The organism is Mycobacterium gordonae (assembly GCF_001417955.2).
In the GTDB taxonomy this organism is placed as follows: Bacteria; Actinomycetota; Actinomycetes; order Mycobacteriales; family Mycobacteriaceae; genus Mycobacterium; species Mycobacterium gordonae_B.
Genome location: NZ_LKTM01000024.1, coordinates 1 through 55,959 on the forward strand (window position 1 = coordinate 1; position 55,959 = coordinate 55,959).

Below are 55,959 nucleotides of genomic sequence, written 5' to 3' on the forward strand. Positions count from 1 at the left end.
CCGGCATCCCCGACGGAGACACCGACACCCGCAGCCAACCCCAACGCAACCACGACGCCATCATCACCGCCATCCGCGAACTCTTCGCCACCGGAAACCTAGGCACCCACAACGGCCTACCCGTCAGCATCATCGTCACCACCACCCTCAAAGACCTCGAAGCCGGGGCCGGGCGAGCCCGCACCGCCGGCGGCACCCGCATCCCCCTGCCCACCCTGATCGGCTGGGCCGCCACCTCGCACCACTACCTCGCGGTCTTCGACGGCGCCAAACCCCTGGCCCTGTTCCACGCCAAGCGGTTTGCCAACCTCGCCCAGCGACTGATGCTGCTGGCCAAAGACGGCGGCTGCACCCGCCCGGGCTGCGACGTCCCCGGCTACCACGCCCAGGTGCACCATGCCAGCGGCTGGACAAACACCCACGTCACCGACATCCACGACCTCACCCTGGCCTGCGGCATCGATAACCGCCTCGCCGAAAAAGGCTGGACCACCCGCAAAACGCCAACAGCGACACCGAATGGCTCCCGCCCGCCCACTTGGACCACGGCCAACCGCGAATCAACACGTTCCACCACCCGGAAAAGCTGTTCGCCCCCGACCCCAACGAAGAAGACGACGAATCCGCTTGACCGTCCGCAGCAAGTCAGAACCCTGGGTTTACAGCTCAGGAACGTTCGCGTGCCGTGACTCCGCTACGCTCATCGCAACAACTCGCCGCCAATGCGAAGGAGATTCGCCGATGACAAGCATTTCCACCCGCGTGTCTGCAGGCCTGCTCGCTGGTCTGACGACACTCTCCTTGGCCGCGTGCAGCAGCAAGTCGACCATCAAACCTGAAGGGGCCGCACAATCGGTCGTCGACGTCGTCGCCAAGCGCAGCGGTTTCCGGCCGACGGACGTGAGCTGCCCGTCGGGAGTGGAAGCCAAAGTGGGCCAACAGTTCGACTGTCACTTCACCGGGCCCGAGGGCAAGCCCTACACCGCGCACATGCGAGTCATCAAGGTTGACGGCGAGCAGGTGCTGTACGACGTCGACTCCCGACCTAGTTAGGCAGCCGGTCGGCAGTGGCGGCCAACACCTCGCGGCACCCCGCCCACATCCGCGCGATGATGTCGGCGGCCGGCGGAAGATCGTCGATACGTCCGGCCACCTGACCGGTATTTGCCACGCTGGCGTCCATGTCTCCGTCGAAGTAGAGCCGCTGCACCCGTTCTAGCGCCGCACCGCCCTCCTCGAAAGACCCTGCAGCATCAAGCTTTTCAGCGGCAGCTGTCCGGATCACCCGCATCATCCGCCTACCGTCGAGGGGCAGTAGCACCGTACCCGTCTCGTCGGCGCTGACCACCGCCTGCTTGAGGTTGCCGTGCACCGGCGAGTCCGCGGAGGCCAGCAAGCGGGTGCCCATCTGAACCCCGTCAGCGCCGAGCACCAACGCGGCGGCCATCGATCGGGCGTCGCAGATGCCGCCCGCCGCCACGATCGGCACGTTGACATGTGCTGCCACCAACGGCAATAGCACCATCGTCGAGGCGCCGAAGCGATTCTTGAACCCGCCTCCCTCAACCCCTTCGACCACCACGCCGTCCACGCCGGCGTCCACGGCCTTCCTCGCGGCCGCCAACGTGCCGACCACATGAAAAACGGTGATGCCGGCGTCATGCAGTCGCGCGGTGAACAGCCCCGGGTCGCCGGCCGACGTGGTGACGAAGCGAATATGGTTGGCAACCAATAGATCTATGACCGCCGGGTCGCGATTGAAGAGCAGCGCGATGTTGGCTCCGACGGGCCGGTCGGTCAGTTCGTGCACCCGCTGCACATCGGCACGGCCCTGATCCGAGGTGGTCTCGATGATGCCGAGCGCCCCGGCGTTGGACACCGCCGCCGCCAGTTGCGCACCGGCAATGTAGGTCATCGGCGCCTGAATGATCGGGATGTCGATACCCGCCAGCGCACACAACCGGTTGGTCTGATCAATCGGCATGGGGCCCTCCACGTTTGGTGTCCCGCGGGTCGATCAGGTCGCGGAAACCCTCAGCGCGGATCACCGACGCGCCAAGGCACCGGACCCGCTCGGTCAGCGCTCTGTCTGATGTCACGACCCGGATGTCACTGGGCCGAGGATCGGCTCGGACCAACCGGACGATCTCGTCATCCGCTGAATTGGCCGCAGCCCTGGGCGCGTACGTCACCTCGATCGTCGACGAGCCGATCGGTGTCGACGGCGGGCGCTCGAACACCACCGTGACGGCTGCCTGCTGAGCCTGAGCCCACCGGTCCAGCCTGTCCGCCAGTACCACCATGGCCCGCTGGCGATCTTTCCACCAGCCGTCCGGACGACTCCCGATCACATTCATCCCGTCGACGATCCACCGCACACCTCACGGTACGACTCTCGATACGGCGAAGCTCAGAACCACCGACGCCGACGGGTGGTCCTGGTGTAGTTCTGAGCGCTCTCTTCCAGAGCCCCCAGCGCGTTGATGATTTCCAGTTGCGACAGGATCATCAGGCCGTTCAGTTGCTTGAGCCGTTCGGGATTGGCGGCAACCGACTCCTCGTCGTCGACGTAGATGAGCAGAAAATCCCGCAGCGCCTGACTGCCCTTCATCCGCTCGGGGACCTTCATCTGCCGCAGGACAGTGGCCATCTCGGGCTCGTCGGTCACAACAGCGCTCCTTCACGTCGAGTGTCACGCGTTAGCGTAGATCCCTCGACGGAGAAAAAGTCAGAGCAGCCGCTGCCCGGCCTGGTCGTCTTCGCCGTCGCGCTGACGCTCATCGTGGTCGTCCGCGGGTGCGGTAGACGACGCCAGACTCGCTTTCGAGGCGCCGCCGGATGCGCCGGCGCCACTCATCCCGCTGCCCAGCGGGGCTGCGCCGCTCATCGCTGAGGAGCCGGCGTTGGCGACCGCGGACGTCGTCGCCGGCGACGCCGCCTCAGCCGCTAATCCGGCTACCACGGGATTGCTCGCCGCCGCGCCGAGTTCGCTCTGCAACGCCGCGGCACCCAGGCCACCACCGCCGATGCTGGCCGCGCTTGCCGACCCGAACCGCGACATGGTGGCGGTGCTGAACGCCAGCGCACCCGCCGCCGAATCGTCGGATTCGCCGTACATTCGCGCGATGTCGGTCAACGTGCTCCCGGCCCGCATCAGTTCTTCCTGAGCCGCGGCGTTTGAGGCGAGCATCGTGGCGGCCTCCTGCGCGAACGCCATGACCGCCTGCATCGAGACCTCTTCGCCTCCCGCAGGTATCAGTCCCGACAACACCGACATGGCCGCCGTCGAACCGGCGCTGACGCCCTGGCTGCCCATGTCGACCAGTTGCGAACCGATGTCGCCCGCGGCCGGATCGTGGGACATGGAATCCATTGCCATCTGCGTGCTGCTCCTGTGTTTGTGCGCGGCTACCGGGCGAACCCGCCCGTCCAGCCGCGCTGGACAACACCTCAATTCTAAGGTCCCCAGGGGGCCCTCGAAGCACTTTCTGAAGCGGCCGCACCAACGATGAGCACAATGCGCAAAAGCACGAAATCGTCGCTTACTCCGACTATCGCCCACAACGGCGACACGGCGGCCATCGCGCCCTAGGTTCGCTCTCAACAACGCCGTTCATCACGCGAAATGCGGTCGCTCATCCGGCACCGCACACCCCAGGAGAACAACAGATGCAACCCATGACATTCGATCCGGTGGTCGGCGACATCGGCGCACAGGTGGTGCAGCTCGGAATCAGCAGCCTGCAGGCCGGAGAGCACGCGCAACTGTCGATCACCGGCCTGGCACCCGCTGGCGCCGACGACGTATCAATGCAGGCCGTGGCCGCTTTCCACCAGGAAGCAGCGTCGATGCTGGAGTTGCACAGAGCCGCTCAGGAAGAACTGGTGCGCACCGGCACGGCTTTCACACAGATCGCGCAGACCTACACCGACGCCGACCGGTCGGCGGCTGATTCCCTGGTTATCAATGCGCTTCCGATGTCGAATCCGTGGGCCGGCGAATAAACCCCACATTTCCCAAAAACAAGGAGCCACAAATGCGCAGCCATTGCAATTCCGGCGAAACCGTCGACAACGTTATTGATCTCGCTGACCAAGCCATGTTCCTGGGGGAGCAGGCCACCGGAGCCACCGGCCTCCTGCAGTGCGCGTGGGTCTACCACCGCACGATCGACCTCGATGGACTGCGGACGTTCCATCAGCATCTGCAGCACGGCCGCCTGCGGCGCAGCATCGAACGCTCGCCTTTGCCGTTCGGGCGCCATCGGTGGGTGACTCCCCGGCACTTCTCGGACATCGAGATCGTGGCGGCCGCCCGGCCACGTGCGGAGTTCGATGCCTGGCTCGTCGAGCAGGCTCACACTCCTCTGGACGCCGAACACGGTCCGCCGTGGCATCTGGCGGTGCTTCCGTTCGCCGAGGGCGGCGCCGGTGTGAGCCTGGTGCTCTCCCATTGCCTGGCCGACGGCTTGGGGTTGTGCGAAGCGCTGGCCGACGCCGCTTCCGGCCGCGACGACGCCATCCGCTGGCCCGCGGCCCGGTCACGCCGGCGTTCGCAGGTTCTGCGCGCCGACGTTCGGCAAACGGCCCGCGACCTTCCTGCCTCCGGCCGAGCCGTCGGCGCTGTCGCACGGTTAGCGTGGCGGGAACGCGGCACCGCCGGGCCGGCGTCAACGGGGCGGCCCGTCAAGGACGAACCGATCGCGATGCCGATGACGACGGTGTTCCTCGATGGCGACGAGTGGGATGCCCGCGCCAAGGCCATCGGCGGCACCACCAACACGCTGTTCGCCGCGGTGGCGGCCCGGCTTGCGCAGCGGGTGGGACGGGTGGCCGCGGACGGTTCACTGGTGCTGGCCATGCCCGTCAACGAGCGAATCCCTGGCGACACCCGGGCAAACGCAGTGACCAATGCCGACATCGTCGTCCCGCGGGTGCCTCCCGCGAACGACCTGCGCGAGATGCGGTCGACGATCAAGGAAGCGCTGATCCGCCACAACGAGGTTCCCAACGAGCGATGGGCCCTGATGCCGTTGGTACCCTTCCTGCCGAAACGACTGGTCAAGAAGTTGGTCGGGGTCGCCGCCGGTACCCCGAGCACCGTCGTCACATCCAACGTCGGTGCCATGGACCCCGCGGTCACCTACGCCGACGGCACCCCGGCCGACTGCTTCGCCATTATGTCGTTGTTCCCTGGTGTGACGACATCGATGATGAACAGCACCGGCGGACGACTTGCGTTGGCTTCCGGACGAGTGCACGGTCGGCTGTTCATCTCGGTGCTTGCCTACCAGCCCGACCGGCTCAATTCGAATGACGTTCTGCGACAGGATGTTCTGGGAACACTGCAGGAGTTCGCCCTGACCGCCAGCTGCGACTGGCCACACCCCGGGCCAGTCGATGAGGCCGCCTAGCATGACAGTGCTGGGCCGGATACTGGTGCGCGCGCCGTGGCTGGTGATCGGCGCCTGGCTCGCTGGACTCGCCGTGTTGCTCGTGGCGTTCCCACCCCTGACCCAGGTGGTGGAAAGCCGCACGGTACAGCCACTTCCACCCAAGGCGATGGCCGCGGCGGAGCAGATGGCCAGAGATTTCGGCGAATCCGCACAGAACACCCTGGTGGTAGTGCTCACCGACGAGCGCGGCCTACAACCCGCCGACGACGGTGCGTACCGCAAGCTGGCGGCCGTGTTGCGCGACGACACCGCCGACGTCACCGCCGTGCAGGACATGTACAGCGCTCCTGCCCTTCGCCAGGTCATGGTCAGCCCGGATCACAAGGCCTTCTTCCTGGCGGTGACGTTGCGTGCGCCGACCGGCTCTCCGCAATCCTCACAGGCATACCAACGGATTACGCGAATCGCCAAGCAAGCCGGCGCAGGTACATCGCTGAGCGCCGATGTGACCGGACAGCCAGCCGTGCTCGGCGATCTGTCGATCGTCACCGAGCACGACATGCATCTGATCGAGATCGCCACCGCGCTACTGGTGCTGACCATTCTGTTGGTGATCTACCGGCGTCCCGTCACCGTGCTGCTGCCGCTGGTCACCATTGGGATCTCGGTGGTCTGCGCACAGCGGGTCGTGTCCGGCCTGAGCGAAATCGGCCTGGGAGTCTCGGCGCTCACGATCGTCATGATGACCGCGGTGATCGCCGGTGCCGGAACCGATTACGCCGTCTTTCTGATCAGCCGGTATCACGAGCACCTGCGGTCCGGTATGGACTCCGATGTCGCCGTTACCACTGCGTTGACTTCGATCGGAAAGGTCATCGCCGCCTCGGCAGCCACCGTCGCAGTCACATTCTTCTCCATGGTCTTCACCCGACTGCCGGCTTTCACATGTGTCGGCCCGGCTCTTGCGGTTTCGATTGTGGTGTCGTTCGGCGCCGCCGTCACGCTGCTGCCCGCCATCCTGGTGCTGGCAGGCCGGCGAGGATGGGTGGCGTCGCGGCGCCCCCTGACCGACCGGTTGTGGCGCCGCTCGGCTGCGCAGATCGTTCGGCGGCCCAAAGTCCATCTTGTGGTGAGCCTTTCGGTTCTCGTCGCGTTGGCCGCCTGCGTGACGCTGCTGCGCCCGACCTTCGACGACCGTTCCCAGCTGCCTGCATCGGCGGAGAGCAACCGCGGCTTCGCGGCCATGGAACGTCACTTCGGCGCGAGCACACTACTGCCGCAGTACATTTACGTGCATTCGCCCCGGGACCTGCGTAACCCGCAAGCACTGGCCGACCTCGAGCAGATGGCGCAACGGGTGTCTGCACTACCGGACATCGCCGCGGTCCGGGGCATCACCCGGCCCACCGGAGCCCCCCTCACCCAGGCGGAGCTGAGCTTCCAGGCAGGCGAGGTCGGCACCAGACTGCAGACCGTGTCGACCCAGATCTCGAACCACAACACCGATCTCACTGCCTTGAGCACCGGCGCTGACGAGCTTGCAAACAATCTGGCCCGGGTCCGTGATCAGGTTCAGGCTGCCGAAGGGCCGGCGACCGCACTCTCCAGCACGCTGAGCCAGGCTCAGCAACAACTCGACGTCGCCGCCGGACTCTTGAGGACGCTGCGCGGACTGATCAATTCCGGGCCTGGTACCGAGTCGCTGACCGGAGTGCTGGACGCGACCGGTCCGATGCTGGACGCGCTGAACAACAGCGCTCAGTGCGACGCCGACAGCCGCTGCCGCAGCGGACGCCGCCAGCTTGAGCAGCTCGTCACCGCCCACAACAGCGGAACGGCGAAACAGACCGTTCCGGTGCTGCAGCAGTTGCAGGCTGCCCTGGACCGGCTGAGCGCCCTGCTGACCCAGGCAACCGGCCCGGTCGGCATCCAGCGCGACATCACCCGGCTACAGGACGGCGCCGGCGCGCTGGCCGCCGGCAGCCAGCGCTTGGCCGTGGGCGTGCGCACACTGGTCGATCAGACCAGGCAGATGGGCATGGGGATGAACCAGGCCGCCGATCTGCTGCTGTCGATGAAGCACGATGCCGTACGACCCTCGATGGCCGGCATGTACATCCCGCCTGCAGTGCTGGCCTCGCCGGATTTCAAGAACGCCGCCAGAATGTTCATCTCGCCCGACGGGCATTCGGTGCGCTACCTCGTCGAGTCGAAGTTCGCGCCGTTCAGCGCCGCGGCCATGGATCAGGACACCGCGATCCTCAACGCGGCCCGTAGCGAGCAGCACGGCACTTCCCTCGCCGACGCCGCGATCTCGGTGGCCGGCACCACCGCGATGTACGCCACGACACGCAGCTACTACCACGGCGACATCCGGCTGGTCGTCATCGTGACGCTGCTGGTGGTGTTCCTGATCCTGGTCGCGGTATTGCGTGCAGTCGTCGCGCCGCTGTACCTCATTGCCTCCGTGGTGATTTCGTACTTGTCAGCGGTCGGTCTGGGTGTGGTGTTCTTCCAGTTCGTCTGCCACCAACCCCTGTATTGGAATGTGTCAGCGATCGCCTTCATCATGCTGGTCGCGGTGGGCGCCGACTACAACCTGCTGCTGATCACCCGGATCAAGGAAGAGTCGAGCGTCGGTGTCCGCTCCGGCATCATCCGGGCCGTCCGCTCCACCGGGGGAGTGATCACCTCGGCCGGGGTCATCTTCGCCGCTTCGATGTTCGGGCTGCTGTTCGGCAGCATTTCGATCATGGTGCAGACCGGATTCATCATCGGCATGGGACTGCTGATCGACACGTTCGTGGTGCGTACCGTCACGGTGCCCGCTCTGGCTGCGATCATCGGGAAAGCGAACTGGTGGCCGCGATCAACGCCGTGACCGCGCTGCCGGATCACCCGCGGTGAACTCCTGTTCCGGCCGGCCCGTCGTCCCGTACCGCAAACCAACGCTGACCTCCCCGGTGGTGGCCAGCGACGCCAGGTACCGCTGCGCCGTCGCCCGCGATATTCCAATGGCACCGGCCACCTCGGCCGCCGACATCGGCGCCTCCGACGCGTGTAACGCCTGCAACACCAGTTTCTTGGTCGGCGAGGCGACCGTGGTGGGGGACTGAACCGCAACGACTTTCGGGCGCAGCGCATCCAGCGCCGAGTCCACGTCGGCGGCGCTGAGGTTCGGGCCGGAGAGTATCTTCCGGTAGCGCGCGTAGCCCGAAAGCCGGGCGGCCAATTCGGTAGTCGCGAACGGCTTGACCAGATAGCTGACAGCACCCGCGGCCATGGCGGCCCGGACGGTGTCGGCTTCGGTTGCCGCCGTCAAAACCATGCTGTCACAACGCAATTCACGGACGAAGTCGATGCCGGATCCGTCGGGCAGGTAGACATCGACCAGTGCCAGGTCCACGGCCGCGGCCCGGCGCGCGGCGGCAAGGGTGTTGGCGGTGGCGACCACTGTGAAACCCGGCATTGCATCGACGATGCCGGCGTGCATGTTGGCGACGCGGAAATCGTCGTCGACTACCAGCACAGTCAGGTCTGTTCCACCCATTGCTCCTCCTCAGTCATCACACCCGGCAGGCGGGCGATGAACTCCGCACCCACCAGCCCCCGTTGCGCGGCGGGGTTACCCGGGCTCGACAACCGGAGCTCACCGCCCAGCGCTCGGCTGATCTGGCGCGATAAGGCAAGTCCGATGCCGCGCCCACCGGGTATGCCGGAATCGGGCTTGGTGGTGGTGCCCTCGGTGAACAACTGCTCGACGAACTCGGGTGCGACGCCGTCACCGCTGTCGGCCACAGTCACATGCAAGGTCGAACCCTCCTGCAGGAGTTCGATTTCCACCTCCTTGGTGGGACTCCCACCGGTCCGGGCGGCGTCGATCGCGTTGTCGAGCAGATTGCCCACGACGGTGGTGACATCTACGGGCAGCTCGAGTCTGCCGGACACCCAGGTGTTTTCGCCGATCTTCAGCGTCACGCCGGCTTCCCGGGCGGCCGCGGCCTTGGCCCCCAGAAACGCCTGCAGATGGTTGTCGTGAATGGAATCGATGCCCGGCAGGGCCGAACCGAGTGGACCGGACCCGAGCAGCTCCTCCAGGTACTGCAGTCCCTCCTCGACGTGCCCGGTGTGCAGTAACCCGTTCAACAGGTGCAACCGGTTGGCGAATTCATGACGCTGGGCACGCAAGGCAGTGCTCATCACCTGCACGGCGTCGAGTTGCCTGGTCAATGACTCGACATCGGTGCGGTCGCGCACCACCAGCACGGTGCCCAGCGGGCGGCCTTCGCGCTGCACTTTGCGGGCCGAGACGACGACGATGCGCTGGCCGACGGTGGCCAGTGCCGGCGCCGAATCGGCAGCGTGGAACACATCGAGAACCCTTGGTGTCAAACCGATTTCGTCGACGCGCCCGCCGAGCTCGGTGCCGATCTCCAGTAACCGGCAGGCTTCGTCGTTGACGAAGGTGATGCGTCCGACCTCATCTGCCGCCAGCACACCTTCACCGATGCCGTGTAACACCGCAGCCTGAGTGCGGACCAGTTCGGCCATCTCGGCCGGCCGCAAGCCCAAGGTCATCCCTCGCCACCGCCGGGCCAGCGCTACCGACCCCACCACGCCGATCAGCAGCGCCGCGCCGCCCAGTGGCGCCAGCACCCGCAGATTCTGGGAGAACTGTTCGTCGAACTCCTTCGTCGAGATGCCGACGCTGACCATGCCCAGCACCCGGTTCGTCCCCGGTTCCACCACCGGCACCTTCGCAACGATCGACCGCCCCAGCGTGCCCGACTGGTGGACCACCTCCTCCTGACCGCTGAGGGCTTTCGAGGGATCCGTGCTGACCCGCAGGCCCAATTCGTCGCGGCGGGGATGAGCGAGCCGGATTCCCTGTGTGTTGGTGATGACGACGAACAGCACATGAGTGCGCTGTTCGACGCGGGAGGCCACCGACTGAAGTGGCCCGGTGGCGAGTTCGTTGGTCAGTGCGGGCGGCGCGGTCACGGTCGGGGTCAGCGGGATGTCCTCATAGCGCCCGATGTTGTTCAGTACGGTCGGCGAAGACGCTACGACGCGGGCGATATCCATTGCGTGCACGCCGTATTGCAGATCCAGCCGATGACGGTTGAACTCGGCGAACAACCCGAAAGCCACGATCAGTGTGAGTGTGACCACGACCAGTTGCAGCAACAGCACCCGGCTGGCAAGCCGCAGGTCAATGCGACCCCGGGTGGGCATGCAGGGACCCTACCACGGGGGTATGAGCAGAATGCGCAAAACCGTCAGCAGCAGCTGCCGGACATTGCGACGGCAGGGCATGGTTACCATCGGCGCATGCGCGACTCGAAGATCCTGATTACCGGGGTGACCGGACAGGTTGCCACCCCGGTTGCCACCGCACTGGCGGCCGACAACGAAGTCTGGGGCGTCGCCCGATTCACCGACGCCGCGGCGCGTACCGCTCTCGAGCAAGCGGGCGTGCGCTGCGAGACGGTCAATCTGGCCGGCGGGGATTTCCGCGGCTTGCCGTCCGACTTCGACTATGTCCTCAACCTCGCGGTCGCCAAGAGCGGCAAGTGGGACAAAGACCTGGCGGCCAACGCCGACGCGGTAGGTCTTCTGATGGCGCACTGTCGTGGCGCACAGGCCTTTCTGCACTGCTCCTCAGCGGCCGTCTACGATCCGCCCGACGATGAAATCCGTTCTGAGAGCAGCGCACTGGGGGACAACCACAAGCCGTTGTTCCCCACCTACTCGATCTCGAAGATCGCCGGGGAAGCCGTCGCCCGTTCGGTGTCGCGCGTGCTGGGAGTACCCACCACGATCGCCCGGCTCAATGTTCCCTACGGCGACAACGGGGGATGGATGTTCTACCACATGGAGATGATGCTCGCTGGGATCCCGATCCCGGTGCCGCCCGGTGATCCGGCTCGCTACAACCCGATCCACCAGGACGACATCATCGCCACCATCCCCAAACTGCTTGCGGTGGCCTCGGTTCCGGCGACGACGGTCAACTGGGCCGGAGACCAGGTGGTCAGCATTCAGGAATGGTGCGCCTACCTCGGCACGCTGATCGGTCGCGAGCCGGTGTTCGACGAGAGCCCGCAGTCGCTGCGCGGCAACCCCGTCGAGGTGAGCCGGCTGCATCAACTCATCGGTACCGGCAGCACTGTCGACTGGCGAGACGGGTTGCGCCGGATGGCCGCCAAGTTCCACCCCGAACTCGTCAGTGCCTGATCTCTGATCGTCACATCACCGCGCCGCCGTTGACGCCGAGCACCTGGCCGGTGATGAAACCCGCCTCGTCCGAGCACCGAAACCCGGCCGCAGCCGCGATAACGTCGGGAGAACCCATGTGGCCCAACGGTATAAGCGTCGCCAGCTTTTCGGGCGAGCCGAGCCGGCCCGCCGCCTGCGACTGTCGTGACATCGGCGTGTCAATACTCGACGGCGGCACATTGTTGACGGTGATCCCGTGCGGCGCATATTCGTTGGCGAGCGACTTGGTGAGCGTGATGACCCCGCCCTTGGCCGCCGCATCGTGAGCCATGCGCGGTGATCCCCGTTGCGCGCTCGACGACGAGATCATCACGATCGGTCCCCACCGGGCGGCATCCATGTCCGGCAACGCGACCTGACAACAGTGGAAGGTTCCGGTCAGGTTGATGTCGCCATCAACCGCCTCCCCGATAGACCGATGCGACCCACGGCTGCGTACACAGCTGCTGTTGGGCAACCGCCGGGTCTATCCCGGCGGCCTGCAGCGCGGCCGTCCGTTGCGCCTTGGCCCCGGGCGGATCGTCGTCCTCGCTCACCGCGCACAGCACATCGCCGTTGCGCACCCAGGCTCGAGACTCATCGCCCGGAGCTCCGGCCGCCTGGGTGTCCAGCACCGCAACGGTCACCAACTTGTCGTCAGCCCAGCGGTACAGGGTCACGGTTCCCGACGCGGCACTGGAATGCGCGTAGTTTCCGAAGAAACCCTCGGTCGTCCGGTAGAAGTGCCGGAAGCCGAACATCTCGCCGGCGTGTACAAACCGGGTGCGTGAGGCGTTCAATCGCCACACCGCCATCGGTTCACCGCCGGTCCCGCCGCGGCCGGTGACCACCAGCAACACCGGTGTTCCACTGCCGTCGACGTCCTGCAGCAGCGGCGCAACCCCGGTTTGACCCACTTCGGTGGTGGGCTCCTGGAACTGCTGGAGGAGGTTGTCCCGGTTTCGCAGCGTGAACGACCAGGCCGGATCGCTGGACACGTCGAGGGTCAGGTCGTCGATCGCAAGCACACAGCGCACGTGCTGATCCGCGAGTTTCGGTTGCCCGGCAAGATGCAACGTGTCGCACGCTACCTGTTGTGCCACAACGGAATTAGTGGTGGTAGACGCACTCGGTGCCGACTGCTGCGAACTGGCGCAACCGCCGAGACCGATCGTCAGTGCTGCGACCAAAGCCGGCCAGACAACTCGTGCCGGCACCCCGAAACGGCTGATCCCCATCCCGGGAGCCTAACGCCCCTCAAACGACGAATGGTCCCGATGACTCGGGACCATTCGATTGCCTCAGCTCGTCAGAGTCGTTCGGCCTCGGCGCCTTTGTGGTAGCGGGTCAGGAAACCAACCGCCCCAACCGCCGCTGCAGCGCCGATCACAAGCGTGAAGACGATGGTCACCACCATGGTGGGTGCGAACGCGCCGAACGCCGCGGAGATGAAGAGCATCCAGACCAACCGGAAGAGGGAACCGGCGGCCGTCAGCGCCAGGCTGACGCCGATCCACAGGCTCCACTGCCGGTCAACACGGTTGATCTGTTCCTGGATGCCGGCGGGGACGATGTTCATGTGCAGTGTTCCTTTCGTGGCGCGCCGCCTCGGTGGCGTCGTCGTTGCACGAAGTACACAGCCGCCGCACTGCTACCGATCCCAAAAACCTCAGACGCGCTGCAGTTCGATGACCGGAATCACCCGGTCGGTCTTGGACTGGTAACCACCGAACCCCGGCGCCTGCTCGACGATCCGCGGGTACACGGCGTCGCGCTCGTCGTCCGGCAGTTCGCGGGCCCGTACGTCGTAGGCGTCGGTTCCGATTTCGATGTGTGCGACCGGGTTGGCGCGCAGGTTGTGCAGCCAGGCGGGGTCGACGTCGGCGCCGGCGTAGGAGCCGACGATCAGCAGTTTCCCGTCGAAGTCGAATGTCATCACCGGGTTGATGCGCTCCTTGCCCGACTTGGCGCCCGTGGTGTGCAGCAGCAACAAGGTGGCCCCTTCGAACGGACCACCGACCTTTCCGCCGTTGGCGCGAAACTCCTCGATAATCTCGGAATTTCCAGAAACATCAGGACGATCAGCCATACTCGGGCACTCCTGTCTGCGGGTGGTTCATCTCAGCTTGAAACATCCGATATTGCTCGGCGCGCCCGGGGCGTTTCCGGACCACCAGCCAACCCGCCGCCAGCAGCAGGAACCACGCCGGGAACCAGGCCAGCGCCACCGCGGTTTCCCGATCGGTCGACAGCGTCCAGATGACGAATCCGAAGAACGCCAGGATCGCCCAGCACATCACGACGCCGCCCGGCATCCGGTAGTGCGAATCGGCGTGGCGCCCTGGATGCCGGCGGCGGTAAACCAGGTAACTGATGACGATCATCGTCCACACGAACATGAACAACAGCGACGCGACCGTGGTGATGACCGTGAAGACACCGATCACCGAGACACCCGAATAGAGCAGTGGAACCGAGATCAACAGCAGGGGAGCGGTCAGCAGGACGGCAGACCCCGGCACACCGGAGCGGTTGAGCCGGCGAAACAACGACGGAGCACTGCCCTCGTCGGCCAGCCCGAACAGCATCCGGCCGGTGGAGAAAACCCCCGAATTCGCCGACGAGGCCGCCGAGGTGATCACCACGAAGTTCACCAGTGACGCCGCGGCACCGAGGCCGGCCAGAGCGAACATCGTCACGAACGGAGACTCGCCGCCGGCGAAGTGCCGCCAGGGCACGACGGCCAGGATCGCCAGCAGTGCGCCGATGTAGAAGATCGCCACCCGCATCGGGACGGCGTTGATGGCACGCGGCAGAGTGCGGTGCGGATCAGCGGTCTCCGCCGCGGCGGTGCCGACGAGTTCCACACCCACGAAGGCGAAGAACGCGATCTGAAAGCCACCGACCATTCCCCTCAAACCGGTCGCGAAGAAGCCGCCGTCCTGCCACAGGTTCCCCAGCGCCGCGCGGTCGCCGTGCGGGGAGACGAAGCCGGTTGCCACCAGGGCGATGCCGACCACGATCAGTCCCAGGATCGCCGCGACCTTGATCAACGAGAACCAGAACTCGATCTCCCCGAAGTTGCGCACGCTGAACACGTTGAAGGCCAACACCAGCAGCACCGTCACCAGCGCCGGGATCCAGTCGGGAAGGTCCGGCCACCAGTACTTGGAATAGCCGACGATTGCCACGATCTCGGCGATCCCGGTGACCACCCAGGCGAACCAGTAGGACCATCCGACAAAGAAACCAGCTGCGGGCCCCAGCAAGTCGGCCGCGAAATCGACGAACGACTTGTAGTTCAGATTCGACAGCAGCAATTCACCCATCGCGCGCAACACGAAAAAGACGAAGAATCCGATGACCGCGTAGACCACCAGGACCGCCGGCCCTGCCTGGGTGATCGTGCGTCCCGACCCCATGAAAAGGCCGGTGCCGATCGCGCCGCCGATCGCGATCAGCTGGATCTGGCGGTTCGAGAGGTCGCGATGCAGGTGCCGGACGGCGGCTGCGTCGTGCTCGTCAGCCGACATCGGGGCGCACCATGGTCACGACCTTAGGTGCAACGTCCCTGCGCTGCCGGTGTTTTCGCGGGATGAGGCCGAGTCAGGGCGGATCAGCCAACAGCCGGCCATCGGGATGTGCGCAATGCTGTTGAAACAGTTGATCATTCATGCTAGGCGAGATACACACCGCCGGACGTGAGCACGTCACCCGCGGCCAGATCGGTCTTCGCGAGCTTGCGGAACAGGATCCCGATGTTATCGCCGGTCGCAGCCGTATCAAGCTTCTTGCGGAACGCCTCGATCGCATCGACCCGCACTGACGGCCCGTCGTTGATCCGGACCTCATCGCCGACACTCAGTTGCCCGTACTCGACCCGGCCGGTCGCCACGGTCCCACGTCCCTTGATCGAGAACACATCCTGAACGGTCATGCGGAACATGAGGGCACCGTAATCCATCGGTGCGCGAATTCCTACCAGTTGCCCGGCGGATTATCCAACTCACCTTGGCAACAACTGAATTCACGGTCCCGTACGCTGAGCGCGTGAGTTGGTTCGAGCGAGTCAGAAGAGCCGGCGCGGGCCAGCGGGTCACGCGTGCCGACAGGCAACAGGCGGCCGATACGCTGGCCGAGCTCACCGCGATCAACGCCGAGCGGGAGCGGCTGCTGCGCGACGGGTTAGCGGGCGTCGCCACCATCGTGGGCATCCGCGAGAACGTCGCGACCACCTCGTTGGGCCGTTGGCACGAACTGGAACTTGACGTTCAACTGTCCGGCCAGGACCCATACCGTGCCACCCGTCGGGTCGCCCTGGAACTTTCGTCTGCGCCGCACATCGCGATCGACGCGCAAGTGCCGATACGTGTCGATCCCCGAGACTATTCCAAGGTTCTCGTCGTCGCGCCGCTCTAGCCCCTACGCGCTGTTCACGGCGAGCCGGGAGAGCAGTACGTCCGCGAGTTGCTCACCGCGGTCCTCCTGCAGGAAGTGCGCCGCGCCCTCGATGCGCACCTGCTCACCCGCGGTGGGGATCAGGTCGCAGAACAGCTGGCCCGCCCTGGGATAGGGGAAAACCGGGTCGGAATCCGAAAAGGCAACCACCGCAGGCTTATTCCAACGCGACAGCTCGTCACTGACCGCCTGCATCCGGTCCGCGCCCGGCGCATCCTCGGTGATCGGAACAAGCAGGGGGAACTGCGCCGCGCCGGCTTTGGACTCCGCGGTCGGGAAGGGCGCGTCATAAGCCGCGACGACATCTTCGGAGAGTTGCGTCGTGGTCGCGCCCTGGATGACGAAGCCGACCGGCAGATCCGGGTTCTTCTCGGCGAAGTTGCGCCACGCCATGAAGCCCTTGGAGACATGGCCGGTGAACAGTCCGGTGTTCATGATCATCAGGGCGCCTACCCGGTCGGCGTTCTCGGTTGCCCATCGCAGACCGATCGGGCCGCCCCAGTCCTGGACGACGGCCGTTGCGCCGTGTAGGTCAAGGGCACCCAGGAGCCGGGCGATCAATTCGCTGTGCCGGTCGAAGGTGTACCACCGTCGGTCGGTCGGCTTGTCGGAGCGGCCGAAGCCGACCAGGTCGGGCACGATCACCCGATGCCCGGCCGCGACGAGCGGCGGCAGCATCTTGCGATAGAGGTAGGCCCAACTGGGTTCACCGTGGAAACACACCACCGGCGTGCCCTCGCGAGGACCTTCGTCCAGATAATGCATCCGCAACCCGTCGACCTCCAGGTAGTTCGGCGCAAAGCCATACCCCGGCAAGTCCGTGAAACGAGAGTCGGGAGTACGGAAGACTTCTGGGGTGCTCGGGCTCATTGCCGGGATCTCCGTTCATTCTGCGGGCCGGATCTCAACGTAAGTATTTTTGACCGACCAGTCAACTATCAATTATGATCGAATCATGCCGCGTACCTCGGACGCCCGCGACCGCATTGTGTCGACGGCGGCCCGCCTGTTCCTGGAGCGCAGTTACCACGACGTCGGAGTCGAGGAATTGTGCGCTGTGGCCGACGTCCGCAAAGGCAGCTTCTATCACTACTTCTCATCCAAAGCGGATCTGGCGAATGCGGTCGTCGACCTGCACCTGGCGGTATTCCAGGCTCGGTTGGCGAGCACTTCGGGGACAACGGCGGCCGAGCGGCTCGCGGCAATCCCGGAGGCCATCGCCGGTATCCAGTCGGGACTGCACAGCCAGTTCGGCCGGTTCGTCGGGTGTCCTTTCGGCAACCTCGCCGCGGAACTGTCAACCACCGACGAGGCGGTGCGCAGCCACCTGGCCGCCCGCTTGGCCGCCCTCGAGGAACATCTCGCGACCATCTGCCGAGATGCCGCCGCCGACGGCACGCTGCGCGCCGACGTCGACCCGAACCGACTGGCCCATGCCCTGTTCGCGCACTACCAGGGGTTGATCCTGCTCGCGAAACTGCACGGCTCGACCATTGCCGACCTGGCGCCGGCGCTGCACGAATTCATCGCGGGTCACCTGAGCCACCCCGCCGGTGACCGGTCCTAGGTGACCTTCACCATCAACTTGCCGACGTTCTTACCGTCGAACAGCATGTTGATGGCCGTCGGCAGCTGCTCAAAACCTTCGACCACGGTTTCCAGCGGCTTGAGTTTGCCCTCGCCGATCAGGCCGGCGATCTCGCCGATAGCCTCCGGTGCGCGGCCGAAGTGGTCGAGCACGATGAACCCCCGCACCGTGGCGCGCTGAATCAGCAGGTTACCGAACGCGCGTGGCCCGGGCGGCGGGTCGGCCTCGTTGTAACCGGAGATCAGACCGCAGAGCGCAACGCGCGCATTGATGTTCAGGCGGGCGAAGATCGCGTCCATGATGTCGCCACCGACGTTCTCGAAGTCGACGTCAATGCCGTTGGGAGTGGCCGCGACCAATTGGGCGTGCCAGTCCGGGGCCTTGTGGTCGACGGCCGCGTCGAAGCCGAGTTGCTCGGTCAGCAGCGCACACTTCTCGGGGCCGCCGGCGATCCCGACAACGCGGGCGCCGTCCGCCTTGGCCAGCTGGCCGGCCACCGAACCGACCGCTCCGGCCGCGGCCGACACCACAACCGTCTCGCCCGGCTTGGGCTTCCCGATGTCGCGGATGCCGATCCATGCGGTCAGTCCCGTCATGCCCAGCGCACCCATGTAGGCGCTGGGCGAGACGCCCTCGGCGACCTGGACCGGCATCAGTGGGTTCTGATCGGATGCCACCACGTATTCCTGCCAGCCGAGCAAGCCCTGCACCGTCTGGCCGACCGGGTAATTGGGATTGTTCGACGCGACCACTTCGCCGATACCACCCGCGCGCATGACCTCGCCGATTCCGACCGGGGGGAGGTAAGTCGGCGCCTCGGTGATCCACATGCGGTTGGTCGGGTCCAGTGAGATCCAGTCGACGCGGACCAACGCCTCCCCGTCGGCGATCTCGGGGATCGGCTCCTCGCTGAGTTCGAATGTGCTGGGCCCGATGCGTCCGGTCGGACGTTCATGCAGGAGAAAGCGGCGGTTTCGGTCAGCCATGAGCGAACCGTACCCCTGTCGGTGGCCGGTGCTATAACGCAGGTATGGCCGGCACCAACCACGTCATCACTCATGTTTCCGATACCGCGCGGTGGACGGCGTTGCACCGGGCGACCGAGTCAGCACGCCCGGACGCGCTCTTCAAGGACCCGCTCGCCGAGCGGCTGGCGGGCGAGCAGGGACACGCGATCGTCGCCCGGGTGCCACGGTCGACGCGCAACGGCTGGTGGCTGGTCGCGCGCACGAAGATCATCGACGACGCCATTCTGCAGGCGATCGGCGACGGGTGTGACCGGGTGCTGAACCTGGCCGCCGGCCTGGACACCCGCCCTTACCGATTGCCGCTGCCGGCCGATCTCACCTGGGTGGAGGCGGACCTGCCACAGCTGCTGGAGGAGAAGACGCGTCTGCTCGCCGAGCAGGAACCGCGATGCCGGTTGACCCGGACCGCTGTCGACCTCGCCGACCCGAGTGCTCGCGACACCTTCTTCAACGAAGCGCTGGACGGAGCCACCAAGGCGCTGGTGCTCACCGAAGGACTGCTGATGTATCTCGAAGAGGGTGACGTCGCCGCACTTTCGGGCGCACTCAACCGACCCGAGGTGGCCTGGTGGATGCTGGATTTCGCGGGACCCGGCCTCAAGCAGATGATGAACCGCAAGATGGACGGACTGCTGCAGAATGCGCCGTTCAAATTCGCGCCGGAGAACGGGCTCGCGTATTTCGAAAGCCTTGGCTGGCAGGTCGTCGAGGCTGAATCGCTCTTCGCCGCCGCCCGCCGTTTCCATCGCTTGCCGATGTTGATGCGCGCCGCCGCCTGGCTACCTCAGCCCGATCCGCGGCGGCCCGGCCGCAAACCGTGGAGCGCGGTCGCGCTGCTGGCTCGGTGAGCCGGTGTCGGCCATATGTGACGCAGGTCATGGCCCGGTTGCGAATTCACGGCAAATTCTCACCTTGGGACACGGTTAGGTCACAGTTTTGCTGGGCATCCTCAGGAACAGAGCGTCAAACCACATGGTTGTAGCTTTTGCGCAGTAATCGGAGAGGAGTTGACAATCGTGGCGAATGAATCAGAGGCGAACGTAATTTATCTCCAATCCCACCCGAAGTGGACGGCAGCACACCGGCGAGAACGTCAGCTCCAAGAGGCGATGCGCCGGCACCCCGCCTATATCGCCAGGCAGCGTGCCGCGGCCATGGGCGGTTCGGTCTCTACCGACCACCGCGGCTTCGGCCGGTACTCCACCGCCGACGCTCCCGCTTAACGTTTTCGCACGACAAACGGTTTATTCAGCTCCTGACCCGATCGCGAATCACCCGCACGCACCCCCACGGCGTGCGGTTGTTTTGCTGCCATATTTTCTGAGCGCGGTCGCCTTATCCTGAAACGGACAATGAGGGGACCGACATGTCTCAAACACCTGCCACCACGCGGGCCGTCTTCCCGGAGATCAGTTCACGGGCGTGGGAGCATCCGGCCGACCGGACCGCCCTGTCTGCGCTACGCCGGCTCAAGGGGTTCGACCAGATTCTGAAGCTCTTGTCCGGCATGCTGCGCGAGCGCCAACACCGCTTGTTGTATCTGGCCAGCGGTGCGCGGGTGGGCCCGCGCCAGTTCGCCGACCTCGATGCGCTGCTCGAGGAGTGCGTCGACGTACTCGATGCGCCGGAAAAGCCGGAACTCTTCGTGACGCAGTCACCGATTGCCAATGCCTACACGATCGGCATGGACCAGCCGTTCATCGTCATCACCTCCGGTCTGTATGACCTGATGACCCATGACGAGATGCGCTTCGTGGTAGGGCACGAACTCGGCCACGCGCTGTCCGGCCACGCCGTATACCGCACGATGATGATGCACCTCATGCGGTTGGCGGACTCATTCGGATTCATGCCGATCGGTGGTTGGGCTTTGCGCGCGATCGTGGCGGCGCTGCTGGAATGGCAGCGCAAGTCAGAGTTGTCGGGTGACCGCGCCGGGCTGTTGTGCTGTCAGGATCTGGACACCGCGATAAGGGTGGAGATGAAGCTCGCGGGCGGAAGCCGATTGGACAAGCTGGACTCGCAGGCGTTCCTCGCTCAAGCTCGCGAGTACGAACGGTCCGGGGACATGCGCGACGGGGTGCTCAAGCTGCTCAATCTGGAGCTCCAGACTCATCCGTTCTCGGTGCTGCGGGCCGCGGCGCTGACGCAGTGGGTGGATACCGGCGGCTACGCCAGGGTGATGTCGGGGGACTACCCGCGACGAGCCGACGACGATGGCGCATCCTTCGTGGACGACCTCAGCGAAGCCGCGCGCCACTACAAGGACGGTTTCGATCAATCCGACGACCCGCTGATCAAGAGCATGCGCGACGGGCTCGGCGGGATAGTCGACGGGGTGGGACGCGCAGCGACGAACGCGGCCGACTCCCTGGGACGCAAGATCAGCGAGTGGCGGCAGAGACCCGAATAGCTTTCGGCTAGTGCGGCGGGCTGGTGTCGACGTCCGCCGGGTCAGCGACCCAGGCCGCGAAGACGGGAACGCCGGCCCACGGATCGCGCCGGCTCCGACCGGGCCGCTTGCCGACGCTGGCGACCACCGCGTACGGATGCCCGAAGCGCAGCACCGCGGTGCGCGAAAGACCCGTCGGCATCATCGCGCTGCGTAGCGCGACCGCGGTGACCGCGGCCGCCTCGAAACCCCACCGGTTATAGCGCGCGACCGCCGACTGGCGGGCCTGCATGTCCGGCGCCGCCGGCAGCGCTTCGGACAGCGCTCGTCCCAACGCGCCGAAGCCAAGTTCCGGATGGGCCGTGAGGTCGTGGTCTGAGGACGCCTGCCAGGCGGGCAGCACCACCCGCACCTGATCCCCACCCGGTCGCCGGTCCTCGGTGATCGTCCAGAACGGACCGTCGCCCAGCGGAAGGTCGGACAGTTTGCGCCGTCGCGGCGTCGAGCCGGTGGCCTGCGAGATATCGTGTGCGGCCGCAAGAACCGACGCGGCGGGGACGCTTTCGCGCGCGATCACCGACGTCACCTGCAGGCAGTCACCGCCGACGGCGGTGTGCACCGCAACAGTGCCCAGCCCTGCGACGTCGGTGAAGTACCCGTCGGCACCGCTGAGCGCCTCGGCGACCTGGTCGCTCCAGGGGGACCGCAACTCGGCGGCTCCGGTGACGTCGTAGGGCCGCAGCCAGGCGATGCAGGTGGCCAGCACGCTGGCCAGCACCGCCGTCATCTCCGAAACGTCCACCGGAAAGCGGTCGATCATGCCGTCGGTGTGGTGGGCCGCCCACGCGTCGGCTTGCGCCTGGGTCGGAACCGGACCAGTTTCCACCGCGGCGGGCAGTTCGCCCGGCCAGGCGGGCAAGCCCCACACGGCCAGTGCGCTGCGAATGACTTCCGGTGGATCGCTGAGCAACTCGTCCAGTGCCCGTCGCGCACGCTTGACGTCGACGCCCAGCACGTTCTCGAGGTCGTGGCGGACCGATCCGCTGGCCAGCGGTGCCGCCAGAGCGAGTAACAGCCAGGCGCCCAGCGGCGAGGACACCGAGTGCCGACCGGCGTGCAACCGGCAGAAACGCTGGGCGTAACGCGTGATCAGCGGCCCTGGGGCGGCATTCATGCCCGAACTGTAGTAGCTACCAGACCCGCACGTAGTCGACGAGCATCTGCGCGGGATAGTGCCCCGGTCCGGGGTCACCGCCACCGGAACCGGCGACCGCCAGGTTCAGAATCGGGAAGACCTGGTAGCCGGGGTTGTTGAACGGCCAGTCCGGCAGCGAGTTGGCCGCCACGGTGAAATACGGTTGCGCGCCGTCGGTGTAGTCCTGCCAGAAGCGCATTCCGGCGTCGTCCCACTGGACCCGCCAGGTGTGCCAAGCGCTGTCCAGGGCGAGGTTGTGGGTCTTCCACTCCGAGCCGTTGGCTTTCGCGTGGACGGTGGTTGCCGACGGCCAACTGCCGTTGCCGTACCACTCGACGATGTCGATTTCGCCCTGGGCGTCGCTGGACAGCCAGAACGCGGGCCAGGCGCCGGGGGTCAGGCAGTCGAACTTGATGCGGGCTTCCCAGGTGTGTCCGATGCCGCCCTGCCACGGGCTGAAGACCTTGCCGCCGTAGTAGGTGGGGCCGTCCTTGGCGGCGCGGATGACGAGGTTGGAGTTTCCGTCGATGAAGACGTTCTGCCGGTCGTCACGGTATTGGCCGACGTGTTCGGGCAGTTCCCAGTAGGTCGGGTCCTTGATCGTCTCGCGAGCCTTGGACACCGTCCATTTCGCCGGATCAGGCGCGGAGCCCGCCGGTCCGTCGAATTCGTCGTGGAATATGTACGGGCCTGTTGCACCGCTGGGAGCTGCCTGGGCCTTCGGAGCGGGGGCCGCCCCGAGTGCGGCCGCACCAGTCATCAGGCCCGCCATCAAGAGCATGCGGCGACGATCAATCTCGAGCATTAGCAAGGCACCCTAGCAGCCACGACGAGGCGCGCGGAAATTCACGACCGGCTATCCGGCTGCGGGCGGCCTGGTCATGAACGTCAGCCGATGCCCGTATGCGGGCGTTTTGCGGCCGTTGCCGGCGTTGAAGAACTGCCCGAACGGCGGAGCCACCGGGGTGTTTCCGGCGACAGCGCCTTCGGCCGCGGCCGGGATCGCGGTGGCGTTGCTGATCGCCGTCGCTCCCTGACCCGTCGCGGTGCCGACCGCGGAGGTCCAACTCGCCGGCACCGACAATCCGCTGAGCGGGACGGCCCTGCCCAAACCTGCGGTCACGCTGCCGACCTTCGTCCCGAGGTTGGCAGCGGCCGCGCCCGCGGCCTGGGCCGCACCCGTGGCCGCCTTGGCGGCAGGTGCCAGGTTGTTCATGAAGTTGGTGATGGCAATCGAACCGCTACTGGCCTGGCCGAACGCCTGCCCCGACTGGAATACCGCGGTGATGGCCGAAACGTAGGGCGACAGGTACTTGCTGTACAGCGGAACGATGTCGTCAAGCGGCGTGTTGGCGATCAACCACTGGTCGATGGCGGTGTTGCTGATCGGCGTCGACAGGGTCTTGAGCACGTCGGCGACCCTGGGGTTGACCTGCCCGGCCATGTTCATGACGTTGCTGAACACGTTGTTGTACTGACCCTTGAACGCCGCTATGGCCTGGTCGGCGAGCTGGTAGGGATCGGCCACTTCGGCCGGCTCGGGCAACTCCCCGAACTGGGTCGCCGCCGCCGCACTGCCCGCGTAGTTGTACATCGCCGCGGCATCCTGAGCCCAGAACTCCGCGTACAACGCCTCGGTCGCGGCAATCGCCGCGGTGTTCTGCCCGAGAAAATTGGTGGCGACCAGCACCGCCAGCAGGGCACGGTTGGCCGCGATCACGGGGGGCGGGATGGATGCCGCGAACGCGGCCTCGTAGGCGGCAGCGGCGGCGAAGGCCTGGCTTGCCGCCTGTTCGGCTTCCGCGGCACTGCCGTCCAGGAAGCTGACGAAGGGCGTAGCGGCCGTGAGCATCGCCGCCGAAGCCGGACCCAGCCAAGGACCGGTGGTCAGCTCCGAAATCACCAACCGATGACCCGACGCTGCGGCTTGCAGGTCGGCGGCCAGTCCACTCCACGCCGCCGCAGCGGCCAGCATCGGACCCGCCCCCGGACCGGTATATATGCGGCCCGAATTGACTTCGGGCGGCAAAACGCCGTAGTCGACCATTTTTGCTGCGGCCGTTAGCCGGCGGCTGGGGGCTTGGCCATGACGGAGGGCTTGAACCCGTACGTCGGCTGATTGCGGCCATAGCCTCCGTTGACGAACTGCCCGAACGGCGGGGCCATCGGGAAGCTGTTGCCCTCGGCGGCGGCCGGAATCGCGGTGGCAATGCCCGGATTGGTGGTGGCGTGCCACGGCACCCAGTTCGCCGGCGCGGACAGGCCGCCGATCGGGATCGCCTTGCCCAGACCCGCGGCCACGCCCCCGAGGTTGCTGGCTGCGCCGGCCGCGGCCTGGCCTGCGCTGGCCGCGGCAGCACCGGCGGCCGATGCTGCGCCCTCGGCTGCCTTTGCCGCCGAAGCTGCGGGCTTGGCGAAGTTGGCCATGGCGGTCAAACCGTTGCTGACCTGGCCGAAGGACTGCGTCGACTGGATCATCGCCGCCAGGGAGTTGACGTAGGGGGAGAGGTACTTGCTGTAGAGGGCCACCACGTCGTCCAGGGGCGTGTTCGCCACCAGGAATTGGTCGATTGCCGTGCCGTTGATCGGCGAAGACAGCGTCTTCAGCACATCGGAGACCCTGGGGTTGACCTGCGACGCCACATTCATCACGTTGGTGTAGCCCGTGTTGTACTGCGCCTTGAAGACCGCGATGGCCTGGTCGGCCAGTCCGTAGGGGTCGACTACCTCAGCCGGCGCTGGTAGGTCGGCCAGCTTGGTGGCCGCGGCTGCACTGCCCGCGTAGGAGTACATAGCCCCGGAATCCTGAGCCCAGAACTCCGCGTACTGCGCCTCGAGGGTGGAGATCGCCGAACTGTTCTGGCCGAGCAGGTTGGATGCGATCAGTTCCTGTAACAAGGCACGGTTGGCCGCGATCAACGGCGGAGGAACGCTGGCCGCGAACGCGGTTTCATAGGCGTTCACCGCGGCGGTCGCCTGGCTCGCCGCCTGGGCGGCCTGCTCAGCACTGTTGTCCAGCCACGCGAGGAACGGGCTGACGCTGGCAGTCAACGACGCCGCAGCCGGCCCCAGCCACGGACCGCTGGTCAGCGCGGTGATCACCGACCGGTGACCCGACGCGGCCTCCTGCAGGTCGGCGGCCAGTCCACTCCATGCCGAGGCGGCGGCAAGCAACGAGCCCGCACCCGGGCCGGCGTAGATCAGCCCGGAATTGATCTCAGGCGGCAACAGGCCGTAGTCAACCATTGGTTTGTTCCCCTAAGTCTCTAGTGAAAGCTCAGACGGAAGCCGCGTTGGCTGCTTCGGTCGCCGCGTACGAGCCCGCGCTCGTGCCGAGGGTCGCCGCCAGCGCCGCCTGGATCTGGGCGGCCCGCGCCTGCAACTCCTGGAACCGTGCTGCGTGGGTGGCGAACTGCGCTGCCGTCAAGATAGAAACCTCGTCCGCTGCGGCAGGGACAACGCCGGTCGTGGGAACGGCGGCGGCCGCGTTACCCACGTTCAGGGCAGCACCCAGAGACTGCAGATTGCTGGCGGCGGCTGCCAGGTGCTCCGGATAAGTACGTACGAAAGACATAGTTTCCTCCGAACAAGCTGTGGGGTCGGTTCTCACACGTCAATGTGTTGCCGTTATCTGGGTACGGTATTAACCGTGCCATCACCGGTTCAAAGCGGCTAACACCGCTGAATGGACCCTGATCTTGATGTTTAGCCAACATTCACCTTGATTTTTAGTCACACGATCTTCATAGAATCTGCGCAGCATCCGTGCAGTAAGGGGTCGCATAATCGCCGCGCTGACGCCGCGCCGACCGGACGGCTCCGCGCCGGCGGTGGGCAGGCCCCTGCCGGGGCGCTCACCCAAATGCTGTAGCCGTCGCCAAAAGACCTTATTGACAGGGTTTTTCGCATACCGACGCCAGCGCTGGCCAACCGACTCGTTCGCGGCACCCACCCGCCTGAACGTCTCCCGACAGCCGATAACGGAGCACTGAAAATTTCCGGCCACGCGCACGACCTGCCGCCAACGACCGCTGGACGGGTCCGGCTATCACAACTATCAAGTCCCACTAAATACTATTGCGCTGGCTAATCATATGAATGTCGCCACCCGGAGATTAAATTCACCGTGAACATATCTCTGCGATGTGGAATAACGGAACCTCAAGGTCTTGGTTCCACCTTAATTCTCAGCATGATTTTTATCCGGATCCCGGCGTCGCCGCAGCCCCGGGCAGCTGCCGGCACGTTCGGATTTGGTGGCCGAGGCGTAGCTCTCGCGTGACCGAACCGCGACGGCGGCGAAGCAGGCTCTTCTCTTATGACGGTGCTTATTGGGCTCGCTCTGATAGTGGCCCTGTGCACCGGGTTTCAGCTGGGGCGGCGCAGCGGCTCCCGGCAGCCGTCGTGGCGGAAGCGGACTTCGCGAGTCGCCCTGGGCAGGCTTACAGCCAGCCTGGTCGTGCTGGTGGTAGCGCGCCGGATGCAGCGGATGCTGACTGCGCAACGCGCGCTGCCCGCGTTCGCAGCTGTTCGCGGTCGTCCCGCAAGGCGGCCGCTGCGGCGCAGGTAGCGCTGCTTTTACAGTTTGCCCGCGACGAAGTCCGCCGCCTGGTTCGCCATTCCGGCCTGTATGTAGGCACTGGCCAGGTGCTGCGGCCAGTTGTCTTTCCAGGTGTTGGGATCGGCCGGGTTGCAAATCGGGTCGGCCCCATGACACAGCTCGATGGTCCGGTCGTTGTAGAGCGGGCTGAAGTTGGTGATGGGTCCGACCCACTGGCTTCCGTTACCGAACAGGGCGACCGCGGCAATGTGCTGATCGGTGCCGTCGGGAAGCGGGCTGTCGAATCCGAACGCGGACAGCGGCACCGCCAGTACGACATCGGTGACCGCCGCACCGAGCGAATAGCCGCCCAGCACCAGGCGGGTGTTGGGGCAGTTGTTCACCATGTATTGGATGTGCCGGCTCATGTCGTTGGCGCCGATGTCGACTTCGGTGTCGGCCGGGTATTTGACGGCGTAGGTGCCCATGCTCCGACCGCCCATCTTCGAGCTGAGCGAGTTGATGAACGCATTGCCGAGCGCGCCGGGGCCCGCCGATTCGAATCGGCCGCGCGCAAAGACGACCTCCACCTGCGGACAGTTGGCCGCACCCGCCGGTCCGACCGCCCCCGGAGTACCTGGCGGCAATACCGCACCGGCGCCGAGCAGCGCGGCACCGGTCGCGATCGCCGCGAGACCGCGTCCTACCGAATTCCGGGTAACTAGTTGGCGCACAGCACATCATGGTAGCGAGTGATCCGCGGCCGTGGGTCGCTTACGAAGACAACAAGGCCGATCGGTCCCGAGTTCGAGTCCCCGCGATTCAAACGAGGCCCGAGTGCCCGTCTTTGGGTATCGGTATCTACATGGGAACCTCAGCTGCAGAAACGATCACCGCTGTCGAGCTAGGGCGCCGACTCGACTCCACGGAACCACCACGTGTCGTCGATGTGCGAACTCCTGCCGAGTTCGAGACCTCACATATCGCCGGTTCGTACAACGTGCCGCTCGATGTGCTTGCCGAACACCGGTCCGCGATAGCCCCGCATCTGACCGAAGACGTTGTGCTGGTGTGCAAATCGGGGCAGCGAGCCGCCAAGGCCGCACGGCTGCTGCGTGATGCTGGTCAGCCGGCCGCACAGGTGCTTGAAAGCGGCCTGGCCGCATGGGAAGGCAACGGGTACGCGGTCGACCGCGGCGAACAGCGATGGGAGCTCGAACGCCAGGTGCGACTCGTCGCGGGGTCGATTGTGTTGTCCTCGATCCTGGGGAGTATCGCCCTACCGAGGCTGAAGTGGCTGGCCGCCGCCATCGGTGGAGGACTGACATTTGCGGCCGTCACCGACACCTGCGCGATGGCCACGGGCCTCGCGAAGCTCCCGTACAACCGTGGCGCTGAGTCCGACGTCGAGACCATCGTCTCGGCTTTACGCACCGACCGGTAGCGCCATCACTGCCGTCATCACTGCGAGGTCAAGCCGAGTTCTTCAGCGGCGCTGTAACTGTCGTCGACCAACACCGCCGTGCGCCCGTACTTGTCCAGGATCGAGGCCGCTACCGAAGCCCGGTATCCGCTGGCGCAGTGCACCCAGATCTCGCGGTCGGGCAGCTCATGCAGACGACGTGTCAGTTCATGAATCGGAACATTGAGCGCTTTGAGTACGCGACCGTCCCGGAATTCGTCCTCTCGCCGCACGTCGAGTACTGCCACCTGTTCACGGTCGATTTCCGCTGCCAGCGCCGCGAAGTCGGCGACCCGATAGGAGCTCAGCCCGGACTCCGTGGCGAGCTTGTCGATGTCGCCGCTCGCCGCGCCGCGTACGTCGTCGACACCGATACGCACCAATTCCCTTCTTGCGGTGGCGATCTGGTCGGCATCATCTCCGATGAGGGTCAGCGGCTCGCCCCATGCGTAGAGCCAGCCGAGATAGGTGATGAAGGAATCCGACAACTCGAAACCGTAGGACCCTCGCAGATGGCCCGCCGCGAAAGCGGTGCGGGACCGTAAGTCGATCACCCACTCTCCGGCATCGATGCGGCGCTTGAGTTCATCCGGGTCCACCGGCGCCGGGGTCGACAGATCCATGGGCGCGGGGCCGTCGCGGTTGACCACGCCCATGTGCTCGTAGTAGGCGGGATAGGCGGACAGCGAGGCGAGCAACTCGTCGACGAACGTTTGCTCATCCTGCGTCAGGGCCGGATTGGACGCGCGCTGCTCACCCAACGTCGACGCGTCGCGGCCCTGACCGCCGGCCGCACAGAAGCTGCCGAAACCATGAGTGGGATAGACCTGCGCCTCGTCGGGAAGTTCGTCGGCCAGGCGGCGCACCGAGCGGAACTGATCGATGGTCAGCTCATGGGTATGTTCCGCGCCGAGCAGATCCGTGCGTCCGGTGGTGTCGAAAAGCATTGACCCACCGGTAAACACACCCACCACGTGCCCGGATTCATCGCTGAGCGCGTAGCTCACGTGCTCCAGCGTGTGCCCCGGGGTGTGCATGACTTGGAGACGGAAGCCGCCGGCTTCGATGACATCTCCGTCTTCCACCCGGCGAGCCGGATACCCGACGTCGTCACCCTGGGGGATCACATACTGGGCACCCGTCGAACGGGACAGTTCCAACCCGCCCGTCACATAGTCGTTGTGCAGGTGCGTCTCGAGGACATGGGTGATGCGAGTGGCACGCTCACCGAGCAGCTGCGTCACCCGGTCGATGTCCCGCTGGGGATCGATGACCACCACTGCATGGTCGTCGGCCACCACATAACTGCGGTCGCCCAGACTCGACGTCTCGATAATTTGCACACGGACACCCATGCCCACCAGTTACCCCGTTCGACTGCCCCGCGGGACGTCCCGATCATCGGCAGCCCCGCCAGCTGGGGCCAAAATTGAATTCTCGACGATCGCAAACGCGCGGTTGCTACCATCGCGCCGTGCCCGAATCTGCTACATCCCGCGGACCTCGTCACCTGTCACGGCGCGCAGCGTTCGGCTACGCCCTCGCGCCGGTGTTGCTCGGAGCGCTCGCGGCCACTGCCGAGGCGCCTCGAGCGTCAGCCGCCGGTGGTCAACTGATCGACTTCGCACTGCAGCGAATTCCGCCGGAAGAGATCAAAGCGGCCGGCTACGACGGCGTGGTGAACTACGTGTCCGAGTCACGTCCGGGTATGAACTTCGAAGCGAAGCCGATCACCCGTCAGTACGCCGACGCGCTGCGCGCTGCGGGTCTGCATATCGTCAGCAACTTTCAGTACGGCAAGCCCGGCGGATCCGCGCCGTCGGACTTCACCCGCGGTTACGACGGCGGGGTGGCCGATGCGCAAACAGCGCTGTCGCTACACAACGCGGCCGGTGGAAGCGCCTCGGCCCCGATCTTCTTCAGCGTGGACGACAACATCGACCAGGGCACCTGGAACACCCTTGCGCTGCCGTGGTTCCGGGGAATCAACTCGGTGCTCGGCGTGGGCCGCACGGGGATTTACGGGCATTCCCGCGCATGTTCCTGGGCGGTCAGCGACAACGTGATCGGGCAGTCGACCACGCCCGGTCACCGGTGGGCCTGGCAGACCAGGTCCTGGTCCAACGGGGATCGCGAACCAGCAGCGGTGCTGTACCAGGGCGTGGTCAACGGTCCGCTGCTCGCGGGTGTGCAGATTGACATCGATGATGTCCTCGCAGCCGATTACGGGCAATGGGATCTCGCCCGCTAACCGCACTGATCGGCTCGGTCGGCATCATCGCGCTGTCGGCCTGCGGTCCGGTGACTCCGCCGACCAAGGCGTCGCCGCAGTCGCAGGGGAGTACCAGCGCCGCATCCAGCACCATCCCCGCGGCGCAGTCGAACACCACATCGCCGACGACCGGCCGTGCGGGCGTTTACGGCGATCCCACGGCGGCCGCCAAATACTGGCAACAGCAGTCTCTGGAAGACAATTGCGGGCTGGTTTCGGTGGCCGACGTGGTGGGAGAGATCACCGGGCACGCGCCGACCGAACAGCAGGTGATCGCCTTGGCGGTGAACACCCCGTCCGGGACCAACCCCGGTCCCATCTACGCGCCGGTGAACGACCCGAGCCACGCGAACGGGACGGGTGGCATCGAGATGGCGGACGAAGTCGTGCTGCTCGAGCACTACGGCGTCAAGTCGGCGATGACCGACGCCACAACGCATCCCGATCAGACCGGGCTGCCCGCGCTGGAGCGGTACCTCAACGAAAACCGCAAAATTATTGCGTGGGTGAATTCCGCCGTCATCTGGAACACCAGCGACCAGCGCACCGCCGCCGATCACTTCCTTGTAGTCACCGGTATCGATACCAACGCCGAAGTCGTTCACCTCAATGACCCCGGGGCCGACCATGCGGACGAACGCGTCTCGATCGCGACCTTCACCGCAGCGTGGCAGACCGGGGGAGACTCGATCGTGGTGACTGCGGCTGCTTAAAGGGCCACCGAAGCGACGAACACCCCGCGAGCGCCTGGCTCGCGGGGTGTCGTCAGACCGAAGCGGACTACTTCAAGTCGAACCGGTCGTTGTTCATCACCTTGACCCAGGCCGCGACGAAGTCCTCGACGAACTTGCCGTGGTTGTCATCCTGGGCGTACACCTCGGCGAGCGCGCGTAGCACCGAATTCGAGCCGAACACAAGGTCATTCGCGGTCGCGGTCCACTTGAGCTCACCGGTTGCCCGGTCGTGGCCCTCGTAGACGTTCTCGGAGTTCTTCGACGGCTTCCACTCGGTGCCCATGTCGAGCAGGTTGACGAAGAAGTCGTTCGTCAACACACCGGTCTTGTCGGTGAACACACCGTGCTTGCTGCCGCCGTGGTTGGCACCGATGGCGCGCAGACCGCCTATGAGCACCGTCAACTCGGGCCCGGACACGCCCAGCATGTAGGCCCGGTCGAGCAGCAACTGCTCGAGCGGAGCCTTCTCGCCCGGACGGAAGTAGTTGCGGAAACCGTCTGCCCGAGGCTCGAGTACCGCGAACGACTCCACGTCGGTGTGCTCCTGAGTGGCGTCAGTACGGCCCGGTGCGAAGTGCACCGAGATCTCATACCCGGCGTCCTTGGCCGCCTTCTCCACGGCCGCGGAGCCGGCCAGCACGATCAGGTCGGCCAGCGAGACCTTCTTGCCGCCGGAAGCGGACGCGTTGAAGTCCTGCTGGATCTGGGTGAGAACCGGCAGCACCTTGTCCAGTTCGGACGGCTCGTTGACCTCCCAGTTCTTCTGCGGTTCCAGTCGCAGCCGGGCCCCGTTGGCGCCGCCACGCTTGTCGGTGTTGCGGTAGCTCGCCGCTGACGACCATGCCGTCTTCACCAGTTGTTGAACCGACAACCCCGACCCGAGCACCTTGGCCTTCAGGGACGCGATGTCGCTCTCGTCGACCAATTCGTGGTCGACTGCCGGCACCGGGTCCTGCCACAGTTGCGGCTCGGGAATCCACGGGCCGCGGTAACGGCTGATGGGTCCCATGTCGCGGTGCAGCAACTTGTACCAGGCCTTGGCGAACGCCTCGGACAATTCCTCGGGGTGCTCCAGCCAGCGCTGCGTGATCTGCCGATAGATCGGGTCCTCGCGCAGCGACACGTCGGTGACCAGCATCGTGGGGTTGCGGCCCGGTCCACCGAACGGGTCGGGAATCGTGCCCGCGCCGGCCCCGTCCTTCGCGGTGAACTGCCACGCTCCGCCCGGGCTCTTGGTCAGCTCCCACTCGTAGCCGTACAGCGTCTCCAGGAAGGTGTTGTCCCACTTCGTCGGAGTCGGCGTCCACACCACTTCCAGGCCACTGGTGATGGCGTCTTTGCCGCTGCCGGTGCCGAATGTGCTCTTCCAGCCCAACCCCTGTTGTTCGATCGGGGCTCCCTCCGGCTCGGGGCCCACCGGGTCGGCGCTGGCACCGTGGGTCTTGCCGAAACTGTGGCCGCCCACGATGAGTGCGGCGGTCTCCTCGTCGTTCATCGCCATCCGGCCGAACGTCTCCCGGATGTCGCGCGCCGCCGCGACCGGGTCCGGCTTGCCTTCTGGCCCTTCGGGATTGACGTAGATCAGCCCCATCGTCGTGGCGCCATAGGGCTGCGCGAGGTCACGCTCACCCGAGTAGCGCTTGTTGGTGCCCAGCCATTCGTCTTCCTCGCCGAAAAGGACTTCCTCCGGCTCCCATACGTCCTCGCGGCCGAAGGCGAAGCCGAACGTCTGGAACCCCATGTCCTCCAAGGCGACGTTGCCGGCCAGCACCAGCAGGTCGGCCCAGGAAATCTTGTTCCCGTGCTTCTTCTTGACCGGCCACAGCAACCGGCGCGCCTTGTCCAGGCTGGCGTTGTCCGGCCAGCTGTTGAGGGGCGCGAACCGCTGCAAGCCCTGGCCGGCGCCGCCGCGGCCGTCGAAGATGCGGTAGGTGCCGGCCGCGTGCCAGCTCATGCGGATGAAGAAGCCCCCGTAGTGGCCGTAGTCGGCCGGCCACCAGTCCTGCGACGTCGTCATCACCGAGACCAGGTCGGCCTTGAGCGCGTCGACATCGAGCTTGGCGAACTCGGCCGCGTAGTCGAAATCGTCGCCCAGCGGGTTGGCCTGCGGCGAGTGCGGGTGCAGCCTCGAAACATCGACCTGGTTGGGCCACCAGTCCTGGTTGGTTCGCGGCGCGTCTGACTTCGGGGTGGGCGACGGGATGGCCGGGTTCTCGCTCTCACTCTTGCTCGCCGAGTCGTTGGCGTGAGGAGGTCGGCTATCGGATGTATCGGATGACACAGCATTCCTTCCGGGTTATCTGAAACGGGCTGTGATCACGGTTGTGATCAGGAATCAGTACTCGAGCAGTCGGGGCAGAAGCCCCAATAGATGACTTCGGCCTCATCGAGGACGAACCCATCCAAGACGTTGTCGTCGTCTGACGGCGTCAGACACGGCGTATCGCCGACGGCACAATCGACGTCTGCGATGATCCCGCAGGATCTGCACACGACGTGATGATGGTTGTCGCCGACGCGGGATTCGTACCGGGCGACCAGACCGGAAGGCTGAATGCGCCGCACCAGGCCGGCGGCGGTCAGCGCATTGAGCACGTCGTACACGGCTTGTCGGGACACGTCCGGCAAGCCAAGCCGCACCGCGGAGAAGATCGTGTCGGTGTCGGCGTGCGGATGAGCATGAACAGCTTCCATCACTGCGATCCGTGGCCGCGTTACCCGCAAATCGGCCGTTCGCAACTGCTCGGCGTGATCCGAGGACACATGCTCATACTCCGCACTTATCTGGAGTCAGTCAAGACTTTGCGGCATCCAATGCGACGCATCGCAGGTATTTTTGAGACCCGCGGCCGACATGCGGGCGGCCGCTCGATTTCGCTGAGGTCCATGGATACCGAGCATGTCCGTTGGACGCCGTCGGGCGTCCGGTTGCGTCTGCACCAACGTCGCGACGGCGATGTGAGTTGGCTCTTCCTGCCGGGCGGCCCGGGCATCGGCTCGGAATCCCTGCGGGAACTCGTCGACGCCGTGGCCGTGCCCGGATGCTCATGGCTCGTCGACCTGCCCGGCGACGGATCCAACACCAACGCTCCCGGCGCGCCGGCCGATCCCTACCACCTGTGGCCAGAGGTGTCACTCGAAGCGGCTCAGGCTGTCGACCGTCCGGTCTATGTCGGACATTCCACCGGCGGCGAATATCTGCTGGCGACGGCCGCGCTGGACGGGATGCTCGAAGGTATCGTCCTGATCAGCACCGCTCCTGACGCGTCGTGGATGCCGGTCTACGAAGAGATGACCATCAACAACCCGTTGCCTGGCGTCGCAGAGGCCACCGCCCGTTACGACGCGGATCCCACCAACGAGAACCTGCGCGAACTCGCCGTGCAATCCGCGCCGTGGAATTTTCCGGCCAGCAGCCTCGCCATGGGTGCTGAATTACTGGGCAGAATGCCCTACAACATGAGGGCCGCGCAGTGGTCGGACCGTCATTTCGACCGTGACTACGAATTGGCTTGGTGGCCAACCACATTGCCGACTTTGATCGTGAGCGGCTCGGCAGACAGGATCGTCACGCAGACGCTCTGGCAGCCCGACCGCTTTCACACTCACAACGTGATCTGGAGTGTCATACCCGAGGCGGGCCACTTTCCATGGATAGAGCGACCCGACGCGGTACGGGACGCCTTTGCCCAACTCGCGCAACGCATCGGCATCAACCGGTCACCGAGCGCTCCAGACTGACCAGCGAGGCGCCCAGATAATCCTCGGGGAAAGGCGGCATACCGCCGATCTGTTCCCGGAACTCCGGTGACGTGGCTGCCCAGTCATAGGTGAACGTGACGTCAGTGCGGTCCCCGTTCGGAGCCAGTTCGTAGCGCCAGAACCAGCCGCCCGCAGCATGATTGCCTGCGTCGTCGAGCCGGCCCGGCATCCAGGCGATGGTGTGGTCCTTCTCGAACTCGGTAACCAGGTTGTGGGTGACGTAGTCACCGCCGGCGGCCTCGAGATGCATGTTCATCCTGAAGATCTGGCCGGTACCGGTGATCGGTCGGGCGTCGACGGCGTCGCGAACCCAGTCGGTGGGCTCGGTGTCGCAATGACGGCTCGGGTCGGCCAACATCGCGAAAATCGTCGTCGGCGGGGCCGCAATGGTTCGGCTGACCGTGAAGCATTCGCTACTCATCGTCGTCCTCCGCTCCGTAGGCGCGCGCGATATCGGGCGAGCCGGACCACCCCGAGTAGGTGGGCCGGACGGCCACCCTGGCGGCGAATCGAGCCATTCCTCCTGCCTCCCCCAGGGCAGGATGTCGATCAGCGCGAAAGTGTGGCTGAGCTGCTCGGTTCCGCGGCCATTGGTGTGCCAGGTGCGGTAGACGCTGTCACCGTCGCGCAGGAACACGTTGACAGCGAAGCCGCCGCCCGGCGGAGCGTCCATGTCAGCCCCGAACGAGCTGTCCGAAGACGAGTACCACTGCATCTGGTTGCCGACCTTGCGCCGGTACGCGAGCGCCTCGTCGATCGGTCCGTTGGTGACGACTACGAAGCGGGCGTCGTAGTTGTCGAGGAACTCGAGCCGGGTGAACTGCGAGGTGAACCCGGTGCAGCCGGCGCACTGCCACTCAGCTCCGGGCGACCACATGTGGTGGTAGACGATGAGCTGAGAGCGGCTGCCGAACACTTCGGCCAGGCGGACCGGGCCGTCGGCGCCGACCAGCGTGTAGTCGGGCAACCGCACCATCGGCAGGCGGCGCCGCTGGGCGGCGATCGCATCCAATTCCCGGGTCGCGGCCTTCTCGCGCTTGCGCAGCTCGTCGAGCTCCGCGCGCCAGGTCTGCTGATCGACGATCGGCGGCTTTGCTTCAAGCATTGGGTCCACCTTCTTCAGTGATGTGTCCGGTCTCTGGGTATGACCCGCGACGGTCCCGAAACTCACCGCCGGAGTCCGGTGTGACGGGAGCAGTGTTTTCCCGTGCCGCCGACGGGGAACTAGTCACCCGCCGGCGTATCTCATGCCGGACTCCCGTCTGAGCTCAGGCGCCACGAAAGGCAACACCCGCTTGTCCCAGGAACTCAAGCCGCACTTTGACGATGTGCAGGCACATTACGACCTGTCCGACGATTTCTTCCGGCTGTTTCTGGACCCGACCCAGACATACAGCTGCGCCTACTTCGAGCGCGACGACATGACGCTGGAACAGGCGCAGATCGCCAAGATAGACCTGTCGCTGGGCAAGCTGGGCCTGCAACCCGGAATGACGCTGCTGGACGTCGGCTGCGGCTGGGGCGCGACCATGCGCAGGGCCATCGAGAAATACGACGTCAACGTCGTCGGCCTGACTCTGTCCAAGAACCAGGCCGCGCACGTGCAGCAGACGTTCGACGAAATGGACACGGCACGCAGCCGTCGTGTGCTGCTGCAAGGCTGGGAACAGTTCACCGAGCCGGTGGACCGCATTGTGTCGATCGGCGCGTTCGAGCACTTCGGCCGCGATCGCTACCAGGATTTCTTTTCGCTGGCTTACAAACTGCTGCCGGCCGACGGTGTGATGCTGCTGCACACCATCACCGGATTGACTCGCCAGCAACTGAGCGAGACTGGTCTGCCCATCTCCATGAATCACATCCGGTTCGTGAAATTCATTCTCACGGAGATCTTCCCGGGCGGCCAGTTGCCGGATACGGATATGGTGGCGGGGTTCTCGGAGGCGGCCGGTTTCACGCTGACCAGGCGTCAGTCGTTGCAGCAGCACTACGCGATGACCCTCGATCGGTGGGCCGCAGCGCTCGGCGCAAGGCGCGACGAAGCCGTGGCAATTCAGTCCCAAGAGGTCTATGACCGGTATATGAAATACCTGACCGGCTGCGCCGATCATTTCCGCACCGGGTATATAGACGTCAATCAGTTCACCCTGGAAAAATAGGCCTCTGCCCGGTTCGCTTGCCCGGTTTCGCGGTGTGCAATTAGACCCGTGTTTGGGAATGTGCGCTGCGGTGTATAGATAGCTACGTCGTACAGATAGCCACGTCTCCGACCTCAGAAAGGGCTAGTTTAATGAAACCCCTCGCACCTGCCGCAATTGTCATCGCGGCGTTGATGTTCAGCGGCTGTTCGGCTTCAAAGGTCATCAATACCGGTGGCGACACCAAGTGCAAAGACTTCACCACGCAGGACGAGAAGAAGCAGAGCGAAGAAGTCAGCAAGATGCTGAAGGACAAGAACGGCGCTGAGCCCAGCTCGCTGGAGATCAACGCAACCCGCCTCTCGGCGCAGACGTACTGCCAGACGCTGGGCAAGCCGGACAGCAAGATCTCCGAGGCCCCGCACGGCTGACCTGGTGGTCCTGCTGGCCGGCCGGACGGCTGTCCAGCAGGACCCGGTCCCGCGGCGATCCAGCAAGGACCCCGACCGGGTTGTCGGCGATACTTCAGCGCCCGATAAGTTCAGCGGATGAGCGATGACGACACGGGTTCCACCGCGCGTCTGTTCGCGCTTGCCGAGCAGGTGCGGGGCTTCATGCCGAGCGACGAAGGGCAGGCGCTGTACGACGCCGCGCTGCGTTATCTGGACGGCGGCGTCGGCGTGGAGATCGGCACGTATTGCGGCAAGTCAGCGCTGCTGCTCGGCGCAGCTGCGCAGCGGAGCGGCAGCGTGCTGTACACGATCGATCATCATCATGGGTCCGAAGAGCATCAGGCCGGCTGGGAGTTCCACGACTCGTCGCTGGTCGATGAGGTGACCGGGCTTTTCGATACACTGCCGACGTTCCGCCGCACGCTGGACGCCGCCGGCCTCGACGACCACGTCGTGGCCATCGTCGGCAGGTCACCGGTCGTTGCCCGGGGATGGCGCTCGCCGGTGCAGTTCCTCTTCATCGACGGCGGCCACACCGAGGCCGCCGCTGCCCGCGACTTCGAAGGCTGGGCGAAGTGGGTGGTCCCGGGCGGGGGCCTGGTCATTCACGATGTGTTTCCCGACCCCAACGACGGGGGTCGCGCTCCATACCAGATCTATTGTCGCGCAATAGCTTCCGGTCAGTTCCGGGAAGTCGGGGCGACTGGTTCGCTGCGGGTGCTGGAACGCACCGGCGGCCAGACCGGAGAGCCGGTCGAGACTTAGCGGCCAGGACCGGCCGTAACGCACTCGCAGTCGAAGTCGGTCTGCAGACCCACCGGAAGCGCGTGCCCCCGGAATATGCCGCTGCCCGGCGTCGTGCCCGACAACGCGTCGGCGGCCAGGATCATCGCCGCGCCCGTCCACGTGGTGCGCTCCTCCGGCCAGCGCTTACCATCGGCGAAAACCAAACCGGTCCAATAGGACCCGTCCCTTTCACGCAGGTGCTGCATCGCTCCGAACTGCCGGTGCGCCGCTGACCGGTGACCGATGGCGTCCAAAGCCAGCACCAGTTCGCACGTTTCGGCTCCGGTGACCCAGGGCCGGTCGACCACACAGCGAATGCCCAGATCGCCCACCACGAATTCGTCCCAACGTTGCCGGATTCGTGCCGCGGCGGCCGGACCGCGCAAAGCACTCCCGAGGATCGGGTAGTACCAATCCATCGAGTAGCGGTCTTTTTCGGTGAACGCCTCGGGATGGGCGACGATCGCGTGACCCAACCGGCCCAACGCCAGTTCCCATTCCGGCTGGGGTTCCCCGATCGTCGCGGCGAGCGCCAGCGCGCACCGGATGCTGTGGAATATGCTGGCGCAACCGGTCAGCAGCGCCTCCGGTAGCGGCCCGGCTTGGCTTCGGGCCCAACAAATTTCACCGTAACCGACTTGCAGGTCGATGACGAAGTCGATCGCCTTCTGCACCACCGGCCACATCACGGCGGCGAACCTCTGGTCGCCGGTGATGAGCACGTGGTGCCAGACACCGGTCGCGATGTAAGCGCAGAAGTTGCTGTCGCTGTTGGCGTCTTCGACGACGCCGGCGCGAATCTGGATCGGCCAGGAGCCGTCCGGGCGCTGCATGCGACGGCACCAGTCGAAGGCGGCGCGCGCCGGTTCCAACAGACCCGCCGCCGTCAGAGCCATGGCGTTTTCCACGTGATCCCACGGATCGGTGTGGCCCCCGGAAAACCAGGGGATCGCCCCCGATGGTTCTTGGGCGGCCGCTATGGACATCGCAGTCTGCCGGCACTGCTCCGGGGTCAGCACGCCGGCGACACCCGGCACGTTGTCATCCCGATGCAACTGAATACCTCTGCGCTGGACTGGCCTGAGCCGACTCGGGCTTGGTGAAGTACATGGCTACGCTCTTGCCCACCAGTGGATTCAGGGCGTGCTCGGCAAGCTGAGTGATCTTCGGCCGTTGCATCAGATCCCACACCAGCAACTTATGGTAGGCGCTGACCGCGGGGTGGTCGTTGTTCGACGGTCCCACAGCGCATTTGAGCCACCAGAACGGCGAGTGCAGGGCGTGGGCGTGGTGAGTATGCGTCAATTCCATTCCGCGACCGGTGATCTTGTCACGCAGTGCACTGGCCCGGTAAATCCTCACGTGGCCGCCCTCATTGCTGTGGTACTCCTCGGACAGCAACCAGCAGACGCGCTCCGGCAGCCACCGCGGCACGCTGACCGCCAGGGTGCCACCGACTTTGAGCACCCGGATCAGTTCGGCGATGGCGGCATCGTCCTCGGGTATGTGCTCGAGGATCTCCGACGCGATCACGCAGTCGAAAGTCTGGTCAGCGTAGGGCAGATTGAGCGCGTCGCCACGAACCACTTTCGCGGAGGCCGACTGCGGCGCCTCGCCGGTCTCGGCCATCGCACGCAGCAAGGTATCCACCGACCGGAGTTCGGCGGCGTCCTGGTCGAACGCGACGACATCCGCACCTCGCCGATAGGCTTCGAAGGCGTGCCGGCCGGCGCCACAACCCACGTCGATAACCTTGGCGGCGGGTCCGATCCCGAGCCGCTCGAAATCGACCGTCAGCATCGCGGCCCGCCCTCGGCGGCTCGTCGCTCGATCGCCCGTTGGTAGATCCGCACGGTTTGAGCGGCCACCGCGTCCCAGCTGAACACGTTGACCGCCCGATTGCGCCCGGCCTCGCCCAGGCTGCGGCGCCGCTCCGGCGAATCCAGGAGCTTGCCGATCGCATGTGTGAGGGCATCGACGTCGGCGGGCGCCACCAGCTCGGCGCAAGCACCGTCTGTCCCGAGTACTTCGGGCAGCGCACCGACACGGCTGGCGACGATCGGGGTCCCGCTCGCCATTGCTTCCACCGCGGGTAACGAAAAACCTTCGTAGAGAGAAGGAATGCACGCGACTTCGGCCGAGGCGAACAGGGCGGCGAGCTCGGCGTCGGGCAGGCCGCTGGCGATGTGGACGATGTCCGAGATCCCCAACTCGGCGATGAGCTTGTGGGTCGGACCGTTGGTTTCCACCTTGGCGACCAACCGCAACTCGAGGTCGCGGCTGGTGCGCAGTTTGGCGACGGCGTGCAACAAGGTGCTGACGCCCTTGAGGGGAGTGTCCGCGCTGGCGATCGCCATCACCCGGCCGGGTCGCCGCGGTGACGAACCCGGTCTGAACAGTTCGGTATTCACCCCCAACGGCACTACATGCAGTTGATCGGGGGAGACGCCGAAGTCCGCGACGATGTCGGTGGCCGACGACGACGACACGGTCAGCAGGTCAGGGATCCGCCGGGCCACCTGCTTCTGCATGCTGGAGAACCCATACCACCTGTGTACCAAAGGCTTTCGCCACCATCGAGCGGCAGCGAGATCGAGTGACCGGTCACGCGTGATCGGGTGGTGCACGGTGGCCACGACCGGCATGCCGGAACCGGCGATGGTGAGCAGTCCCGATCCCAGGCTCTGATTATCGTGCACGACGTCGAAGTCGGCCTTCCGGTCCGCCAGTAGCCGCGCCACCCGCAGCGTGAAGGTTCTGGGTTCGGGGAACCCGGCCGTCCACATGGTGGCCAACTCGAGCAGGTCGATCGAGTCACGAATCTCGCTCGGCCGGGGCACCCGGAATGGGTCCGGCTCGCGGTACAGGTCGAGGCTCGGAACCTTCGTCAGGCGAACCCGGGGATCGAGTAACTCGGGATACGGCTGCCCGGAGAACACCTCCACCTCGTGACCGAGGTCGACCAGCCCACGGCTGAGATGCCGCACATAGACACCCTGTCCGCCGCAGTGGTCCTTACTCCGATAGGACAGCAGAGCAATTCGCATTCTCAACCCTTCGGCGCCAGCGATCGACCAGGAAAAGGGGGGAAGGGCGCCAATCTCATTGCTGTCAACGCACCCGTGAACGACGGGACAGCAAACTGGACATGTGTCCAGATTATAGTTCGGTCAGCTAATTGACGCAAACGCACCCCCACCAGATCACTGCTGCCCGCTGTCACGGTTCGCATCGAATCCCAGACCGATCGGGGAGCTGAGTACGGCGCGGCACCCGCGCATGACAACGCTCCCGATTCGAGCTCGATACCGGCTGCTCTGCTGAACCGGCCAAAGCTACGACAATCCCGTCTCAAGCTACGACAACCGCGGCAGCAGCGCGAACCCACCCGCTCCGATCGCTGCACCGGTGAATGCCGCGCGGGATTTCGGTTTCGCTGACAGTGCGGTTAAAACGCGCCAAATCGGTTTAGTCTCATCGAGATGACTCGGCAACGTCTCCCCAAAGAACTTCGCCATCGCGATCCGGAGTTCATTCGCGCCGTGCTGCCTCCGCTGTGGTTGGCCTCGACCGTCTGGTTCCGGGCCGAGGTACTCGGCTTCGAGAACGTGCCGGATGAGCCGGTGCTGTTCGTGGGCAACCACAGCGGCGGGGGCGCAACCCCTGACACGTTCGTCTTCCTGCTGGCCTACAACACCTACTTCACCGTCGAGGGCCGTCCTCTCTACGCGCTGGCGCACGACACGGTCACCGCCGCGCCGGTCATCGGCGGGCTGACCCGCAAGCTGGGCGTGGTCCCGGCGGCCAATTCCTTTGCCGAGCGCATTTTCGACAGCGGAGGCTCGGCGCTGGTCTATCCGGGCGGCGACGTGGAAGCCCTGCGCCCGTGGCGGGATCGCAACAAGATCATCTTCTCCGGCCGTAAAGGCTTTCTGCGGCTGGCACACAAGTGCAATGTGAAGATCGTGCCGGTGGTGGCGACCGGTGGCCATGACACCTTGATCGTGCTGAACGACGGTCGGCGCACCGCGCAATTGCTGCGATTGGACAAATTGGCACGGGTGAAGAGCATGCCCATGACGCTGAGCATCCCGTGGGGGCTGTCGCCGCTCCCACTGCCGCACTTTCCCCTTCCGGCGAAGATCCGCATGCAGGTGCTCGAGCCGATCGATGTGCGAGCCAGGTTCGGCGAGGACCCGGACTGGGATCGCGCACTGGCCTACGTGACCAGCGTCATGCAGGTCGGCTTGTCGAAGCTGGCCAGCAAGACCATCGTCCCGATGGTCCGGTGAGATGACCCAAACCGTTACCGTCGCCCGCCATATCGACTGTCCGCTCGAAACCAGCGGCGGCTTCATCACCGACCCGCACACTCTCTTTCCCCAGGTATCCACATTCAGTCGGTGCCGCTTCGTCAAGTCGCGCGACGACGGCGAATTGTGGGATGTCTACATGGACAGCGGCACCATCCAGCTCGGCGGCCGGGTTCTGATCACACCTCCGACTGGCAGCCTGCTGAAGTGGCGGGCAGTCCAGGGAACGCGGCACTCGTTCGCGGCGCTCATCGAACCGGACGGCGAGGGCAGCCGCCTCACCCTGACCCTGACGTTCTCCACCACCGGTCTGGGTGTCGCACGGCTCAGCGAATGGCTGGGACGTGGTCTGGTCTCTCGTAACCTCGAGGCGGCGGCCGAGGAAATACGGCACTATCTGGAATTCGAGAGATAGCACTGCGGGGTGCCGGCCGGGCGGGCCGGCATTTCAGTCGCGGGCTGAATATGTGCTTTATTGGTAAAGGCTGTGCAAACAGCAGGCAACGAGCTGTTGTCTGGCGTAATGCTACGAGGTGATGTCCGCCACAGGCTCCGACGGAGGATCCGGGCCGAGCGTGCATTGAGCGTCACCGGAGTGCGGCTGCCAGCCGACCACACCGATCGGAGGAAGCGTGATGGACTTCGCGTTGCTGCCACCAGAGATCAACTCGGCGCTGATGTATGCCGGCCCTGGCTCCGGACCGATGCTGGGGGCTGCCGCCGCGTGGGACGAGTTGTCCGCCGAGATGTACGCAACCGCCAGTTCCTATCAGTCAGTGATCACGAGCCTGACCGCCGGACCATGGATCGGTCCGGCGTCAGCTGCCATGGCTGCCGCGGCCACCCCCTACGTAGCGTGGCTGAAAGTCACCGCGCTGCAGGCTGAGCACACCGCCGACCAGGCCAAAGCGGCGGCTCTGGCGTATGAGACCGCGTTCGCCGAGACGGTTCCGCCGCCGGTGGTCGCCGCCAACCGCAGCCTGCTGATGATGCTGATAGCGACGAACTTCTTCGGCCAGAACACGCCACTGATCGCACTCACCGAAACCCAGTACGCCGATATGTGGGCACAGGACACCGCGGCCATGCAAAGCTACGCGGCGTCATCGGCAGCGGCGACCACATTGACGCCGTTCGCCGAGCCCTCTTCCATCACCGATTCGAGCGGGTTGCCGGCGCAGGCGGCCGCGGTCAGCCAGGCCACCGGGACCGCCGCCGGAGAGGTGCAGAGCCTCGTCTCATCGGCGCAGCAGGCACTGTCCGCAGTGCCGGCGGCGCTGGCGGGTCTGGCAACCCCTGCTCCGGCCGCGGCCGTTTCGCCGTTCGACATCGTCACACTGCTCGACTTCGGCGCGGGTCTCATCAGCGGCACCTTGGACGGAATCGTCGGGACGACTGCCCTTCCTTACGACATCGGCGGTTACCACATCGGGGTTCACACCGACGACATTGTCAGTGGCTGGGCGGGCATCGAGAGCTGGCCCGGGTCGGCGCCGGTGCCCCCGACCCAATTTCCGGTCATCACCAACCTCGGCTCCCCGGTGTCAGCGGGCCTGGGTGAAGCCGGGTCCGTCGGCGGACTGTCGGTACCGCCGGGTTGGACGACCGCCGCGCCGGGCTTCCGGCTGGCGGCACTGACGTCGCCGGCCGCCAGTGTCGGCGCCGCGGCGGAGGCTTCCGCGGACGGGGCCGGAGCGTTGTTCAGCCAGATGGCCGTGGCGGGCATGGCCGGGCGGGCCATGGCCGGCACCGTCGGCACGGGCGGGTCCGGCGGCGCCCGCACCAAAGAGCGGGTCGGGGTGGCCAAGCGCGGCACGCCGGCCGCCGCTGAGACGGGCGAGGAGTCCGCGAAGCCGCCGCCAGCACTACCCGGCGGCCCGATCACCAGCATCGCCGCCGAACTGCGTGAACTGGCCTCCCTGCGCGACGCCGGAATCCTCACCGAGCAGGAGTTCACCGAGCAGAAGCAACGCCTGCTCCCGCAGTAGGGTCACCTACCGCGGGTGGGCGCGAGCAGCGCTACTTGACGCGGTTGGCGGCGAAGGTCGCGGCCTGGGTCGTCATTCCGTTCTCGATGTAGGAGACGTGCGCCATGATGTTGCCGCCACCGGTGCAGATCGGGTCATCGGTGGCGCACAGGCTGATCAACTTGCCGCTGTAGAGCGGGCTGATCGTCGGCAGTGGGCCACCGCCCCACAGTGCGCTGGAGAATCCGCTGGACGGTTCGCCGAAATAGGCGACCGCGGCGACGTGATCGGCAACCGGGGCCGGCATCTGGGTGCTGGCCAGGTTGATCACGGTGGCGCCCTGCGAATATCCGCCCATCACGATCTTGGTGCTGGGGCAACTGGCCACAGTGCCCTGGACGTGGGCACTCGCGTCGTCAGCGCCGCTGGTGGCGCTGTTGTGGTAGTCGTCGTTGGCGGGGTAATTGACCGCATACACCTCCACGGAGCGGCCGGCCAACTGCGACGTGAGCGAGTCGACGAACGCCTGGCCGACATTGCCCAGCCCCGGTTCCTGGTGAGTGCCGCGGGCGTAGACGATCGACACGTCGGCGCAGGGATCGGCCGAGGCGTTGCCCGGACTGGCGAGGGGCACGCTCAGCAGAGCCCACGTCGTCATGACGAGAACACTGGCGATACGTGCAAGGCTGCGTGCAGTCATGCCCCAGATCCTGACATACCGGCGGCGACGGCGTAGCCGGCGGCTCAGATACCCACCGGCTCGCCCGCCCGGCGCCGTTCATTCAGCCATCGAGCCGGGGTCCTGATCGTGGTTGCCGAACCATTTCAAGGCCTCGAGTGCCACCGCGACGCGAACGGTGGTGCGTTCCAAAGGCCGCGGCAGCAGTCGTTGCGCGGCATCGAGCCGACTCAACAGTGTGTTGCGATGGATGTATAGCTGTTGAGCCGCACGGGCGGCATTGCACTGCTCGTTGATGTAGGTGAGCAAGGTGTCCCGCAACACCGAGCCGGCCGAGGCGAAGGACCCGAGGGTGTGATTGATGAAATCGTGTGCCTGCTCTTGTTTTTGGGTGAGTAGCGCGACCATCTGAATGTCCTCGAAGAATGCGAGTTGCTGCCGTGCCCGCAGTCGCACCATCATGTGTTGGGCAGTCAGGGCCTGCTCGTAACTGGTGCGGAAACCGTCGATGCCTCGAGCACTGACTCCAATTGCGATGCGCACCTTGGGCGTTTCCTCGAGCACCCGACGGACTTGTTCGCTGTCGACATCGGCGATGTCCTTGAGCCATAACCATCGGGTCGCCTCGCTGGCGATCACGGTGAAGGGCTGCGGGCATCCGACGGCGTGGCCCAAGCTGACGACGGCCCGGTCAAGCGTGCGGTTGTCGCCGTCGTCCTCGTCGCACCACAGAATGGCGGCGGTGTGAGATCCACTGAGCGCGTAGCCCAGTCGCACTTCCGCTCGCTTGAGATTCATCGACTCGCCCTCGAGGATCAATTCAACGATCTTGCGTCGCTCGACGATTGCTCCCTGAGCCAGCTCGTTGTGCTCCAACTTCATCTGCCGGGAGATGGCGGCAAGAGTGACGTCGACGAAATCACTGGCCGAGCGGGTGACCACATTGAGTAGTTCGCGCAACTCGTGGGGATCGGACGTGAGGTCGAAGACGATGTCCGTCCACCGTTGTAAGGCCACGTTCTGGCCGATGCGGTAGACCTCGAGCGCCGATGCGCCGAGGCCGCGGCGCACCAGAATGCGGGCCATGCGCAGCGGCTCCGGCCCCAGGTACGGGGACACCACGCCACCGGGGTCCCGCAGGTGGCTGGTGGCGAAATGCACCAGGCTCGCACGGTTGGAGGAACTGACCGCCGCTGCCAGAGTGGGATCGCCGATGATCGCGGAGCTGCTGGCCACGGTGGCGCGATCGAGCTCCTCGAGCCATTCCGGTGACGGGTTGAGAGCGATCCAGGCTCCTTGGCGGATCAGCTCACGGACTTGAGGCGACAATTTGCTATCTACCACGGAAAACCATTCGGTCGTAGGCGCACTTTGCACTTTCATCGAGTTCTCTCGGTGAGTTGGGGGAGGGTTCGGATCGACGCGGGGGGGCTCCCTGCGTAACAAAAGGCTACATCAACGTATCGTATACAGTCAAGCATTATATACTTGAGTGTATGCGTTGCGGATGAACTGGCCTTTTGCGGTCCCGCAGTCCGACCGTCCGGTCTAAAGTTCCAATCCATGCGTCGCGCGTGGACCTGGACATTCGACCTTCCACCAGATCAGCTCTGGCCGGTTTTGGCCGACACGAACCGGTTCAACGAAGCCCTGGGCCTGCCGCCGTACACGCTCGACGAAACACCGCAACCCAACGGCACGGTGCTGCGCCGGGGTCGGGGCAAAGCCGCCGGTTTTGCGCTCGAATGGGAGGAGAAGCCGTACGAGTGGGTCACGGGCCGGCACTTTCGCCAGTCCCGGGTCTTCAGCAAGGGGCCGTTCCGTCGCTTCGGCCCGGTCTTCGAAGTCGAGCCGGACGGACGCGGAGGCTCGCGGGTCTCCTATGCGCTGGAGTGGGAGCCGCTGAACATGGCGGGCCGCCTGTTCGGCGCGCGACTTGCGGCGCAGGCGGGGGAGAACGTGCGCCGGCGAGTCCTGGAGGCGGTCGCGTTCGTCCGGGGCGACCAGGGTCCAGACCGCGTGACACCGTTCGTGCTTCCAGAGCCGATACTGCCCCACGGCGCACGCGAACGGGCCACCGCGATGGCGCGTCAGATCGACAGCAGCCCCTACGGCAACGGACTCGGCAACCGCATCGCCGACCAGGTGCTGCACGCCATGGCCGCCGATCTGCAGCGCATGCGGCCCAAAGTCCTGGCGAACCAGCTCGGGGTGCCGCCGCGCGCCATGACCGAGGCATGTTTCACCGCGGTCCAGACCGGCCTGCTGTGCATGAGATGGGACCTGTTGTGCCCCAACTGTCGCGGAGCCAAGGTGAGTGTGCCGTCGCTTGCCGACCTCCCACACGGCGCGCACTGCTCATCGTGCAACATCGACTACGACCGTGAATTCGAACGCAATGTGGAGCTGACGTTCGCGCCCTCGCCGACCGTGCGCCCCCTGCGCGAAGGCGACTTCTGCCTGTCCGGGCCGATGAGCACCCAGCATGTGGCGGTGCAAGTCCTGCTGAGCCCCGGGGAGCGACGCACGGTTGCCGTCGACCTGCCTGCCGGTCCCTACCGCGTGCGCACCTTGCACCCGGGCGTCGCCGTCGATGTCGAGCACACGGGCGGCGCGTTTCCCGGTCTGCGCGTCACAGGGTCCGGTGTGGAACTGCTCGCGGCGCCGGATCGGGACGGCGAACCGGAAACGGTGACGTTCGTCAACGATGCCGGCTTCGAACTGGCGGCGTTGATCGAAGAACGGACGTGGACACGCCAGGCCCTGACCGCACCGGAAGTCATTTCACTGCAGGCTTTTCGCGATATGTTCGCCGAGGCGACGCTGCGGCCCGGCGACGATGCCGGCGTCAGCCAGGTCGCGTTGCTGTTCACCGATCTCCGGGGTTCAACTGAGCTCTACGAACGGGTCGGCGACGCCACGGCCTACAACCTGGTCCGCGAACACTTCACCTTGCTTGCCGCGGTCGTGCGCGAGCATGACGGCGCGGTCGTCAAGACGATTGGTGACGCGGTGATGGCGTCGTTCGACGATCCCGCGCAGGCGGTACGCGCGGCCCTGGCGATGCAGGCCCGGATCGCCTCGTCGACGCACGGAACCGAGCAACTGGTGTTGAAAGTGGGTGTGCATGCCGGACCCAGCGTCGTCGTGACGCTGAATGACCGCCTCGACTATTTCGGCTCGACCGTGAACATGGCTGCGCGCCTGCAAGGGCAGAGTTGCGGTGCGGACATCGTGCTGTCCGAGGCGATCGCATCCGATCCGGCGGTGCGCGAATTAGTGGAAAACGTACCCCAACGCCGTGAAACTGTGCCGCTCAAAGGGTTCGCCGCGCCGGTCGGTTTCCTCCGGTTAGTGAGTTTGGGATCTCCCTCGAAAGGGGAAGACGGGCTTTGAATTCGCTCGCGTGATACGAGGTGTGAAATGTGGACGATCATCTGTCGGCTGCTATCCGTCGCCGCCATGGTGTTGGCACCCATGGCGGTCGTGACGATCGCGACACCCGCCGTCAGTTCGGCGCAGTGCGCAGACGGCGAATGGTGGGATCCCACCGGTAAAGTGTGCCGCCCCTTGGGTGTTGGGCCACAACCGCTCGACTGCGAGGCGGGTCAGTGGTGGGATCCGACGGCCAACGTATGTCGCCCCCTGGGCGTCGGGCCGCAGCCACTCAATTGCGAAAACGGTTGGTGGTGGGACCCGGCGGCCAACGTTTGCCGGCCGCCCGTCATACCACCAGCCGGGTAGTCACCGCTGCTGCGGCGGGAAGCCACCCGTGGCTACCGGCCCCCACCGGCGCACAGTCACGCGCAACAGACATTTCTTCTGGTCACGCATCGCCCGGCGGTACTCATCCCAGTCCGGGTGCTCGCCGGCGATCGCTCGGTAATAGTCGACCAGGGGTTCAACCGCGGCGGGCCCCTCGATCACCTCAGCGTCACCGTCGAGCTGAACGTAGGCACCGTTGAACTCCTCGGACAACACCACGACGCTCGCTCTGCCGGTCCTGCGAATGTTGACGCTCTTGGCACGCTGGGGATAGCTCGCGATCACCACCCTGCCCTCCGCGTCGACTCCACCGGTGACCGGCGAACTCTGCAGCGAACCGTCAGCGCGAAACGTAGTCAAAATCATCCGGTGTCGGGTGCGGATGAAATCCAGCAACTCGGAAAAGCCCACTACGTCCGCTGTCGCTATTTTCGGAGCCATCAGACCAACCTAGCCCGGCTCCGGCGCCCATTACTCTGGCCCGAGTGGCCGATCCGACCGTCAGCGAGTTGCGCAGGCGCCTCGATGAGCTGACGATCCGCGACGCCGCCCGCCTGCGCAGGCGCCTGCAGAATCTTCGCGGCGGCGCCAAGCCCGAGAAACTGCAACAACTCGCCGCGCAGATGGCCACCGCAGAGTCGCTGGTGGCTGCCCGCCGGGCCGCGGTGCCGACGGTCGGCTACCCCGACCTCCCTGTCACCGAGCGGCGCCAGGAGATCGGCGAAGCGATACTCAGGCACCAGGTGGTCATCGTCGCCGGCGAGACCGGTTCCGGCAAGACGACCCAACTGCCGAAAATCTGCCTCGATGTCGGCCGGGGCGTGCGCGGCACCATCGGCCACACCCAGCCCCGCCGGCTGGCCGCTCGGACCGTCGCGCAACGTATCGCCGACGAACTGCATACCCCACTCGGTGACGTTGTCGGCTACACCGTCCGTTTCACCGACCAGGTCAGCGACCGCACCCTGATCAAGCTGATGACCGACGGCATCCTGCTCGCCGAGATCCAGCGCGACCGCCGCCTGCAGCAGTACGACACACTCATCCTCGACGAAGCCCACGAACGCAGCCTCAACATCGACTTCCTGCTCGGATACCTGCGCGAGCTGCTGCCCCGCCGGCCCGACCTGAAGGTGATCGTCACCTCGGCGACCATCGAACCGCAGCGCTTCGCAGCGCATTTCGCCGGAGCACCGATTGTCGAAGTGTCCGGGCGGACCTATCCGGTGGAAATCCGCTACCGGCCCCTGGAGTTGCCCGTTTCCTTTGGCGCACAGGATGATCCAGACGACCCGGATCATGAGGTCATCCGCACGGAAACGCGTGATGAGATCGAGGCGATCGCCGACGCAATCGCAGAACTGGAGACAGAGCCACCTGGCGACGTTCTGGTGTTCCTCTCCGGTGAGCGCGAAATCCGGGATACCGCAGAGGCATTGGCCGGGCTGAAACATACCGAAGTGCTTCCGCTCTACGCCCGGCTGCCGACCGCCGAGCAGCAGAAGGTTTTCGCGCCACACACCGGACGCCGGGTGGTGCTGGCGACCAATGTCGCCGAAACATCGCTGACCGTGCCCGGGATCCGCTACGTCGTCGACCCGGGCAACGCCCGGATCTCGCGCTACAGCCGCCGATTGAAGGTTCAGCGACTGCCCATCGAACCAATCTCGCAGGCCTCCGCCGCGCAGCGCGCCGGACGATGCGGGAGGGTCGCGCCCGGGGTGTGTATCCGCCTCTATTCAGAGGAGGACTTCTCCCTCCGTCCCCGCTACACCGAACCGGAAATACTGCGGACGAACCTCGCTTCGGTGATATTGCAGATGGCAGCACTACAACTCGGGGACATCGAGCGGTTTCCCTTTCTGGACCCACCGGATCGGCGCAGCATCCGTGACGGGGTGCAACTGTTGCAAGAACTCGGTGCTTTCGACGAGCAGGGCGTGATCACCGACCTCGGCCGTCGACTCGCGAGGCTGCCCCTCGACCCCCGGCTGGGCCGGATGATCCTGCAGGCCGACACCGAAGGCTGCGTGCGCGAAATCCTGGTACTGGCAGCGGCACTGACGATTCCCGACCCACGCGAACGGCCCGTCGACCGTGAGGACGCGGCTCGCCAGAGCCATGCCCGCTTCGCCGACGAGCACTCCGACTTCGTTGCCTACCTCAACCTCTGGCGATATCTGCGCAGTCAGCGGAAGGAATTGTCTGGCAGTGCTTTTCGCCGGATGTGCCGAAAGGAGTTTCTGCACTATCTGCGCATCCGGGAGTGGCAGGATCTGGTCGGGCAACTGCGCAGCATCGCCCGCGACCTGGGAATCGTGGAGTCCGACGAAGCGGCCGATCCGGCCCGGGTTCACGCGGCGCTGCTCGCCGGGCTGCTGTCGCATGTGGGTATGCGCCGGGAGGACACGCGCGAGTACCTGGGCGCACGCAATGCACGTTTCGTGCTCGCGCCGGGCTCGGTGCTGACCAAGCGTCCTCCGCAGTGGGTCGTGGCGGCCGAACTGGTGGAAACGAGCCGCCTGTACGGCCGCACCGCCGCGCGCATCCAGCCCGACATCGTCGAGCGAGTCGCAGGCCAGCTTGTGCAGCGCACGTACAGCGAACCGCACTGGGACGCCAAGCGCGGCGAGGTGCTGGCCTATGAGCGGGTCACGCTCTACGGGCTGCCGCTGGTGGCGCGCCGCAGAGTCGGGTATGCCGGGGTGGAACCGGCGCTGGCGCGAGAATTGTTCATCCGGCACGCGCTCGTGGAAGGCGACTGGCAGACCCGCCACCACTTCTTCCGCGACAACGCGCGGCTCCGTACGGAACTCGAGGAGCTGGAGGAGCGGGCCCGCCGCCGCGACCTGCTCATCGGTGACGACGACATCTATGCGTGGTACGACACCCGCATCCCCGCTGACGTCGTGTCCGCGCGGCACTTCGACGGGTGGTGGAAGAAACAACGGCACCGGACGCCGGAGCTGCTGACCTTCAGCCGCGAGGATTTGTTGCGCGCCAACGACAACGGCGCCGACGACGATCGTCCGGACACCTGGAGCACCGGCGACGCCGCGCTTGCGTTGACCTACCGCTTCGAACCGGGTGCCAACGACGACGGTGTCACCGTGCACGTCCCGATCGACGTGTTGGCCCGCCTCGGTGGTGACGAATTCGCCTGGCAGGTGCCCGCATTGCGCGAGGAACTGGTGACGGCCCTTATCCGCTCACTGCCAAAAGATCTGCGGCGCAACTTTGTTCCCGTTCCCGACACCGCCCGGGCGGTACTGGCCGGCATCAACCCAGCCGGCGAGCCGTTACTCACGGCGTTACAGCGCGAATTGCGCAGGCGTACCGGTGTTGTGGTGCCGATCGAGGCCTTCGACCTGGAGAAGCTGCCCGCCCATCTGCGGGTGACATTCGCCGTCGAGTCCGCGGACGGCACCGAGGTCGCACGCGGAAAGGATCTGCACGTGCTGCAGGAGCGACTTGCGGCGCCGGCGCGTCAAGCCGTCGCGCACGCGGTCGCGGGCGAGTTGGAACGGACCGGGTTGCGCTCCTGGCCCGAGGAGATGGCAGAACTGCCCCGGGTCGTCGAGCGTGTCGTCGACGGACGCTCCGTACGCGGCTTTCCCGCCTTCGTCGACGCGGGCACTGCTGTCGACCTACGCGTGTTCACCAGCACCGTCGAACAGGACAGCGCGATGGGTCCCGGCCTCCGCCGACTGGTTCGGCTCAGTGTGCCGTCGCCGATCAAATCGGTTGAACGCCAGATCGATCCACGGACCCGGCTGATCCTGGGAACGAACCCGGACGGGTCGCTGTCCGCACTGCTCGACGACTGTGCCGACGCGGCGGCCGATGCCCTGACGCCGCGGCCGGTGTGGACGCGCGATGCGTTCGCCGCGCTGCGGGAGCGGGTGGCGGCGGACCTGGTGCCGACGACCGTCGCCATCGTAGGGCGTAGCGCCAAGGTCTTATCGGCCGCGCAGGAAATTCAACTGCGGCTGCCCGATGAGCCGCCGGCAGCACATTCCGAAGCAATCTCTGACGTGCGCGCGCAACTCGATCGGCTTCTGCCACCTGGCTGGGTCACAGCCACCGGCGCCACGCATCTTGATGACCTGGCGCGCTACCTGACGGCAATCAACCGTCGGCTGGAAAAGCTGCCGCAGGCACTACAGGGGGACCGGGATCGGATGCGGCGGGTGCACGGCGTACAGGACGCCTTCGATGAACTGCTGCGTACCTTGCCCGCCGGCCGGGCGACGGCGACCGACGTCCGCGACATCGGCCGCCAGATTGAGGAGCTGCGGGTGAGCATGTGGGCTCAGCAGCTCGGTACCCCCCGTCCGGTGAGCGAACAACGCATCTATCGAGCGATTCAGGCTGCCCGCGAGCGGTCCTGACAGCAGATTTGCGCCGCCACCCGGACCGCCGCGTGCGCATCGCGCTGTGCGATGGAAGTATCGCGTAAGTGGCCACCAAAAAACCGCAGACCATTTCGTACCCGGCGCCCGAGGCGCGTCCGCACCGTCACGATAATGCACCGCTGGAACCTCACGTCATCGTGTTGTTCGGCGCGACAGGGGATCTGGCTAAACGCAAGTTGATTCCCGGCCTTGCGCACCTGGACCAGTCGGATCTCGCTCCGAATATTCAGATAATCGCGACGTCACTCGAAGATCTGTCCGACGACGAATTCCGCGAGATCGCAAAAGGTGCGATCGACGAGTTCGGGTCCCACAAACTGACGCCCGAACAATGGGAAGAATTCGCCAAGATACTCACCTACGTCCCGCAAGACGCCGGAGCCGAGGCACTTGCGAATGCCGTGGCGAAAGCCGAGGAAACTCTTGGCGACAACGTGCGAAGGCTCCACTACCTTTCGGTTCCCCCCAAAGCGGCGCACGACGTCATCGACATGCTGCGCGAAGCCGGCCTCGTCGACCGCTCGAGAGTGGTGATGGAGAAACCGTTCGGCACCGACTTCGACAGCGCGGTGGCACTCAACGACTTCGTGCACGAAACCTTCGACGAGTCCCAGATTTTTCGCATCGACCATTTTCTCGGGAAAGAGGCAGCCCAGAATATCCTGGCGTTTCGCTTCGCCAACGGGTTGTTCGAGCCGATCTGGAACCGCAACTTCATCGACCACATTCAGATCGACATTCCCGAGACCCTCGGCCTGGACCAGCGGGCGAACTTTTACGAAAACACCGGTGCCTTCCGGGATATGGTCGTCACCCATCTGCTCCAGGTGATGGCGTTCGTCGTGATGGAACCGCCGACGGCCCTGGAACCGCGCGCGATCAGCGAAGAGAAGAACAAGGTCTTTCGGTCGATGCTGCCGATCAAGACCTCGAATGTGGTGCGTGGTCAGTACAGCGGATACCGCCAAGAAGACGGCGTCTCAAAGGATTCCGACACCGAAACCTTCATCGCGCTCAAGGTGGGGGTCGACAACTGGCGCTGGGCGGGGGTGCCGATCTACCTGCGCACCGGCAAGAAGATGGCCGAAGGGATCCGCATCATCTCGATCGCGTTCAAAGAAGCGCCACGAACCATGTTCCCGCCCGGGTCCGGAGTGGGAACGCAAGGTCCCGATCACCTCACGTTCGATCTCGCCGACAACTCGAAAGTGTCGCTGTCCTTCTACGGAAAGCGACCGGGCCCGGGAATGAAGCTCGACAAGCTCTCGATGCAGTTTTCCACCCAGGAAATCGACTCAGCGGCAGATGTGTTAGAGGCCTACGAGCGGCTCATCTTGGATGCGATGCGCGGTGACCACACGCTGTTCACCACTGCCGAAGGCATCGAATCTCTTTGGGAGCGCTCGCAGGACCTGCTCGACGACCCGCCGCCGGCCAAGCTGTACCAGCCCGGCACCTGGGGCCCCAATGCCATCCACCAGTTGATCGCGCCCAACGCGTGGCGTCTGCCGTTCGAAAGGGAGTGGCGCGAACGCCGAACCGAGGCTTGAGCGATTCGGGTCCGTTCAGTCGGGGATGTAATCGAATTTGTCCGGGTGGGGCCCGGTGCGTCCGTTCTCGCCTTGATCCAGCGCGCTGATCGAAGCGACATGCTGATCGGAGAGTTCGAAGTCGAAGAGCTCGAAGTTCGACCTCACCCGGTCGGCGGAAACAGACTTCGGAAAAACGATGTCACCACGTTGAATGTGCCAGCGCAACACGACCTGGGCAGGGGTCTTGCCCAACGCCTTGGCGATGCCCGTGATGATCTCGTCGTCGAGGACCTTGCCTTGGGCGATCGGAGACCATGCCTCGGTTGCGATGTTGTGCGCTGTGCCGTAAGACCGCACGTCCTCGTTGGTGAAGTACGGGTGCACTTCGATCTGATTCACGGCGGGTACGGTCTGTGAGCCGTCCGCGAGCCGATCCAGATGGCCCGGTTGGAAATTCGAGACGCCGATGCTGCGGGCGCGTCCGTCGGCGGCGAATTCCTCGAGTGTCTTCCAGGTCGACAGGAAGTCACCGTCGTACAGCGTCGGCAACGGCCAGTGGATGAGGAAGAGGTCCACGTAGTCTGACCCGAGCGCCGACAGCGTCGCCTCGAACGCCGTGCGCGCATCGTCGGGCCGGTGAAAACCGTTGTTGAGCTTGCTGGTGATGAACACCTCGCCGCGGTCGAGGCCGGCGTCACGGATACCCTGGCCGACCTCCTTTTCGTTGCCGTACATTTCGGCGGTGTCGATGTGCCGGTAACCGACCTCGAGTGCGGCTCGCACTGCCGCGGCCGTCTGATCCGGCTCGATCTGGAAGACACCGAAAC

Annotated in this window: 54 protein-coding genes and 3 pseudogenes (1 of these 57 only partly in view); 25 read left to right on the plus strand and 32 right to left on the minus strand. The window is 65.4% G+C overall.

All coding sequences use genetic code 11. The features are described 5' to 3' along the window. Together AO501_RS04760 and AO501_RS04765 are read left to right on the plus strand one after the other, a co-directional pair. Positions 1 to 631 (plus strand): annotated as a pseudogene (locus tag AO501_RS04760) (DUF222 domain-containing protein); the annotation flags it as partial. Positions 632 to 741: 110 nt separating this feature from the next. Beyond that, positions 742 to 1,053, plus strand: coding sequence for a DUF4333 domain-containing protein (locus tag AO501_RS04765; RefSeq protein ID WP_082658385.1), 312 nt, complete (start codon positions 742 to 744; stop codon positions 1,051 to 1,053). On the opposite strand, the gene AO501_RS04770 is transcribed toward AO501_RS04765, so the two are convergent. From AO501_RS04770 to AO501_RS40600, 4 genes are read right to left on the minus strand one after another with little or no spacing between them, the layout of a single operon-like run. Beyond that, positions 1,046 to 1,984, minus strand: coding sequence for an NAD(P)H-dependent flavin oxidoreductase (locus tag AO501_RS04770; protein WP_055576623.1), 939 nt, complete (start codon positions 1,982 to 1,984; stop codon positions 1,046 to 1,048). The two genes, AO501_RS04765 and AO501_RS04770, sit on opposite strands and share 8 nt — an antisense overlap. Beyond that, positions 1,974 to 2,378: an NYN domain-containing protein gene (locus AO501_RS04775; protein WP_055576624.1), complete on the minus strand. Its 405-nt coding sequence runs from the start codon at positions 2,376 to 2,378 to the stop codon at positions 1,974 to 1,976. The genes AO501_RS04770 and AO501_RS04775 overlap by 11 nt, the downstream gene beginning before the upstream one ends. Before the next feature lie 32 nt (positions 2,379 to 2,410). Continuing rightward, positions 2,411 to 2,668 carry a hypothetical protein gene (locus AO501_RS04780; RefSeq protein ID WP_055576625.1) on the minus strand — a complete coding sequence of 86 codons (258 nt, stop codon included), beginning with the start codon at positions 2,666 to 2,668 and terminating at the stop codon, positions 2,411 to 2,413. A gap of 60 nt (positions 2,669 to 2,728) precedes the next feature. Beyond that, positions 2,729 to 3,379 carry a PE domain-containing protein gene (locus tag AO501_RS40600; RefSeq protein WP_269435164.1) on the minus strand — a complete coding sequence of 217 codons (651 nt, stop codon included), beginning with the start codon at positions 3,377 to 3,379 and terminating at the stop codon, positions 2,729 to 2,731. A gap of 299 nt (positions 3,380 to 3,678) precedes the next feature. Between AO501_RS40600 and AO501_RS04790 the strand changes: the two genes are divergently transcribed. From AO501_RS04790 to AO501_RS04800, 3 genes are read left to right on the plus strand one after another with little or no spacing between them, the layout of a single operon-like run. Next, on the plus strand, positions 3,679 to 4,005 hold the full coding sequence (locus AO501_RS04790) for a PE family protein (RefSeq protein ID WP_231752335.1): 327 nt from the start codon (positions 3,679 to 3,681) through the stop codon (positions 4,003 to 4,005). Between the two features lie 32 nt (positions 4,006 to 4,037). Beyond that, a complete protein-coding gene (locus AO501_RS04795; protein ID WP_055576628.1) occupies positions 4,038 to 5,414 on the plus strand; it encodes a hypothetical protein in 1,377 nt (458 codons plus the stop codon). A gap of 1 nt (position 5,415) precedes the next feature. After that, positions 5,416 to 8,277, plus strand: a complete 2,862-nt coding sequence (locus AO501_RS04800) for an RND family transporter (RefSeq protein WP_231752336.1) — start codon at positions 5,416 to 5,418, stop codon at positions 8,275 to 8,277. On the opposite strand, the gene AO501_RS04805 is transcribed toward AO501_RS04800, so the two are convergent. Both AO501_RS04805 and AO501_RS04810 read right to left on the minus strand, forming a co-directional pair. Then, positions 8,266 to 8,946, minus strand: a complete 681-nt coding sequence (locus tag AO501_RS04805) for a response regulator (protein WP_055576630.1) — start codon at positions 8,944 to 8,946, stop codon at positions 8,266 to 8,268. The genes AO501_RS04800 and AO501_RS04805 overlap by 12 nt on opposite strands. Next, positions 8,928 to 10,631, minus strand: coding sequence for a sensor histidine kinase (locus AO501_RS04810; protein ID WP_197419766.1), 1,704 nt, complete (start codon positions 10,629 to 10,631; stop codon positions 8,928 to 8,930). Before AO501_RS04810 ends, AO501_RS04805 begins: the two co-directional genes overlap by 19 nt. A gap of 96 nt (positions 10,632 to 10,727) precedes the next feature. Between AO501_RS04810 and AO501_RS04815 the strand changes: the two genes are divergently transcribed. After that, positions 10,728 to 11,633 carry an NAD-dependent epimerase/dehydratase family protein gene (locus AO501_RS04815; protein ID WP_055576631.1) on the plus strand — a complete coding sequence of 302 codons (906 nt, stop codon included), beginning with the start codon at positions 10,728 to 10,730 and terminating at the stop codon, positions 11,631 to 11,633. A gap of 10 nt (positions 11,634 to 11,643) precedes the next feature. On the opposite strand, the pseudogene AO501_RS04820 reads toward AO501_RS04815, so the two are convergent. The 6 genes and pseudogenes from AO501_RS04820 to AO501_RS04845 all read right to left on the minus strand — a co-directional run. Continuing rightward, positions 11,644 to 12,066, minus strand: a pseudogene (locus AO501_RS04820) (SDR family oxidoreductase); the annotation flags it as partial. Between the two features lie 4 nt (positions 12,067 to 12,070). Continuing rightward, positions 12,071 to 12,892 carry a hypothetical protein gene (locus AO501_RS04825; RefSeq protein ID WP_055576632.1) on the minus strand — a complete coding sequence of 274 codons (822 nt, stop codon included), beginning with the start codon at positions 12,890 to 12,892 and terminating at the stop codon, positions 12,071 to 12,073. Between the two features lie 71 nt (positions 12,893 to 12,963). Next, on the minus strand, positions 12,964 to 13,233 hold the full coding sequence (locus AO501_RS04830) for a hypothetical protein (RefSeq protein WP_055576633.1): 270 nt from the start codon (positions 13,231 to 13,233) through the stop codon (positions 12,964 to 12,966). A gap of 90 nt (positions 13,234 to 13,323) precedes the next feature. After that, the gene (locus AO501_RS04835; protein WP_055576634.1) at positions 13,324 to 13,743 is read right to left on the minus strand and encodes a nitroreductase family deazaflavin-dependent oxidoreductase; all 420 of its coding nucleotides are present in this window, start codon (positions 13,741 to 13,743) and stop codon (positions 13,324 to 13,326) included. Then, positions 13,736 to 15,187 (minus strand): amino acid permease, encoded by a 1,452-nt coding sequence (locus AO501_RS04840; protein ID WP_055576635.1) that lies wholly within the window; start codon positions 15,185 to 15,187, stop codon positions 13,736 to 13,738. The genes AO501_RS04835 and AO501_RS04840 overlap by 8 nt, the downstream gene beginning before the upstream one ends. 143 nt (positions 15,188 to 15,330) lie before the next feature. Next, entirely contained in the window at positions 15,331 to 15,600 is a 270-nt protein-coding gene (locus AO501_RS04845) for an EF-Tu/IF-2/RF-3 family GTPase (protein ID WP_055576717.1), read from the minus strand. A gap of 104 nt (positions 15,601 to 15,704) precedes the next feature. On the opposite strand from AO501_RS04845, the gene AO501_RS04850 reads away from it, so the two are divergent. Then, the gene (locus AO501_RS04850) at positions 15,705 to 16,073 is read left to right on the plus strand and encodes a hypothetical protein (RefSeq protein ID WP_055576636.1); all 369 of its coding nucleotides are present in this window, start codon (positions 15,705 to 15,707) and stop codon (positions 16,071 to 16,073) included. Between the two features lie 3 nt (positions 16,074 to 16,076). Here the strand turns inward: AO501_RS04850 and AO501_RS04855 are convergent, their stop codons facing one another. Beyond that, complete coding sequence (locus tag AO501_RS04855; RefSeq protein WP_055576637.1) at positions 16,077 to 16,982, minus strand: haloalkane dehalogenase; 906 nt, start codon at positions 16,980 to 16,982, stop codon at positions 16,077 to 16,079. Positions 16,983 to 17,067: 85 nt separating this feature from the next. On the opposite strand from AO501_RS04855, the gene AO501_RS04860 reads away from it, so the two are divergent. After that, on the plus strand, positions 17,068 to 17,679 hold the full coding sequence (locus tag AO501_RS04860) for a TetR/AcrR family transcriptional regulator (RefSeq protein WP_055576638.1): 612 nt from the start codon (positions 17,068 to 17,070) through the stop codon (positions 17,677 to 17,679). Here AO501_RS04860 and AO501_RS04865 read toward each other — a convergent pair. Further along, positions 17,676 to 18,686 (minus strand): NADP-dependent oxidoreductase, encoded by a 1,011-nt coding sequence (locus AO501_RS04865; protein WP_055576639.1) that lies wholly within the window; start codon positions 18,684 to 18,686, stop codon positions 17,676 to 17,678. The genes AO501_RS04860 and AO501_RS04865 overlap by 4 nt on opposite strands. 44 nt (positions 18,687 to 18,730) lie before the next feature. Between AO501_RS04865 and AO501_RS04870 the strand changes: the two genes are divergently transcribed. The 3 genes from AO501_RS04870 to AO501_RS04875 all read left to right on the plus strand — a co-directional run bounded on the left by AO501_RS04870 (position 18,731) and on the right by AO501_RS04875 (position 21,141). After that, a complete protein-coding gene (locus tag AO501_RS04870) occupies positions 18,731 to 19,576 on the plus strand; it encodes a class I SAM-dependent methyltransferase (protein WP_055576640.1) in 846 nt (281 codons plus the stop codon). 168 nt (positions 19,577 to 19,744) lie between these two features. Continuing rightward, positions 19,745 to 19,951, plus strand: a complete 207-nt coding sequence (locus AO501_RS34835; protein WP_082658387.1) for a hypothetical protein — start codon at positions 19,745 to 19,747, stop codon at positions 19,949 to 19,951. A gap of 143 nt (positions 19,952 to 20,094) precedes the next feature. Next, positions 20,095 to 21,141 carry a M48 family metallopeptidase gene (locus AO501_RS04875; protein ID WP_055576641.1) on the plus strand — a complete coding sequence of 349 codons (1,047 nt, stop codon included), beginning with the start codon at positions 20,095 to 20,097 and terminating at the stop codon, positions 21,139 to 21,141. 7 nt (positions 21,142 to 21,148) lie between these two features. Here AO501_RS04875 and AO501_RS04880 read toward each other — a convergent pair whose 3' ends face one another. From AO501_RS04880 to AO501_RS04905, 6 genes are all read right to left on the minus strand, one after another. Continuing rightward, the gene (locus AO501_RS04880) at positions 21,149 to 22,294 is read right to left on the minus strand and encodes a hypothetical protein (RefSeq protein WP_055576642.1); all 1,146 of its coding nucleotides are present in this window, start codon (positions 22,292 to 22,294) and stop codon (positions 21,149 to 21,151) included. A gap of 16 nt (positions 22,295 to 22,310) precedes the next feature. Beyond that, entirely contained in the window at positions 22,311 to 23,120 is an 810-nt protein-coding gene (locus tag AO501_RS04885; RefSeq protein WP_055576643.1) for a glycoside hydrolase family 16 protein, read from the minus strand. A gap of 51 nt (positions 23,121 to 23,171) precedes the next feature. After that, positions 23,172 to 24,362, minus strand: a complete 1,191-nt coding sequence (locus tag AO501_RS04890) for a PPE family protein (protein WP_055576644.1) — start codon at positions 24,360 to 24,362, stop codon at positions 23,172 to 23,174. A 14-nt stretch (positions 24,363 to 24,376) separates the two neighbouring features. Next, positions 24,377 to 25,561 (minus strand): PPE family protein, encoded by a 1,185-nt coding sequence (locus tag AO501_RS04895; RefSeq protein ID WP_055576645.1) that lies wholly within the window; start codon positions 25,559 to 25,561, stop codon positions 24,377 to 24,379. A 31-nt stretch (positions 25,562 to 25,592) separates the two neighbouring features. After that, a complete protein-coding gene (locus AO501_RS04900; RefSeq protein WP_055576646.1) occupies positions 25,593 to 25,889 on the minus strand; it encodes a PE family protein in 297 nt (98 codons plus the stop codon). Between the two features lie 1,004 nt (positions 25,890 to 26,893). Then, positions 26,894 to 27,589: a cutinase family protein gene (locus tag AO501_RS04905; RefSeq protein ID WP_055576647.1), complete on the minus strand. Its 696-nt coding sequence runs from the start codon at positions 27,587 to 27,589 to the stop codon at positions 26,894 to 26,896. A 131-nt stretch (positions 27,590 to 27,720) separates the two neighbouring features. On the opposite strand from AO501_RS04905, the gene AO501_RS04910 reads away from it, so the two are divergent. Then, a complete protein-coding gene (locus tag AO501_RS04910; protein ID WP_055576648.1) occupies positions 27,721 to 28,299 on the plus strand; it encodes a rhodanese-like domain-containing protein in 579 nt (192 codons plus the stop codon). A gap of 17 nt (positions 28,300 to 28,316) precedes the next feature. Here the strand turns inward: AO501_RS04910 and AO501_RS04915 are convergent, their stop codons facing one another. Continuing rightward, positions 28,317 to 29,672, minus strand: a complete 1,356-nt coding sequence (locus AO501_RS04915; protein WP_055576649.1) for an MBL fold metallo-hydrolase — start codon at positions 29,670 to 29,672, stop codon at positions 28,317 to 28,319. A gap of 119 nt (positions 29,673 to 29,791) precedes the next feature. On the opposite strand from AO501_RS04915, the gene AO501_RS04920 reads away from it, so the two are divergent. Next, entirely contained in the window at positions 29,792 to 30,568 is a 777-nt protein-coding gene (locus tag AO501_RS04920) for a DUF1906 domain-containing protein (protein ID WP_055576650.1), read from the plus strand. Continuing rightward, positions 30,550 to 31,302 (plus strand): C39 family peptidase, encoded by a 753-nt coding sequence (locus tag AO501_RS04925; RefSeq protein ID WP_055576651.1) that lies wholly within the window; start codon positions 30,550 to 30,552, stop codon positions 31,300 to 31,302. Before AO501_RS04920 ends, AO501_RS04925 begins: the two co-directional genes overlap by 19 nt. Positions 31,303 to 31,369: 67 nt before the next feature. Here the strand turns inward: AO501_RS04925 and katG are convergent, their stop codons facing one another. Beyond that, positions 31,370 to 33,604: a catalase/peroxidase HPI gene (gene katG, locus AO501_RS04930; protein WP_055576652.1), complete on the minus strand. Its 2,235-nt coding sequence runs from the start codon at positions 33,602 to 33,604 to the stop codon at positions 31,370 to 31,372. A gap of 47 nt (positions 33,605 to 33,651) precedes the next feature. Then, positions 33,652 to 34,086, minus strand: a complete 435-nt coding sequence (locus AO501_RS04935; protein ID WP_156452310.1) for a Fur family transcriptional regulator — start codon at positions 34,084 to 34,086, stop codon at positions 33,652 to 33,654. A gap of 123 nt (positions 34,087 to 34,209) precedes the next feature. Between AO501_RS04935 and AO501_RS04940 the strand changes: the two genes are divergently transcribed. Next, positions 34,210 to 35,064, plus strand: a complete 855-nt coding sequence (locus AO501_RS04940) for an alpha/beta fold hydrolase (protein WP_055576653.1) — start codon at positions 34,210 to 34,212, stop codon at positions 35,062 to 35,064. On the opposite strand, the gene AO501_RS04945 is transcribed toward AO501_RS04940, so the two are convergent. Further along, complete coding sequence (locus AO501_RS04945; protein WP_055576654.1) at positions 35,036 to 35,506, minus strand: SRPBCC family protein; 471 nt, start codon at positions 35,504 to 35,506, stop codon at positions 35,036 to 35,038. The two genes, AO501_RS04940 and AO501_RS04945, sit on opposite strands and share 29 nt — an antisense overlap. Beyond that, positions 35,499 to 36,190 (minus strand): annotated as a pseudogene (locus AO501_RS04950) (DUF899 domain-containing protein). Before AO501_RS04950 ends, AO501_RS04945 begins: the two are co-directional and overlap by 8 nt. A gap of 190 nt (positions 36,191 to 36,380) precedes the next feature. Here AO501_RS04950 and AO501_RS04955 point away from each other — a divergent pair. The 3 genes from AO501_RS04955 (at position 36,381) to AO501_RS04965 (ending at position 38,440) form a co-directional block, all read left to right on the plus strand. After that, positions 36,381 to 37,244 (plus strand): cyclopropane mycolic acid synthase family methyltransferase, encoded by an 864-nt coding sequence (locus AO501_RS04955; protein ID WP_055576719.1) that lies wholly within the window; start codon positions 36,381 to 36,383, stop codon positions 37,242 to 37,244. Positions 37,245 to 37,375: 131 nt separating this feature from the next. Further along, on the plus strand, positions 37,376 to 37,654 hold the full coding sequence (locus tag AO501_RS04960; protein WP_055576655.1) for a hypothetical protein: 279 nt from the start codon (positions 37,376 to 37,378) through the stop codon (positions 37,652 to 37,654). A 117-nt stretch (positions 37,655 to 37,771) separates the two neighbouring features. Next, positions 37,772 to 38,440: a class I SAM-dependent methyltransferase gene (locus AO501_RS04965; protein WP_055576656.1), complete on the plus strand. Its 669-nt coding sequence runs from the start codon at positions 37,772 to 37,774 to the stop codon at positions 38,438 to 38,440. Here the strand turns inward: AO501_RS04965 and AO501_RS04970 are convergent. Genes AO501_RS04970 through AO501_RS04980 form a run of 3 tightly spaced genes read right to left on the minus strand, consistent with a single transcriptional unit; the run spans position 38,437 to position 41,508 of the window. Further along, entirely contained in the window at positions 38,437 to 39,447 is a 1,011-nt protein-coding gene (locus AO501_RS04970; protein ID WP_371935008.1) for a prenyltransferase, read from the minus strand. The genes AO501_RS04965 and AO501_RS04970 overlap by 4 nt on opposite strands. A 55-nt stretch (positions 39,448 to 39,502) precedes the next feature. After that, positions 39,503 to 40,261, minus strand: coding sequence for a class I SAM-dependent methyltransferase (locus AO501_RS04975; RefSeq protein WP_055576658.1), 759 nt, complete (start codon positions 40,259 to 40,261; stop codon positions 39,503 to 39,505). Next, entirely contained in the window at positions 40,255 to 41,508 is a 1,254-nt protein-coding gene (locus AO501_RS04980; RefSeq protein WP_055576659.1) for a glycosyltransferase family 4 protein, read from the minus strand. The genes AO501_RS04975 and AO501_RS04980 overlap by 7 nt, the downstream gene beginning before the upstream one ends. 435 nt (positions 41,509 to 41,943) lie before the next feature. Between AO501_RS04980 and AO501_RS04985 the strand changes: the two genes are divergently transcribed. From AO501_RS04985 to AO501_RS04995, 3 genes are all read left to right on the plus strand, one after another. Further along, on the plus strand, positions 41,944 to 42,753 hold the full coding sequence (locus AO501_RS04985; RefSeq protein WP_055576660.1) for a 1-acyl-sn-glycerol-3-phosphate acyltransferase: 810 nt from the start codon (positions 41,944 to 41,946) through the stop codon (positions 42,751 to 42,753). 1 nt (position 42,754) lies between these two features. Continuing rightward, positions 42,755 to 43,189: a hypothetical protein gene (locus AO501_RS04990; protein WP_055576661.1), complete on the plus strand. Its 435-nt coding sequence runs from the start codon at positions 42,755 to 42,757 to the stop codon at positions 43,187 to 43,189. A 220-nt stretch (positions 43,190 to 43,409) separates the two neighbouring features. Beyond that, positions 43,410 to 44,762: a PPE family protein, SVP subgroup gene (locus AO501_RS04995; protein ID WP_055576662.1), complete on the plus strand. Its 1,353-nt coding sequence runs from the start codon at positions 43,410 to 43,412 to the stop codon at positions 44,760 to 44,762. A 31-nt stretch (positions 44,763 to 44,793) separates the two neighbouring features. Here the strand turns inward: AO501_RS04995 and AO501_RS05000 are convergent, their stop codons facing one another. Next, a complete protein-coding gene (locus tag AO501_RS05000; RefSeq protein ID WP_197419767.1) occupies positions 44,794 to 45,441 on the minus strand; it encodes a cutinase family protein in 648 nt (215 codons plus the stop codon). 78 nt (positions 45,442 to 45,519) lie between these two features. After that, positions 45,520 to 46,803, minus strand: coding sequence for a PucR family transcriptional regulator (locus tag AO501_RS05005; RefSeq protein ID WP_055576664.1), 1,284 nt, complete (start codon positions 46,801 to 46,803; stop codon positions 45,520 to 45,522). Between the two features lie 180 nt (positions 46,804 to 46,983). Between AO501_RS05005 and AO501_RS05010 the strand changes: the two genes are divergently transcribed. Then, positions 46,984 to 48,816, plus strand: a complete 1,833-nt coding sequence (locus AO501_RS05010) for an adenylate/guanylate cyclase domain-containing protein (protein WP_082658389.1) — start codon at positions 46,984 to 46,986, stop codon at positions 48,814 to 48,816. Between the two features lie 27 nt (positions 48,817 to 48,843). Next, positions 48,844 to 49,164 carry a hypothetical protein gene (locus AO501_RS34845; RefSeq protein ID WP_082658390.1) on the plus strand — a complete coding sequence of 107 codons (321 nt, stop codon included), beginning with the start codon at positions 48,844 to 48,846 and terminating at the stop codon, positions 49,162 to 49,164. Here AO501_RS34845 and AO501_RS05015 read toward each other — a convergent pair whose 3' ends face one another. Continuing rightward, positions 49,165 to 49,626, minus strand: a complete 462-nt coding sequence (locus AO501_RS05015) for a PPOX class F420-dependent oxidoreductase (protein WP_055576666.1) — start codon at positions 49,624 to 49,626, stop codon at positions 49,165 to 49,167. 35 nt (positions 49,627 to 49,661) lie between these two features. On the opposite strand from AO501_RS05015, the gene hrpA reads away from it, so the two are divergent. After that, on the plus strand, positions 49,662 to 53,576 hold the full coding sequence (gene hrpA, locus AO501_RS05020; protein ID WP_371935007.1) for an ATP-dependent RNA helicase HrpA: 3,915 nt from the start codon (positions 49,662 to 49,664) through the stop codon (positions 53,574 to 53,576). Positions 53,577 to 53,644: 68 nt separating this feature from the next. Next, the gene (zwf, locus tag AO501_RS05025) at positions 53,645 to 55,150 is read left to right on the plus strand and encodes a glucose-6-phosphate dehydrogenase (RefSeq protein WP_055576668.1); all 1,506 of its coding nucleotides are present in this window, start codon (positions 53,645 to 53,647) and stop codon (positions 55,148 to 55,150) included. Positions 55,151 to 55,165: 15 nt separating this feature from the next. On the opposite strand, the gene AO501_RS05030 is transcribed toward zwf, so the two are convergent. Beyond that, positions 55,166 to 55,959, minus strand: the 3' portion of a protein-coding gene (locus AO501_RS05030; protein ID WP_055576669.1) for an aldo/keto reductase. 55 nt of this gene lie beyond the right edge of the window; only the last 794 of its 849 coding nucleotides appear in the window; its start codon lies beyond the right edge, outside the window — the gene reads right to left on this strand; it ends in the stop codon at positions 55,166 to 55,168.

Excerpts from the sequence above, each read along its gene's own strand:
- AO501_RS04835 (WP_055576634.1), bottom strand. The coding sequence starts at position 13,743 with ATGGCTGATCGTCCTGATGTTTCTGGAAATTCCGAGATTATCGAGGAG.
- AO501_RS05005 (WP_055576664.1), bottom strand. The coding sequence starts at position 46,803 with ATGAAAGTGCAAAGTGCGCCTACGACCGAATGGTTTTCCGTGGTAGAT.
- AO501_RS04890 (WP_055576644.1), bottom strand. The coding sequence starts at position 24,362 with ATGGTCGACTACGGCGTTTTGCCGCCCGAAGTCAATTCGGGCCGCATA.
- AO501_RS04815 (WP_055576631.1), top strand. The coding sequence starts at position 10,728 with ATGCGCGACTCGAAGATCCTGATTACCGGGGTGACCGGACAGGTTGCC.
- AO501_RS04875 (WP_055576641.1), top strand. The coding sequence starts at position 20,095 with ATGTCTCAAACACCTGCCACCACGCGGGCCGTCTTCCCGGAGATCAGT.
- AO501_RS04985 (WP_055576660.1), top strand. The coding sequence starts at position 41,944 with ATGACTCGGCAACGTCTCCCCAAAGAACTTCGCCATCGCGATCCGGAG.
- AO501_RS04860 (WP_055576638.1), top strand. The coding sequence starts at position 17,068 with ATGCCGCGTACCTCGGACGCCCGCGACCGCATTGTGTCGACGGCGGCC.
- AO501_RS04830 (WP_055576633.1), bottom strand. The coding sequence starts at position 13,233 with ATGAACATCGTCCCCGCCGGCATCCAGGAACAGATCAACCGTGTTGAC.
- AO501_RS04915 (WP_055576649.1), bottom strand. The coding sequence starts at position 29,672 with ATGGGTGTCCGTGTGCAAATTATCGAGACGTCGAGTCTGGGCGACCGC.
- AO501_RS04965 (WP_055576656.1), top strand. The coding sequence starts at position 37,772 with ATGAGCGATGACGACACGGGTTCCACCGCGCGTCTGTTCGCGCTTGCC.
- AO501_RS04880 (WP_055576642.1), bottom strand. The coding sequence starts at position 22,294 with ATGAATGCCGCCCCAGGGCCGCTGATCACGCGTTACGCCCAGCGTTTC.
- AO501_RS04975 (WP_055576658.1), bottom strand. The coding sequence starts at position 40,261 with ATGCTGACGGTCGATTTCGAGCGGCTCGGGATCGGACCCGCCGCCAAG.
- AO501_RS05015 (WP_055576666.1), bottom strand. The coding sequence starts at position 49,626 with ATGGCTCCGAAAATAGCGACAGCGGACGTAGTGGGCTTTTCCGAGTTG.
- AO501_RS04970 (WP_371935008.1), bottom strand. The coding sequence starts at position 39,447 with ATGTCCATAGCGGCCGCCCAAGAACCATCGGGGGCGATCCCCTGGTTT.
- AO501_RS04910 (WP_055576648.1), top strand. The coding sequence starts at position 27,721 with ATGGGAACCTCAGCTGCAGAAACGATCACCGCTGTCGAGCTAGGGCGC.
- AO501_RS05010 (WP_082658389.1), top strand. The coding sequence starts at position 46,984 with ATGCGTCGCGCGTGGACCTGGACATTCGACCTTCCACCAGATCAGCTC.
- AO501_RS40600 (WP_269435164.1), bottom strand. The coding sequence starts at position 3,379 with ATGGCAATGGATTCCATGTCCCACGATCCGGCCGCGGGCGACATCGGT.
- AO501_RS04990 (WP_055576661.1), top strand. The coding sequence starts at position 42,755 with ATGACCCAAACCGTTACCGTCGCCCGCCATATCGACTGTCCGCTCGAA.
- AO501_RS04790 (WP_231752335.1), top strand. The coding sequence starts at position 3,679 with ATGACATTCGATCCGGTGGTCGGCGACATCGGCGCACAGGTGGTGCAG.
- AO501_RS04940 (WP_055576653.1), top strand. The coding sequence starts at position 34,210 with ATGGATACCGAGCATGTCCGTTGGACGCCGTCGGGCGTCCGGTTGCGT.
- AO501_RS04845 (WP_055576717.1), bottom strand. The coding sequence starts at position 15,600 with ATGTTCCGCATGACCGTTCAGGATGTGTTCTCGATCAAGGGACGTGGG.
- AO501_RS04960 (WP_055576655.1), top strand. The coding sequence starts at position 37,376 with ATGAAACCCCTCGCACCTGCCGCAATTGTCATCGCGGCGTTGATGTTC.
- AO501_RS04805 (WP_055576630.1), bottom strand. The coding sequence starts at position 8,946 with ATGGGTGGAACAGACCTGACTGTGCTGGTAGTCGACGACGATTTCCGC.
- AO501_RS04810 (WP_197419766.1), bottom strand. The coding sequence starts at position 10,631 with ATGCCCACCCGGGGTCGCATTGACCTGCGGCTTGCCAGCCGGGTGCTG.
- AO501_RS04865 (WP_055576639.1), bottom strand. The coding sequence starts at position 18,686 with ATGGCTGACCGAAACCGCCGCTTTCTCCTGCATGAACGTCCGACCGGA.
- AO501_RS04980 (WP_055576659.1), bottom strand. The coding sequence starts at position 41,508 with ATGCGAATTGCTCTGCTGTCCTATCGGAGTAAGGACCACTGCGGCGGA.
- AO501_RS04925 (WP_055576651.1), top strand. The coding sequence starts at position 30,550 with ATGGGATCTCGCCCGCTAACCGCACTGATCGGCTCGGTCGGCATCATC.
- AO501_RS04870 (WP_055576640.1), top strand. The coding sequence starts at position 18,731 with ATGGCCGGCACCAACCACGTCATCACTCATGTTTCCGATACCGCGCGG.
- AO501_RS34845 (WP_082658390.1), top strand. The coding sequence starts at position 48,844 with ATGTGGACGATCATCTGTCGGCTGCTATCCGTCGCCGCCATGGTGTTG.
- AO501_RS04945 (WP_055576654.1), bottom strand. The coding sequence starts at position 35,506 with ATGAGTAGCGAATGCTTCACGGTCAGCCGAACCATTGCGGCCCCGCCG.
- AO501_RS04840 (WP_055576635.1), bottom strand. The coding sequence starts at position 15,187 with ATGTCGGCTGACGAGCACGACGCAGCCGCCGTCCGGCACCTGCATCGC.
- AO501_RS04900 (WP_055576646.1), bottom strand. The coding sequence starts at position 25,889 with ATGTCTTTCGTACGTACTTATCCGGAGCACCTGGCAGCCGCCGCCAGC.
- AO501_RS04770 (WP_055576623.1), bottom strand. The coding sequence starts at position 1,984 with ATGCCGATTGATCAGACCAACCGGTTGTGTGCGCTGGCGGGTATCGAC.
- AO501_RS04855 (WP_055576637.1), bottom strand. The coding sequence starts at position 16,982 with ATGAGCCCGAGCACCCCAGAAGTCTTCCGTACTCCCGACTCTCGTTTC.
- AO501_RS04765 (WP_082658385.1), top strand. The coding sequence starts at position 742 with ATGACAAGCATTTCCACCCGCGTGTCTGCAGGCCTGCTCGCTGGTCTG.
- AO501_RS04800 (WP_231752336.1), top strand. The coding sequence starts at position 5,416 with ATGACAGTGCTGGGCCGGATACTGGTGCGCGCGCCGTGGCTGGTGATC.
- AO501_RS04825 (WP_055576632.1), bottom strand. The coding sequence starts at position 12,892 with ATGGGGATCAGCCGTTTCGGGGTGCCGGCACGAGTTGTCTGGCCGGCT.
- AO501_RS04885 (WP_055576643.1), bottom strand. The coding sequence starts at position 23,120 with ATGCTCGAGATTGATCGTCGCCGCATGCTCTTGATGGCGGGCCTGATG.
- AO501_RS04895 (WP_055576645.1), bottom strand. The coding sequence starts at position 25,561 with ATGGTTGACTACGGCCTGTTGCCGCCTGAGATCAATTCCGGGCTGATC.
- AO501_RS04795 (WP_055576628.1), top strand. The coding sequence starts at position 4,038 with ATGCGCAGCCATTGCAATTCCGGCGAAACCGTCGACAACGTTATTGAT.
- AO501_RS05000 (WP_197419767.1), bottom strand. The coding sequence starts at position 45,441 with ATGACTGCACGCAGCCTTGCACGTATCGCCAGTGTTCTCGTCATGACG.
- AO501_RS04995 (WP_055576662.1), top strand. The coding sequence starts at position 43,410 with ATGGACTTCGCGTTGCTGCCACCAGAGATCAACTCGGCGCTGATGTAT.